Origin of the sequence: Arthrobacter sp. 135MFCol5.1 (genome assembly GCF_000374865.1) — a bacterium.
Classification (GTDB): domain Bacteria; phylum Actinomycetota; class Actinomycetes; order Actinomycetales; family Micrococcaceae; genus Arthrobacter.
Genome location: NZ_KB895466.1, coordinates 1 through 55,701, shown reverse-complemented (window position 1 = coordinate 55,701; position 55,701 = coordinate 1). Strand labels below are relative to the sequence as shown.

55 protein-coding genes, 3 tRNA genes, 1 pseudogene and 2 riboswitches (1 of these 61 only partly in view) are annotated in these 55,701 nt (G+C 67.5%); of the genes and pseudogenes, 22 read left to right on the top strand and 37 right to left on the bottom strand.

Translation table 11 applies throughout. The annotated features are described in order from the left end of the window. On the bottom strand, positions 1–1,399 hold the 5' portion of the coding sequence (locus tag C563_RS21595) for an acetyl/propionyl/methylcrotonyl-CoA carboxylase subunit alpha (RefSeq protein WP_018763450.1). 788 nt of this gene lie to the left of the window's left edge; the window shows 1,399 of its 2,187 coding nt (coding positions 1–1,399); it begins with the start codon at positions 1,397–1,399; its stop codon lies beyond the left edge, outside the window. A 7-nt stretch (positions 1,400–1,406) separates the two neighbouring features. Then, entirely contained in the window at positions 1,407–3,014 is a 1,608-nt protein-coding gene (locus C563_RS0117910; protein ID WP_018763449.1) for a carboxyl transferase domain-containing protein, read from the bottom strand. A 145-nt stretch (positions 3,015–3,159) separates the two neighbouring features. On the opposite strand from C563_RS0117910, the gene C563_RS0117905 reads away from it, so the two are divergent. Continuing rightward, complete coding sequence (locus C563_RS0117905) at positions 3,160–3,840, top strand: SACE_7040 family transcriptional regulator (RefSeq protein WP_018763448.1); 681 nt, start codon at positions 3,160–3,162, stop codon at positions 3,838–3,840. Here the strand turns inward: C563_RS0117905 and C563_RS0117900 are convergent. Genes C563_RS0117900 through pdhA form a run of 3 tightly spaced genes read right to left on the bottom strand, consistent with a single transcriptional unit; the run spans position 3,837 to position 7,452 of the window. Beyond that, positions 3,837–5,276: a dihydrolipoamide acetyltransferase family protein gene (locus tag C563_RS0117900; RefSeq protein ID WP_018763447.1), complete on the bottom strand. Its 1,440-nt coding sequence runs from the start codon at positions 5,274–5,276 to the stop codon at positions 3,837–3,839. The two genes, C563_RS0117905 and C563_RS0117900, sit on opposite strands and share 4 nt — an antisense overlap. Then, on the bottom strand, positions 5,273–6,283 hold the full coding sequence (locus tag C563_RS0117895) for an alpha-ketoacid dehydrogenase subunit beta (RefSeq protein WP_018763446.1): 1,011 nt from the start codon (positions 6,281–6,283) through the stop codon (positions 5,273–5,275). The genes C563_RS0117900 and C563_RS0117895 overlap by 4 nt, the downstream gene beginning before the upstream one ends. Next, positions 6,283–7,452 (bottom strand): pyruvate dehydrogenase (acetyl-transferring) E1 component subunit alpha, encoded by a 1,170-nt coding sequence (gene pdhA, locus C563_RS0117890; protein WP_018763445.1) that lies wholly within the window; start codon positions 7,450–7,452, stop codon positions 6,283–6,285. The genes C563_RS0117895 and pdhA overlap by 1 nt, the downstream gene beginning before the upstream one ends. A 193-nt stretch (positions 7,453–7,645) precedes the next feature. Between pdhA and C563_RS0117885 the strand changes: the two genes are divergently transcribed. The 4 genes from C563_RS0117885 to C563_RS0117870 all read left to right on the top strand — a co-directional run bounded on the left by C563_RS0117885 (position 7,646) and on the right by C563_RS0117870 (position 10,016). Beyond that, positions 7,646–8,119 (top strand): Lrp/AsnC family transcriptional regulator, encoded by a 474-nt coding sequence (locus C563_RS0117885; protein ID WP_026265061.1) that lies wholly within the window; start codon positions 7,646–7,648, stop codon positions 8,117–8,119. Between the two features lie 122 nt (positions 8,120–8,241). Beyond that, a complete protein-coding gene (locus C563_RS0117880) occupies positions 8,242–8,787 on the top strand; it encodes a hypothetical protein (RefSeq protein ID WP_155845216.1) in 546 nt (181 codons plus the stop codon). A gap of 171 nt (positions 8,788–8,958) precedes the next feature. Continuing rightward, on the top strand, positions 8,959–9,363 hold the full coding sequence (locus C563_RS0117875; protein WP_018763442.1) for a DUF4383 domain-containing protein: 405 nt from the start codon (positions 8,959–8,961) through the stop codon (positions 9,361–9,363). A 2-nt stretch (positions 9,364–9,365) separates the two neighbouring features. Beyond that, positions 9,366–10,016 (top strand): hypothetical protein, encoded by a 651-nt coding sequence (locus C563_RS0117870; RefSeq protein WP_018763441.1) that lies wholly within the window; start codon positions 9,366–9,368, stop codon positions 10,014–10,016. Positions 10,017–10,125: 109 nt separating this feature from the next. Here the strand turns inward: C563_RS0117870 and C563_RS0117865 are convergent, their stop codons facing one another. Both C563_RS0117865 and C563_RS0117860 read right to left on the bottom strand, forming a co-directional pair. Beyond that, positions 10,126–11,742, bottom strand: a complete 1,617-nt coding sequence (locus C563_RS0117865) for a solute symporter family protein (RefSeq protein ID WP_018763440.1) — start codon at positions 11,740–11,742, stop codon at positions 10,126–10,128. Continuing rightward, positions 11,739–12,119: a DUF485 domain-containing protein gene (locus C563_RS0117860; RefSeq protein ID WP_018763439.1), complete on the bottom strand. Its 381-nt coding sequence runs from the start codon at positions 12,117–12,119 to the stop codon at positions 11,739–11,741. The genes C563_RS0117865 and C563_RS0117860 overlap by 4 nt, the downstream gene beginning before the upstream one ends. 207 nt (positions 12,120–12,326) lie before the next feature. Here C563_RS0117860 and C563_RS0117855 point away from each other — a divergent pair, with 207 nt between their 5' ends. The 5 genes from C563_RS0117855 to C563_RS0117835 are packed head-to-tail and all read left to right on the top strand — an operon-like array spanning position 12,327 to position 16,842. Then, positions 12,327–13,508, top strand: a complete 1,182-nt coding sequence (locus tag C563_RS0117855; RefSeq protein ID WP_026265060.1) for a sensor histidine kinase — start codon at positions 12,327–12,329, stop codon at positions 13,506–13,508. A 33-nt stretch (positions 13,509–13,541) separates the two neighbouring features. After that, a complete protein-coding gene (locus C563_RS0117850; RefSeq protein WP_018763437.1) occupies positions 13,542–14,258 on the top strand; it encodes a LytR/AlgR family response regulator transcription factor in 717 nt (238 codons plus the stop codon). Then, positions 14,255–14,626 (top strand): membrane protein, encoded by a 372-nt coding sequence (locus tag C563_RS0117845; RefSeq protein ID WP_018763436.1) that lies wholly within the window; start codon positions 14,255–14,257, stop codon positions 14,624–14,626. The genes C563_RS0117850 and C563_RS0117845 overlap by 4 nt, the downstream gene beginning before the upstream one ends. A 34-nt stretch (positions 14,627–14,660) precedes the next feature. Continuing rightward, positions 14,661–16,133, top strand: coding sequence for a sodium/solute symporter (locus C563_RS0117840; RefSeq protein ID WP_018763435.1), 1,473 nt, complete (start codon positions 14,661–14,663; stop codon positions 16,131–16,133). Positions 16,134–16,152: 19 nt separating this feature from the next. Then, complete coding sequence (locus tag C563_RS0117835; RefSeq protein WP_043424430.1) at positions 16,153–16,842, top strand: hypothetical protein; 690 nt, start codon at positions 16,153–16,155, stop codon at positions 16,840–16,842. Between the two features lie 22 nt (positions 16,843–16,864). Here C563_RS0117835 and C563_RS0117830 read toward each other — a convergent pair whose 3' ends face one another. The 6 genes from C563_RS0117830 to rpsB form a co-directional block, all read right to left on the bottom strand. Continuing rightward, on the bottom strand, positions 16,865–17,449 hold the full coding sequence (locus C563_RS0117830) for a DivIVA domain-containing protein (RefSeq protein ID WP_018763433.1): 585 nt from the start codon (positions 17,447–17,449) through the stop codon (positions 16,865–16,867). Positions 17,450–17,596: 147 nt separating this feature from the next. Continuing rightward, on the bottom strand, positions 17,597–18,517 hold the full coding sequence (locus C563_RS0117825; RefSeq protein WP_018763432.1) for a phosphatidate cytidylyltransferase: 921 nt from the start codon (positions 18,515–18,517) through the stop codon (positions 17,597–17,599). Beyond that, positions 18,517–19,074 carry a ribosome recycling factor gene (gene frr / locus C563_RS0117820; protein WP_018763431.1) on the bottom strand — a complete coding sequence of 186 codons (558 nt, stop codon included), beginning with the start codon at positions 19,072–19,074 and terminating at the stop codon, positions 18,517–18,519. The genes C563_RS0117825 and frr overlap by 1 nt, the downstream gene beginning before the upstream one ends. Before the next feature lie 126 nt (positions 19,075–19,200). After that, a complete protein-coding gene (pyrH, locus tag C563_RS0117815; RefSeq protein WP_018763430.1) occupies positions 19,201–19,938 on the bottom strand; it encodes a UMP kinase in 738 nt (245 codons plus the stop codon). A gap of 145 nt (positions 19,939–20,083) precedes the next feature. Continuing rightward, complete coding sequence (tsf, locus tag C563_RS0117810) at positions 20,084–20,920, bottom strand: translation elongation factor Ts (RefSeq protein ID WP_018763429.1); 837 nt, start codon at positions 20,918–20,920, stop codon at positions 20,084–20,086. Positions 20,921–21,047: 127 nt separating this feature from the next. Continuing rightward, the gene (gene rpsB, locus C563_RS0117805; protein WP_018763428.1) at positions 21,048–21,935 is read right to left on the bottom strand and encodes a 30S ribosomal protein S2; all 888 of its coding nucleotides are present in this window, start codon (positions 21,933–21,935) and stop codon (positions 21,048–21,050) included. A 451-nt stretch (positions 21,936–22,386) separates the two neighbouring features. Here rpsB and C563_RS0117800 point away from each other — a divergent pair, with 451 nt between their 5' ends. Beyond that, positions 22,387–23,031, top strand: coding sequence for a M23 family metallopeptidase (locus tag C563_RS0117800; RefSeq protein WP_018763427.1), 645 nt, complete (start codon positions 22,387–22,389; stop codon positions 23,029–23,031). 23 nt (positions 23,032–23,054) lie between these two features. On the opposite strand, the gene C563_RS0117795 is transcribed toward C563_RS0117800, so the two are convergent. From C563_RS0117795 to C563_RS0117770, 6 genes are all read right to left on the bottom strand, one after another. Then, entirely contained in the window at positions 23,055–24,245 is a 1,191-nt protein-coding gene (locus tag C563_RS0117795; RefSeq protein WP_018763426.1) for an acyl-CoA dehydrogenase family protein, read from the bottom strand. A 162-nt stretch (positions 24,246–24,407) separates the two neighbouring features. Next, positions 24,408–24,481: transfer RNA gene (locus tag C563_RS0117790), tRNA-Ile, on the bottom strand. Positions 24,482–24,555: 74 nt separating this feature from the next. Beyond that, on the bottom strand, positions 24,556–25,752 hold the full coding sequence (locus tag C563_RS0117785; RefSeq protein ID WP_018763425.1) for a glycosyltransferase: 1,197 nt from the start codon (positions 25,750–25,752) through the stop codon (positions 24,556–24,558). A gap of 112 nt (positions 25,753–25,864) precedes the next feature. Further along, complete coding sequence (locus C563_RS0117780) at positions 25,865–26,773, bottom strand: DMT family transporter (RefSeq protein WP_018763424.1); 909 nt, start codon at positions 26,771–26,773, stop codon at positions 25,865–25,867. After that, positions 26,773–27,396, bottom strand: a complete 624-nt coding sequence (locus C563_RS0117775; protein ID WP_018763423.1) for a CDP-alcohol phosphatidyltransferase family protein — start codon at positions 27,394–27,396, stop codon at positions 26,773–26,775. The genes C563_RS0117780 and C563_RS0117775 overlap by 1 nt, the downstream gene beginning before the upstream one ends. A 63-nt stretch (positions 27,397–27,459) precedes the next feature. Continuing rightward, on the bottom strand, positions 27,460–28,317 hold the full coding sequence (locus C563_RS0117770; RefSeq protein ID WP_026265057.1) for a phage holin family protein: 858 nt from the start codon (positions 28,315–28,317) through the stop codon (positions 27,460–27,462). Positions 28,318–28,492: 175 nt separating this feature from the next. Between C563_RS0117770 and C563_RS0117765 the strand changes: the two genes are divergently transcribed. The 3 genes from C563_RS0117765 (at position 28,493) to C563_RS0117755 (ending at position 30,411) form a co-directional block, all read left to right on the top strand. Beyond that, on the top strand, positions 28,493–29,722 hold the full coding sequence (locus tag C563_RS0117765; protein WP_018763421.1) for a multidrug effflux MFS transporter: 1,230 nt from the start codon (positions 28,493–28,495) through the stop codon (positions 29,720–29,722). A 37-nt stretch (positions 29,723–29,759) separates the two neighbouring features. Next, positions 29,760–29,939 (top strand): glycine zipper 2TM domain-containing protein, encoded by a 180-nt coding sequence (locus tag C563_RS0117760; RefSeq protein ID WP_018763420.1) that lies wholly within the window; start codon positions 29,760–29,762, stop codon positions 29,937–29,939. A gap of 64 nt (positions 29,940–30,003) precedes the next feature. Beyond that, positions 30,004–30,411 (top strand): hypothetical protein, encoded by a 408-nt coding sequence (locus C563_RS0117755; protein ID WP_018763419.1) that lies wholly within the window; start codon positions 30,004–30,006, stop codon positions 30,409–30,411. Between the two features lie 85 nt (positions 30,412–30,496). On the opposite strand, the gene C563_RS0117750 is transcribed toward C563_RS0117755, so the two are convergent. From C563_RS0117750 to C563_RS0117700, 11 genes are all read right to left on the bottom strand, one after another. Continuing rightward, positions 30,497–30,569 (bottom strand) — tRNA-Asn (locus C563_RS0117750). Between the two features lie 122 nt (positions 30,570–30,691). Continuing rightward, positions 30,692–30,764, bottom strand: a tRNA-Asn gene (locus tag C563_RS0117745). A gap of 86 nt (positions 30,765–30,850) precedes the next feature. Then, positions 30,851–32,785, bottom strand: a complete 1,935-nt coding sequence (gene dnaG / locus C563_RS0117740; protein ID WP_018763418.1) for a DNA primase — start codon at positions 32,783–32,785, stop codon at positions 30,851–30,853. A 15-nt stretch (positions 32,786–32,800) separates the two neighbouring features. Further along, positions 32,801–33,061 (bottom strand): ferredoxin, encoded by a 261-nt coding sequence (locus C563_RS21590; protein WP_018763417.1) that lies wholly within the window; start codon positions 33,059–33,061, stop codon positions 32,801–32,803. Beyond that, the gene (locus C563_RS0117730) at positions 33,058–34,314 is read right to left on the bottom strand and encodes an NADH-ubiquinone oxidoreductase-F iron-sulfur binding region domain-containing protein (RefSeq protein ID WP_018763416.1); all 1,257 of its coding nucleotides are present in this window, start codon (positions 34,312–34,314) and stop codon (positions 33,058–33,060) included. The genes C563_RS21590 and C563_RS0117730 overlap by 4 nt, the downstream gene beginning before the upstream one ends. Further along, a complete protein-coding gene (locus C563_RS0117725; protein WP_231369925.1) occupies positions 34,311–34,868 on the bottom strand; it encodes a ferric reductase-like transmembrane domain-containing protein in 558 nt (185 codons plus the stop codon). The genes C563_RS0117730 and C563_RS0117725 overlap by 4 nt, the downstream gene beginning before the upstream one ends. Further along, entirely contained in the window at positions 34,861–35,997 is a 1,137-nt protein-coding gene (locus tag C563_RS0117720) for an FAD:protein FMN transferase (protein WP_155845215.1), read from the bottom strand. Before C563_RS0117720 ends, C563_RS0117725 begins: the two co-directional genes overlap by 8 nt. A 1-nt stretch (position 35,998) precedes the next feature. Continuing rightward, the gene (locus C563_RS0117715; protein ID WP_018763413.1) at positions 35,999–36,313 is read right to left on the bottom strand and encodes a hypothetical protein; all 315 of its coding nucleotides are present in this window, start codon (positions 36,311–36,313) and stop codon (positions 35,999–36,001) included. A 123-nt stretch (positions 36,314–36,436) separates the two neighbouring features. Continuing rightward, on the bottom strand, positions 36,437–37,777 hold the full coding sequence (locus C563_RS0117710) for a deoxyguanosinetriphosphate triphosphohydrolase (protein ID WP_442852944.1): 1,341 nt from the start codon (positions 37,775–37,777) through the stop codon (positions 36,437–36,439). After that, positions 37,761–38,939, bottom strand: a complete 1,179-nt coding sequence (gene dusB / locus C563_RS0117705; RefSeq protein WP_018763411.1) for a tRNA dihydrouridine synthase DusB — start codon at positions 38,937–38,939, stop codon at positions 37,761–37,763. Before dusB ends, C563_RS0117710 begins: the two co-directional genes overlap by 17 nt. 107 nt (positions 38,940–39,046) lie before the next feature. Further along, the gene (locus C563_RS0117700; RefSeq protein WP_018763410.1) at positions 39,047–40,492 is read right to left on the bottom strand and encodes a YibE/F family protein; all 1,446 of its coding nucleotides are present in this window, start codon (positions 40,490–40,492) and stop codon (positions 39,047–39,049) included. A 140-nt stretch (positions 40,493–40,632) separates the two neighbouring features. Between C563_RS0117700 and C563_RS0117695 the strand changes: the two genes are divergently transcribed. Further along, positions 40,633–41,415, top strand: coding sequence for an alpha/beta hydrolase (locus C563_RS0117695; protein ID WP_018763409.1), 783 nt, complete (start codon positions 40,633–40,635; stop codon positions 41,413–41,415). Between the two features lie 11 nt (positions 41,416–41,426). Continuing rightward, positions 41,427–42,254 (top strand): lysophospholipid acyltransferase family protein, encoded by an 828-nt coding sequence (locus tag C563_RS0117690; RefSeq protein WP_018763408.1) that lies wholly within the window; start codon positions 41,427–41,429, stop codon positions 42,252–42,254. Positions 42,255–42,329: 75 nt separating this feature from the next. Here the strand turns inward: C563_RS0117690 and C563_RS0117685 are convergent, their stop codons facing one another. The 3 genes from C563_RS0117685 to C563_RS0117675 all read right to left on the bottom strand — a co-directional run bounded on the left by C563_RS0117685 (position 42,330) and on the right by C563_RS0117675 (position 45,890). Next, positions 42,330–43,379, bottom strand: coding sequence for a GNAT family N-acetyltransferase (locus C563_RS0117685; protein ID WP_018763407.1), 1,050 nt, complete (start codon positions 43,377–43,379; stop codon positions 42,330–42,332). A gap of 2 nt (positions 43,380–43,381) precedes the next feature. Then, the gene (locus C563_RS0117680; RefSeq protein ID WP_018763406.1) at positions 43,382–44,767 is read right to left on the bottom strand and encodes a glycine--tRNA ligase; all 1,386 of its coding nucleotides are present in this window, start codon (positions 44,765–44,767) and stop codon (positions 43,382–43,384) included. A gap of 127 nt (positions 44,768–44,894) precedes the next feature. Next, on the bottom strand, positions 44,895–45,890 hold the full coding sequence (locus tag C563_RS0117675) for a DMT family transporter (protein WP_018763405.1): 996 nt from the start codon (positions 45,888–45,890) through the stop codon (positions 44,895–44,897). A gap of 32 nt (positions 45,891–45,922) precedes the next feature. On the opposite strand from C563_RS0117675, the gene C563_RS0117670 reads away from it, so the two are divergent. Beyond that, the gene (locus C563_RS0117670; RefSeq protein ID WP_018763404.1) at positions 45,923–46,156 is read left to right on the top strand and encodes an RNA-binding S4 domain-containing protein; all 234 of its coding nucleotides are present in this window, start codon (positions 45,923–45,925) and stop codon (positions 46,154–46,156) included. Positions 46,157–46,187: 31 nt separating this feature from the next. Here C563_RS0117670 and C563_RS0117665 read toward each other — a convergent pair whose 3' ends face one another. Beyond that, on the bottom strand, positions 46,188–46,838 hold the full coding sequence (locus C563_RS0117665) for an alpha/beta hydrolase (protein WP_018763403.1): 651 nt from the start codon (positions 46,836–46,838) through the stop codon (positions 46,188–46,190). A 77-nt stretch (positions 46,839–46,915) separates the two neighbouring features. Here C563_RS0117665 and C563_RS0117660 point away from each other — a divergent pair, with 77 nt between their 5' ends. Both C563_RS0117660 and C563_RS0117655 read left to right on the top strand, forming a co-directional pair. Next, complete coding sequence (locus C563_RS0117660) at positions 46,916–47,785, top strand: SGNH/GDSL hydrolase family protein (RefSeq protein ID WP_018763402.1); 870 nt, start codon at positions 46,916–46,918, stop codon at positions 47,783–47,785. Between the two features lie 49 nt (positions 47,786–47,834). Next, the gene (locus C563_RS0117655) at positions 47,835–48,425 is read left to right on the top strand and encodes a hypothetical protein (protein ID WP_026265049.1); all 591 of its coding nucleotides are present in this window, start codon (positions 47,835–47,837) and stop codon (positions 48,423–48,425) included. 39 nt (positions 48,426–48,464) lie between these two features. Here the strand turns inward: C563_RS0117655 and C563_RS0117650 are convergent, their stop codons facing one another. The 3 genes from C563_RS0117650 to C563_RS0117640 form a co-directional block, all read right to left on the bottom strand. Then, positions 48,465–49,601: an alcohol dehydrogenase catalytic domain-containing protein gene (locus C563_RS0117650; RefSeq protein ID WP_018763401.1), complete on the bottom strand. Its 1,137-nt coding sequence runs from the start codon at positions 49,599–49,601 to the stop codon at positions 48,465–48,467. A gap of 120 nt (positions 49,602–49,721) precedes the next feature. Then, on the bottom strand, positions 49,722–50,837 hold the full coding sequence (gene metX / locus C563_RS0117645; protein ID WP_018763400.1) for a homoserine O-acetyltransferase MetX: 1,116 nt from the start codon (positions 50,835–50,837) through the stop codon (positions 49,722–49,724). A 12-nt stretch (positions 50,838–50,849) separates the two neighbouring features. Then, a riboswitch (SAM riboswitch) is annotated at positions 50,850–50,965 on the bottom strand. A gap of 99 nt (positions 50,966–51,064) precedes the next feature. Beyond that, positions 51,065–52,390, bottom strand: a complete 1,326-nt coding sequence (locus C563_RS0117640) for a bifunctional o-acetylhomoserine/o-acetylserine sulfhydrylase (protein WP_018763399.1) — start codon at positions 52,388–52,390, stop codon at positions 51,065–51,067. 43 nt (positions 52,391–52,433) lie between these two features. Then, positions 52,434–52,548: riboswitch (SAM riboswitch) on the bottom strand. A 269-nt stretch (positions 52,549–52,817) separates the two neighbouring features. Between C563_RS0117640 and C563_RS21585 the strand changes: the two genes are divergently transcribed. The 3 genes and pseudogenes from C563_RS21585 to C563_RS22670 form a co-directional block, all read left to right on the top strand. Next, on the top strand, positions 52,818–54,401 hold the full coding sequence (locus C563_RS21585) for a S8 family peptidase (RefSeq protein WP_231369924.1): 1,584 nt from the start codon (positions 52,818–52,820) through the stop codon (positions 54,399–54,401). 101 nt (positions 54,402–54,502) lie between these two features. Beyond that, a complete protein-coding gene (locus C563_RS0117630) occupies positions 54,503–55,141 on the top strand; it encodes a VOC family protein (RefSeq protein WP_026265047.1) in 639 nt (212 codons plus the stop codon). Positions 55,142–55,356: 215 nt separating this feature from the next. Then, positions 55,357–55,701 (top strand): annotated as a pseudogene (locus C563_RS22670) (HNH endonuclease signature motif containing protein); the annotation flags it as partial.

The following is a 55,701-nucleotide window of genomic DNA, read 5'->3' as shown; positions in this document are numbered from 1 at the left end:
CGGTGTCCAGGTGGCCGGCCTTGACGTCGGGGTCGTTCAGCAGGAGCCGCAGGTACTCCACATTGGTGTCAATGCCCAAGGCGGTGTAGCGGGCCAGGGCCTCGTCAAGGGTTGCCAGCGCGGCACCGCGGTCTTCGCCCCACGCGATGACCTTGGAAATCATGGGGTCATAGTGGGCCGGGAGTTCCAGGCCCTCCAGCAGGGAGGAGTCCACCCGGACCCGGCCCCCGGCCGGGGATGGCAGTTCGTCCAGCACCAGCACGGTCCCGGTGGAGGGGAGGAAATTCTTCTCCGGCACCTCGGCGTACACGCGCGCTTCCACGGCATGGCCGGAAAGTTCGACGTCGGCCTGCCGGAGCGTCAGTTCGGCACCGGCGGCGATCCTTACCTGCCATTCCACGAGGTCGGTGCCGGTGACCATTTCGGTCACCGGGTGCTCCACCTGCAGCCTGGTGTTCATCTCCATGAAGAAGAACTCGTCCGGTGCGTCGTCGGAAACCAGGAATTCCACGGTTCCGGCGCCCCGGTAGTTCACGCTGCGGGCTGCATTGCAGGCCGCCTCGCCGATCCGTGCCCGAATGGCCGCCCCGTCCGGAAGGCCCTCCAGCAGCGGCGACGGCGCTTCCTCGATGACTTTCTGGTGCCGCCGCTGCAGCGAGCATTCCCGCTCGCCCAGGTGGATGACGTTGCCGTGGCTGTCCGCCAGCACCTGCACTTCGATGTGCCGTGGGGTGGTCACCAGGCGTTCCAGGAACAGGGTGTCGTCGCCGAACGCGGCGGCGGCCACGCGCCGGGCCGTTGCCAGGGCGGCGGCCAGGTCCTCCGGTTTTTCGACGGCGTGCATCCCCTTGCCGCCGCCGCCGGCGGAGGGCTTGATCAGGAGCGGAAAGCCGACCCCGCCGGCTGCCTCCACCAGTTCGCTGTCGGTCATGCCGGGCTCGGCGATGCCGGGAACCACCGGCACGCCGTAGCCGGCCACGTGGTTCTTGGCCCGGATCTTGTCCCCCATGACGTTCAGGGCCTCCACTCCGGGTCCGATGAAAGTGATGCCGGCTTCCTCCAGGGCGCGGGCGAAGTCCACGTTCTCGCTGAGGAAGCCGTACCCAGGGTGGACGGCTTCGGCACCGGATTGCCGGCATGCTCCGATGATGGCGTCCGCGCTCAGGTAGCTGTCGACGGCGGCTGCCGGGCCGATGCGCACGGCCGCGTCAGCTTCGCGGACGTGGCGGGCGCCGACGTCGGCATCGCTGTAGACGGCCACCGACCGGATGCCCAGGCGGCGCAGGGTCCGGATGACCCGGCAGGCGATTTCACCGCGGTTTGCCACCAGGACCGTGCCGAACAGGCGTGGGGTGGACGTGCCGCCGGGGGCTGGATCTGTTCGGGTTTGCATGGTCATTGCGGGCTCACATCCGGAAGAGGCCGAAGGAGGTCTCCGGCAAGGGGGTGCGGGAGACGACGTCGAGCGCCAGTCCCAGGACGGTGCGGGTGTCTGCGGGGTCGATCACGGCATCGTCCCAGAGCCTGGCCGTGGAGTAGTAGGGGCTGCCCTGGTCCTCGTACTGGCGGCGGATGGGTGCTTTGAACGCCTCTTCGTCGCTTGCCGGCCATTCTTCGCCGGCCGCCTCGTACTGGTCGCGTTTCACGGTGGCCAGGACGCTGGCGGCCTGGTTGCCGCCCATGACGGAGATCCGGGCGGCCGGCCACATCCAGAGGAACCGCGGCGAATAGGCCCGGCCGCACATCGAATAGTTGCCGGCGCCAAAGGAGCCGCCGATCACCACCGTCAGCTTGGGAACGCGGGCAGTGGCCACGGCGGTCACCATCTTGGCGCCGTTCTTGGCGATGCCGCCCTGCTCGGCGTCCTTGCCCACCATGAAGCCGGAGATGTTCTGCAGGAACAGCAGGGGGATGCCGCGCTGGTCGCAGAGTTCGATGAAATGGGCGCCCTTGAGCGACGATTCGCTGAAAAGCACGCCGTTGTTGGCCACGATTCCCACGGGGTGTCCGCAGATCCGGGCGAATCCCGTGACAAGGGTGGTGCCGTATTCCCGTTTGAACTCGTGGAACCTGCTGCCGTCCACCAGCCGGGCGATGACTTCGTGGACGTCGTAGGGGGCGTTGACGTCCGTGGGCACGGCGCCGTAGATTCCGTCCGGTTCCACGGCGGGTTCGACGACGGGCTCCACCTGCCAGGCGGGCGCGGCGGGCGGCGGGAGGGTGGCAACGATGTCCCGGATGATCTGCAGGGCGTGCTCGTCATTTTCGGCCAGGTGGTCGGTCACCCCGGAGATGCGTGCGTGCACGTCTCCACCGCCGAGTTCCTCCGCAGTCACGATCTCCCCGATGGCGGCCTTCACCAGGGGCGGGCCGCCCAGGAAGATCGTGCCTTGGTTCCTGACAATGACTGTCTCGTCGCTCATGGCGGGGACGTAGGCACCGCCGGCGGTGCATGACCCCATGACGGCGGCGATCTGCGGTATCTTCGCGGCGGAGAGCCTGGCCTGGTTGTAGAAGATGCGGCCAAAATGGTCCTTGTCCGGAAAGACCTCATCCTGCTTGGGAAGGAACGCCCCGCCCGAATCCACCAGGTAGATGCAGGGCAGCCCGTTTTCGAGGGCTATCTCCTGGGCACGCAGGTGCTTCTTCACCGTCATCGGGTAGTAGGTTCCGCCTTTGACGGTGGCATCGTTGGAGATCACCAGCACCTGCCGCCCGTGCACCAGTCCGATCCCGGCGATGACTCCTGCGCCCGGTGCGTCGTCGCCGTACATCCCGTTGGCAGCCAGCGGCGCGATTTCCAGGAACGGGCTCCCGTCATCCAGCAACTGGTCGATCCGGTCCCGTGGCAGCAGCTTCCCCCGGGCCACGTGCCTCTCCCGCGATTTCTGTGGTCCGCCGAGGGCCGCGTCCGCCAGCCTCTTCCGGAGGTCGCCGGCGAGAGCCAGTTGCGCTTCCCGGTTGGCGCGGAAGGACTCGCTTGCGGGGTCGAGCCTGCTGGCCAGGGTCTCCATTGACGATCCGTTCCTGTCTGGACCGGGCCGACTCCAGGCCAACTCGGTTAGTGACTAATAACTGAAATTCAGGTTAGTCTCGATTAACTGTGATGTCCAACACATAGTGGTATTGGTAGAATCTGCGTCGGTCCGAGGAGGAAAAGTGCCAAGCACGGGAACACAGTCCAGCAACGCCGCGCAGCCAGGCACCACGCCGCACCCGGCTCCCACCACGCAGCGCGGCAAGGCGAAGGAGAACCGGCGGCAGGCCCTGCTCACCGCGGCGGCTTCCCTGTTCGCACTGAACGGGTTCAACCGGGTGTCGCTCGAAGACCTTGGCGCGGCCGCGGGCGTGAGCGGCCCCGCGGTGTACCGCCATTTCCCGGGCAAGCAGGCAGTCCTCGCCGACCTCCTGGTGACCGTGAGCCAGGAACTGCTGGACGGCGGACGCCAGGTGGTGGAAGACAGCGCCGACCCGGCAGCCGCCCTGCGCCGGCTGGTGGAGTTCCAGGTGGACTTTGCGCTCGGCAAGCCCGACGTGATCCGCGTCCAGGACCGGGACCTCAGCAACCTCTCCGAGCAGGACCAGTCCGCGGTGCGCTCCCTGCAGCGCAGCTACGTGGAGCTATGGGTGGACGTCCTCGCCGGAGTCCACCCCGGGACGGACGCTGCCGAACTCCGCATGCGGGCGCACGCCACCTTCGGCCTCATCAACTCCACTCCGCACTCCGTCCGCAGCCATGGCCGGCGGATGGCGGCAGGCGTGGCCCGCCCCCTGCTTGAGCGCATGGCACTGGCAGCGCTGCTGGCGGACAGTGCAGGGGACGCCCCGCCCTCCCGCTAGACCATGGTGAGCACCATTCCCGGCTCGGCCAGGATGGTGCCGACGTCGGCCAGGAACCGGGAGCCTTGTTCGCCGTCGACCAGCCGGTGGTCGAAGGACAGGCTCAAGGTGATCACCTGGCGCAGGGCCACCTCGCCCCGGTATTCCCACGGCAGGGTCCGGACGGCGCCCAGCCCCAGGATGGCCGCTTCACCGGGATTGAGGATGGGGGTACCGGCGTCGATGCCGAAAACGCCGATGTTGGTGATGGAAATGGTGCCCCCGGACAGCTCGGCAGGCGTGGTCTTGCCGGCGCGGGCCGTTTCCGCGAGCGCCGTCAACGCCTGGGCGAGCTGCGGAAGTTGCATGGTGTCCGCATCCTTGATGTTTGGAACGGTGAGTCCCCGGGGCGTGGCCGCCGCGATGCCAAGGTTGACGTAGTTGTAGGTGACGATTTCCTGGCGTTCCTCATCCCAGTGCGAATTCAGCGCTTGATTCCTGCGGAGGGCGACGAGGACTGCCTTGGCCGCGAGCGTCAACGGGGTGAGCTTGAAGCCGGCGAACTCCCTGCTGTTCTTGAGCCTGGCCAGCAGTTCAAGGCTTGGCGTCACGTCCACGGTGAGGAATTCGGTGGCATGCGGGGCGGTGAAGGCACTCTGCACCATGGCGGCCGCGGTGTATTTGCGGACGCCCTTGATGGGAGTCCGGGTTTCCCGCTCCCCCAACCGGCTGCCTGAGAGGGCCACCGGCTCCGCCAGGGGCGGGACAGCCTCTTCGTTGTGTCCGGCAAATCCCCGGACGTCTTCCCTGGTGATCAACCCGCCAGGCCCGGTGCCGGGAACCCGTGCCAGGTCCACCCCCAGGTCCCTGGCCAGCTTGCGCACCGGGGGTGTGGACCGTGGCCGCTCGGCGGTTGCAGTGTCAGCAGGCCTGGTTTCGGCAGGCTCGACCACCGAAGGCCCGGTTTGGACCGGCGCGGTTTTGACCGGCTCAGTTTTGAGCGGCTCGATTTTGACCGGCTCGGTTTTGACCGCGCCAACCACCGGGGCGGTGAAGTTCCGGGGCCGGCGGGCCGGCCGGCCGGAGCCTTCGACGACGGCGCCGTAGCCCACCAGGTTCGGTTCCCGTTTCTGCGTTTCCGCGCCGCGCTGCCCCGGCTCCGCCGTCAACGTTCCGGCCGGGTCCGAAGGTGCCGTTCCGGCGTCGTCCGGCACCTCGAACGAGACGATGGGCTTGCCCACCTCAACCACGGACCCGGGCTGCTCGTGGAGCTCCTTGATAACCCCGGCATACGGAGAGGGAAGCTCCACCACGGCTTTGGCTGTCTCCACCTCGGCAATGACCTGGTTCAGGCTGACGGTGTCCCCAACGTCCACTTTCCAGCTGAGGATTTCTGACTCTGTGAGCCCTTCGCCCAGGTCAGGGAGACGGAATTCCTTGATCATGGTGGCGCTCATCCTTCCAGCCCGCTCAGGGAATTCGGGCGGCCCAGGGCGCGGTCCACGCCGTCGAGGATACGGTCCAGGCCCGGCAGGTGGTGCATTTCCAGCTTGGAGTACGGGTACGGAATGTCGAACCCGGTGACCCGGACCGGAGCAGCTTCGAGGTGGTAGAAACACCGCTCGGTGATGCTGGCGGCCACTTCCGCTCCGAGGCCGCCGGACTGTCCGGCTTCGTGCGTGACCACCAGGCGCCCGGTCTTCCGCACGGAGGCGACCACGGCGTCGTAGTCCACCGGGGCCAGCGAGCGCAGGTCGATGACTTCGAGGGAGATTCCCTCGTCGGCTGCGGCCGTGGCGGCGTCCAGTGCGGTCTTGACCAGGGGTCCGTAGGCCACCAGGGTGGCGTCGGTGCCCTCGGTCAGCACGCGGGCCTTGTCCATGGGCAGGGCGGAAGAAAGGGCGGCCGACTCGTCCACCTCGCCTTTGTCGTGGTAGCGGCGCTTGGGCTCGAAATACAGGACGGGATCGTCGCAGGAAATGGCCTGCTGGATCACGGTGTACGCGTCCTGGGGGTTGGAAACGGCCACCACGCGCAGCCCGGAGGTGTGTGTGAAGTACGCTTCCGGGGACTCGGAGTGGTGCTCCGGCGAGCCGATCCCGCCGCCGAAGGGAACCCTGATGGTGATGGGCATCTTCACCGCGCCGCGGGTGCGGTAATGAAGCTTCGCCACCTGGCTGACGATCTGGTCGAACGCCGGATAGATGAATCCGTCGAACTGGATCTCCACCACAGGGCGGTAGCCGCGGTAGGCCAGGCCGACGGCAGTCCCCACGATGGCGGATTCGGCCAGCGGCGTGTCCACCACCCGGTGGGTGCCGAAGTCTTTTTGCAGGCCGTCGGTTACCCGGAACACGCCGCCGAGGGCACCGATGTCCTCGCCGAGGAGGACCACCTTGGAGTCGCTTTCCAGCGACTTCCGCAGGCCGGCGTTTATGGCGCGGGCAAAGGTCAACTGGGTCATCAGCGTGCACCTTCCTCTGAAACTGCTCCTGCGGGGTCGCCGAATGAAGCCAGGTAGCGGGCGTAATGGTCCTGCTGGCGTTCAAGCCAGGAGTTGGGGGCGCTGTAGACGTGCTTGAAGACGTCCATCGGCTGGGGATCCGGCATGGTGGTGCAACCGCGGCGCATTTCCGCTGCCACGGAATCGGCCTTGCGCCGGACCTGCTCCTGTAGCTCCGCGGTCAGGAGGCCCTTCCGGTCCAGGAGCGATGCCAGCCGGGAGATAGGGTCCTTTGCCGCCCAGTCCTCCAGTTCGTTGGCGTCCCGGTAGCGGGTGGGATCATCGGCGGTGGTGTGCGGTCCCATCCGGTAGGTGACGGCTTCGATGAAGGTGGGGCCGCCGCCGCGCCGCGCCCTGTCCAGTGCAAGCCGGGTGCCTGCCATGACAGCCAGGACGTCATTGCCGTCCACCCGAAGGCTGGGGATGCCGAAGCCTGTGGCCCGCTCCGCAAGGTGGATGTGCGACTGCAGCCGTACGGGCTCGGAGATGGCCCAGTGGTTGTTGGTGCAGAAGAACACCACGGGGGCCTGGAAGCTGGCGGCGAACACCATGGCCTCGTTGACGTCGCCTTCGCTGGTGGCGCCGTCGCCGAAGTAGGTAACTGCCACGGCATCGGCGCCGTCGTTCTGGATGCCCATGGCATAGCCGGTGGCATGGAGGGTTTGGGCGCCAATGATGATCTGCGGCGTTGCCATGTTGATGCTGTAGGGGTCCCAGCCGCCGGAGGCGTTGCCGCGCCAGACCCGGAGCAGGTCTGTCAGGTCCACTCCCCGGCAGTAGGCCACGCCGTTCTCGCGGTAGCTGGAGAAGACGAAGTCGTCCGCCCGCATGGCGCGTCCCGAACCGATCTGGGACGCCTCCTGCCCCAGCAGCGGCGGCCAGAGCGCCAGCTCTCCCTGCCTTTGCAGGGCGGTGGCTTCAACATCGATCCGCCGGATGACCGTCATGTCCTCGAACAGCGAACACAACTGCTCGTCGGTGATGTCCTTGACCCAAAAATCGAACTCCGGGTGGCTGATCCGCTCGCCTTCCGGGGTGATCAACTGGAGGAGTTCCTGCCCGGACGCGGTGGATTCCCCTGCGTTGTCGGGGGTGATTGCACCGCCATGGCCCGTTTCGTCTGTAGACACGATTGCCGCAACCTTCGTACGTCGTTGACCTGTGGTTTTCGGGCTTTTGGCTCCAGCCGCCACCGGCCTTCCGGGCGCCATTGCCCCAGATACTGTGACCCTACTCACAATGCTCAGGGGGTACAACCACCACGGCTGTTTCTGAGCAGAATGCACTGTCCGCCGTGCTGCCACCGTGCTAGCGTTGCGCATTATGCAAGCTTTGGATGGCACTGACACCCGCCTGCTGTCGGCGCTGTCGCAGGACCCGCGCCGGACCGTGGTGGCACTGGCGCAAAAGCTCGGCCTGTCCCGGAACACCGTCCAGGCGCGGATGGCACAGCTGGAAAAGAAGCACGTCTTCCTGTCCTTCGAACGGCGCATTAATCCGGTGGCGCTGGGCTACCCGCTGATGGCCTTCATCTCCGTGCACGTCCAGCAGCAGAAACTCGGGCGGCTGGCGGAAGAGATCGCGGCGATCCCCGAGATCCTGGAGGGGTACGGGCTCACGGGGTCGGCAGACCTGCTGCTGCGCGTGGTGGCCAAGGACGCCGAGGACCTGTTCCGGATCAACGGCAAGATCCTGGCCTGCGACGGCGTGGAGCGGGCGGACACGGCCCTGGCCATGGGCGAGCTGATCCCCTTCCGGGTGCAGCCCCTCCTGGAACGGGGCTCGGAGGGAGGGTAGCTGCACCACGGGAGGCACGACGCCGGAGGCCGGGGTTATAGGCTGGTTCCAGTTACGCGCCGGGCCGGGATGGGCCCGGGCAATCCGCCGGTGCCACCGCACCCGTCCCCGAAAGGCTCCCCTTGAGCAGTCCCCAGGATTCGTACCGGCACGGACACGCGGACCCGTCGCCGCAGCAACTGCCCCCGATGCCTGCGCAGCCGGCCCCGTTCGGCCCGCCCGGGGAACGTCCGCGGGTGCGCAGCCGGCGGAAACTGTGGATCGTGCTCGGCGGCATCGGCGGGGTGCTGCTGTTGGTGATCCTCGGCGTCGTGATCCTGGTGAACGTGGTGAACAGTGCCACCAACCAGGCCAGGGGCCTCGCCGACGACTTCACCAAGAAGGTGATCGCGGGCGAGGTGACCACCGCATATGACAACTACCTTGACCCCGCGCTCCAGCAGCAGCTTTCCAAGGAGGCGTTCATCGCCGGGGTGAAAAGCCTGGAACTGGATGACTCCTGCAAGCCCGCCTACACCGACCTCAAGGTGGCCACCGAAAACGGCCTGAAATCAGCCGACGTGGCGGGCCAGATCAGCTGTAACGGCAAGAAGGTCGACCTCGCCTACCGCTTCGAGGGCACCAACGACCTCAAGATGACCAACATCAAGCTCCGGCCCGCTGCCTGACCGCTCCGCCGCGCGATTGCGGGCGGGCCGGTGCGGCCCCGGCAGCCGCGCAGTACAAAGGGTACTGATCTTTTCACCCATCCTTCTCCTGCAGTGATGCGAACTGCTTCCGAGGGTCCGTCCGGGCCCGGCGTTCGGGGAACTGTCCCCGCCCTAGGAAGGATTCGTCCCATGCGCAACTCACCCAACCGTCTCGTCGCCACCGTTTTCGGAGCCGTCTACCTACTGGTGGGCCTCCTAGGCTTTGCCGTCACGTCCGGCGTCGGATTCGTCGCCACCGAAGGCGCGAACCTGATCATCTTCGAGGTCAACCCGCTCCACAACGTCATCCACCTGGCCATTGGCGCGGCCCTGCTGTTCGCCGGACTCCGCGGGACGGACACCGCACGCACCCTCAACGCCACCGTGGGCGCCGTTTACCTCCTGGTGGGCATCGTGGGCTTGTTCCTGCTGGACTCGCCGCTGAACATCATCGCCCTGAACGGTGCCGACAACGTCCTGCACCTCGCCAGCGCCGTCCTGCTCCTGGGCGTGGGCCTGTCCCTGGACAAGTCCCCGGCCGCTGCCCGGGCATAGCCATGGCGGCATCCGGCATGGCCGCCTCCGGCCCGGCGGCTCCGGGGGCTGCTGCTGCCGCCCCTGACTGGGCGGCGTCCCCTGCCGTCCCGGCCGTCCGGCTTGTTGCCGGGTTCGCCGGCTTCGGCGCGGGATCGGTCAACCTGGCCATCGCGTCCAGCTTCTTCGCCGCGGCAGCCGGGCCCGCGCAACCTCTCGGGCTTGCCGCCGGTGCGGCAGCCGCGCTGTGGGGCACCGCCCTGCTGGCGGGAGCCATCGTGTTCCTGGCCAAGGAGCCTCCGGCGGGCGGCCGGCGGGTGCGGTATTCCTTGGGAAGCGCCGCAGCAGTCCATGTGGCGGCCATCGCCTTCGCCGCTCCGCGGACGTCCGGGCTCAACCTCACGCAGCTCTCCGCCCTGCTGCTGACGCTGATGATCATTGCGTCCCTTGGCTGGCTCGGGCGGACGGAAGCACGCCGGGAAGGCGGGCCGCGGGCAGGCCGCGGTACGGCGGGATCGGTCCGGCCCGGACGGCTGCTTGCGGCAGCCTTCGCCGGCGCCGTGCTGGTGGCGGGAATAGCGACGCCGGGACTCGCTGCGTCGACGGCGGGCCAGTACGCCGTCCCGCACGGAGAACACGGAAACCTGGCCCCGGCCGGCCACCATCAACGGTGAAACGCAACGGCGAAAGCCGTCCACGGCCGCACCGCCGCACAACAAAAGAGCCTCCACACCGCACCAGCGGCATGGAGGCTCTTCCGTGTTCCGGGCTGCCCGGCGTCAGTTAGTGGTCCACCGCCTTTTCAGCCCCGATGCCCGTCAGCGAGCGCACTTCCATTTCGGCCTGCTTGGCCGGGTCCTCGCGCCGCTTGTCCAGCGTGGTGCCCAGCCAGCCCAGCAGGAACGCCAGCGGGATGGACACGATGCCGGGGTTGCTGAGCGGGAAGAGGGCGAAGTTGGCGCCCGGGATCATCGAGGTCTTGGCACCGGATACCACCGGGGAGAAAACGATGAGCAGGATCGCCGACGCCAGGCCGCCGTACATGCTCCACACCGCGCCCTGGGTGGTGAACTTCCGCCAGAACAGCGAGTAGATGATGGTGGGCAGGTTGGCGGACGCGGCGACGGCGAAGGCCAGGGCCACCAGGAAGGCCACGTTCTGGCCGTTGGCGAAGATGCCGCCCAGGATGGCCAGGATGCCGATCACCACCACGGTGCGCCGGGCCACCCGGACTTCCGTGGCGGCGTCGGCCTTGCCCTTGGCGATGACGTTGGCGTAGATGTCGTGCGCGAAGGAAGCGGCGGCGGTGATGGTCAGCCCGGCCACCACGGCCAGGATGGTGGCGAACGCTACCGCGGAGATGAAGCCGAGCAGCAGCGGGCCGCCCAGGTGGAAGGCCAGCAGCGGGGCGGCCGCGTTGACGCCTCCGGGGGCGCTCTTGATGGTGTCAGCGCCCACCAGGGCGGCTGCGCCGTAGCCGAGCACCAGGGTGAAGAGGTAGAACAGGCCGATCAGCCAGATGGACCACACCACGGATTTCCGGGCCTCCTTGGCCGTGGGCACGGTGTAGAAGCGCATCAGCACGTGCGGCAGGGCTGCCGTGCCCAGGACCAGGGCCAGGCCCAGGGACATGAAGTCCAGCTTCGAGGTTTCCGTCTTGCCGTACTGCAGGCCGGGGTTCAGGACGGCCGGGTTGTTGGCGGTTTCCACGGCGCCGCCCAGGAGGGCGGAGAGGTTGAAGCCGTAGATGGCCAGGACCCACAGCGTCATGACGGCGGCGCCGGCGATCAGCAGCATGGCTTTGATGATCTGCACCCACGTGGTGCCCTTCATGCCGCCGATCAGGACGTACATGATCATGAGGGCGCCGACGACGATGATTACCAGCGCCTGTCCGCCCCAGTCACTGATGCCCAGCAGGAGGGAGATCAGGCTTCCCGCACCGGCCATCTGGGCCAGCAGGTAGAAGAAGCAGACGGCAAGGGTGGAGATGGCCGCCGCTATCCGGACCGGGCGCTGCTTCAGCCGGAAGGACAGGACGTCCGCCATGGTGAATTTGCCGGTGTTCCGCAGCAGTTCGGCCACCAGGAGCAGCGCCACGAGCCACGCCACGAGGAAGCCGATGGAGTACATGAAGCCGTCATAGCCGTTGATGGCGATGGCGCCGGTGATGCCCAGGAAGGATGCCGCCGACAGGTAGTCCCCGGCGATGGCGGTGCCGTTTTGCGAGCCGGTGAACGACCGGCCGGCGGCGTAGTAGTCGGCGGCGGTCTTGTTGTTCCGGCTGGCACGGAACACGATCACCATGGTCACGGCCACGAACAGGCCGAAGATGCCCATGTTCAAGAGGGTGGTGTCTTTGAGCGCGGCAACATCCACGGCGGCTGGGATTGCAATCATTTGTTGGCTCCGCCCACTCGGTGTCCGTCCTTGTCGAATTCGTGCCCCTCGATCTCATTCCTGATTTCGGTGGCGATCGGGTCCAGTTTCCGGTTGGAGTAGTGCACGTACCAGCCGGTGATGGCGAAGGTCGAGACGAACTGGAGCAGCCCCAGGATCAGGCCGACGTTGATGTTGCCCCAAACCTTGGTGGACATGAAGTCCACCGCATAATCGGCCAGGAGGACGTAAGCGAAATACCACAGCAGGAAGGCCACTGCCATGGGGAAGACAAAGCTGCGGTGACGCCTGCGCAGTTCCTGGAACTGCCCGGTCGACTGGACTTGCTCGAAGTCCACGGACGCCGCTGCGTCCGGAGTATGGGCCTCGTTACCCATCGTTCCTCCTCATTGAGTCATGCGGGTACACACCGGGCGGCAGGGCCCGCGGCAGGAAACTGCCCGGGAACTCTGCCAGGGAAACCGCAGATGTGACTGCAATCACTCTGCGGCCTGTCCGGCGCGGTATTCCAGAACTACGCGGCGCGGGGTCGCTCAACGGCTGCGATGCTGCGGCAAACGGCACCCGCCGCTACGCTGGGCACCATGCCGGACTCCCCCCTCCTGACCGCCGCGGCAGTGGCGCTGATCGCCATGGCCATTGCCGTCGTCGTCGGGGTGGGCCTGAAGGTACTCCGTTCCTTCAGGGAGCTGGGCACCGACGCCGAGCGGGCCACCTACCGCACGCTGCACGCCGCCTCCCAGGCAGGCCAGCACCTGCGCCGCGGGCTGAACCCGTCAGGAGCCGCGAAGGCCGCCCGCCAGCTTCGCTCCCTGCTGGGCTGCGACGCATTGGCCATAACCGACACGTCCGGCGTCCTGGCCTGGGATGGCGGCGCTGAGGAAATCCGGGCGCGGCTGATGCAGCTCGCCGCCGGCGCCATGGAATCAGGCCGGGCGGCCGTGCTACCTGCAGGCGCGGAGGGAACCGGCGGGCCCCTGGCCGCAGTTATCACCCCGGTGCGGGCCGGCACCCGCGTGGTGGGCGCGGTGGCGGCGTTCGCCCCCACGGCCGGCGCGGGCCTCGTCCGCGCAACGGGGGAAGTGGCCGACTGGGTTGCGGTGCAGGTGGAACTCGCGGAGCTGGACGCATCCCGCACACTGTTGATGGAGGCGGAAGTGCGGGCGCTTCGAGCGCAGATCAGCCCGCACTTCATCTACAACTCGCTGAACGCCATCGCCTCGTTCATCAACACGGATCCCGAGCGGGCCAGGGAGCTCGTGGTGGAGTTTGCCGACTTCACCCGGTACTCGTTCCGGCGGCACGGCGACTTCACCACCCTTGCAGAGGAACTCCGCTGCATCGACCGCTACCTGCTGCTGGAACGGGCCCGGTTTGGCGAACGCGTCCAGGTCAGCCTGCGCGTAGCCCCCGAGGTCCTCAGCACCGTCATCCCCTTCCTGAGCCTGCAGCCGCTGGTGGAGAATGCCGTCCGGCACGGCCTTGAGGCCAAAGCGGGGCCCGGACACATCACCATCACCGCAGAGGACGCCGGCGCCTTCGCCGAAGTCACCATCGAGGACGACGGCGTGGGGATGGATCCGGAACAGCTCCGGTCCGTGCTGGCAGGCCACACCGACGGGGACCACGTGGGGCTGCGGAACGTGGATGCCCGGCTCCGGCAGGTTTACGGCAACGACCACGGGCTGGTGGTGGAAACGGCGCCGGGCGAGGGAACCCTGATCACCATGCGCGTACCCAAGTCCCAGCCCGGACATGACGCGTGAAGCGGCCCCCGCTGCTGGAAGTACCCTAGGAGCATGATTAACGTCCTCGTCGTTGATGATGAGCTGCCCGCCGTTGAGGAACTGGCTTTCCTGCTGGGCAGGGATGAGCGCATCGGCAAGGTGCTGCGGGCAACGTCCGGCGCGGAAGCCCTCGCAGCCCTGGCGGGCGGCGGCATCGACGCCGTGTTCCTGGACATTCACATGCCCGCCGTGTCCGGCCTGGACATCGCCGGCTTCATCGCCCGGAGCAGCAATCCCCCGGCGGTTGTGTTCGTTACCGCCGACGAGGACCATGCCCTGGCAGCGTTTGAACTGGCCGCCGTCGACTACCTGCTCAAGCCCGTCCGCACCGAACGCCTGGCGCGCTCCGTGGGCCGGATCAGTGAACTGCGCGACGGCGGCAGCGCGCCGGAGATGATCACGGTGGACCAGGGCGGGACCACCAGGATGATCCGGCGGGACGACGTCACGTATGTCCAGGCGCAGGGCGACTATGCCCGCCTGCACACCGCCGACGCCAGCTACCTGATCCGGGTGCCCCTGGCCGACCTGGAACAACAGTGGGCGGATGCGGGATTCATCCGGACGCACCGCTCCTACCTGGTGGCGCTGAAACACGTGTCCTCCATGAAGCTGGCGGCCGACGGGCCCCGCGTGACCGTGGCCGGGGCCGGGCTGCCCATCAGCCGGCGCCACCTGCCCACGGTGCGGGAGAAGCTGGAAGCAACCCGGATCAGGCCGCACGCATGACCAGGGTCCGGGTTACCGCCCCGCACGCCTCCCCCGGCGGCCCCGGCCGCGGCGGACCGCGCCCGCTGGAATCACGCGAAGCCGCCCAGGACACCGAGGTTGGCCAGGTATTCGTGCGTTCCCTGATCCGCTCGCAGCTGCGGCTGGCACTGGTTGTCGCCGGCGGCTTCCTGCTCATCCTGGCCGCGTTCCCCCTGGTGCTGGTCGCGGTTCCCGGCCTTGCCGACACCAAGATCGCCGGTATCCCGTTCGACTGGCTCCTGCTGGGCCTCGGCATCTACCCGGTCATCGGCTTGAGCGCGTGGCTGTATGTCAGGAGCGCGGCCCGCAATGAGGCGCGCTACCGCGACCTGGCCGGCGAACAATGAACCCGGCGGCACGGGGCGCCCCGGTGGTGCCGCAGTGAACGCCGGGGTCGCCATCACAGCGGTCGCGGTGGTGTCCCTCGCCACGGCAGTCATCGGGTTCTACGGGCTGCGCATCTCGCGCACCACGGGAGACTTCTACGTCGCTTCCCGGACGGTGCGGCCATGGTGGAACGCGTCCGCGATCGGCGGCGAATACCTGTCCGCCGCCAGCTTCCTTGGCGTGGCCGGGCTGATCCTGTTGTCCGGGACCGACGCCCTGTGGTTCCCCGTGGGGTACACGGCGGGCTACCTGATGCTGCTGCTTTTCGTCGCCGCGCCACTGCGCAGGTCTGGGGCGTACACCATCCCGGACTTCACGGAATCCAGGCTGGCGTCACGGACCGTCCGCAGGGTGACCAGCCTGGTGGTGGTCATGGTCGGCTGGCTGTACATCGTGCCGCAACTCCATGGCGCGGCCCTGGCCATCCGCATCACCACGGGCCTGCCGTCCTGGGTCGGCTCGGTGGCCGTCGTGGTGGTGGTGTGCCTGACCGTGGCAGCCGGCGGCATGCGGTCCATCACGTTCGTGCAGGCATTCCAGTACTGGCTCAAGCTCACGGCGCTGGCCGTGCCCATCCTGTTCATTGTGTTCGTGCTGGCCGGCCAGGGCACGCAACCGCTGGCCCCGGCCGCCGTCAACCCCACCGGGGCGGCCCCCGCAGGCCCGTACCAGAATATTTCCCTGCTGGTGGCGTTGCTCTTCGGAACGCTGGGGCTGCCGCACGTCCTGGTGCGTTTCTACACCAACCCGGACGGACACACCGCGAGGCGCACCACGCTGATCGTCCTGGGGTTGCTGTCCGTGTTCTACCTGTTTCCCACCGCATACGGCCTGGTGGCGCGGATGTTCGCCCCGGACCTGGCACGTTCGGGCCAGCCGGACGCCATGGTCCTGCGGCTGCCCGGTGAATTCCTGGGCGGCACGGCGGGCAGCCTGCTCTCCGCCCTGGTGGTGGCCGGGGCCTTCGCCGCGTTCCTCTCCACCACCTCGGGACTGGTGGTCTCCCTGGCCGGCGTCATCAGCCAGGACGTCCTGGGCGGAAGCGTCCGCGGCTTCCGGCTCGCCGCCGTCGTATCCGCCGTCGTGCCGCTGGGCTTTGCCTTCATGACCGATTCCCTGGCCCTGGCCGGAAGCGTGGGACTGGTGTTCGCGTTTACTGCCTCGACGGTGTGCCCGGTCCTCCTGCTGGGCATCTGGTGGCGTGGCCTGACGGACACAGGGGCGATCGCCGGCATGGTGACCGGCGGCGTGCTTTGCGGCGGGGCGATGATCGCCGGCTCGCTGGCGCTGGCCGGTTCCGGGCAGACTCCGGCGTGGCTTGCCCAGCCTGCCGCCTGGAGTGTACCCACGGCCTTTGCCGTCATGGTCCTGGTCTCCCGGGCCACGGCCCACCGTATTCCCGCAACGATGCCGCGGACCATGACGCGCCTGCACACCCCGGAAAGGCCGCTGGCAACCGGACGGTGATCGGGTGGACAATAACGCCATGTCCATCGAGGACGGCGGGCCGTCCCGCCGGGAAGGCGCAGTCCCTTCCTCCGTTCGGGCGCAGCTGCTCGCCACGGAACACTGGGGCCTGCTGGCATCCCGGAGCACCGCCCAAAGCGAGGTCCTGACGCGGATCAGCATGTTCCTGACGTTCACTTCCGCGAGCGTTGTCAGTGTTGCCTTGGTGGGCCAGGCGACGGGATTCTCGGAAGCCTTCGTGCTCTTGGCCGTGGTGGTGCTGTTCATCGACACCGCGATTGGGCTGCTGACCCAGCTCCGGGTCATGAACGTGGCCCACGAGGACCTGATGTACGTCACGGCCATGAACCGCCTGCGGGCCGCGTATGTCGACCTCGACCCGGGCGTGGCCCCCTATCTGATGGCGTCATACCATGACGACGAGGCTGGCTCCGTCCAGACGTACTATTTCTTCGGCCACCGAGGCACGTTCAGCCACGTGGCCGGGAGCAGCATGATCTTCATGACGACGGCGAACGCCGCTTTGATTGCCATCTTTGCCGGGCTGCTGGTGTCGCTGGCGGGCGCGGGCATCGCGGCCGCGACGGTGGCGGGAGCTGTGTGCGGTGCCGGGTTCCTGGCAGTGTCCGCCGTGCGCGGCTACCGCAGCTACCGCGAGGTGTGGCGAAGGTTCAGCCCGCTCTCCCCCACCCCTCCGGCCGGGGACTAAGCGGCCTCCCGGGAGCGGTTCGTTAGTCGATGGCCGCCATGAGTTCGACCACCCGGTCCAGGAACGCGTCCACCTGGGATTCTTCGTAGCCGTCGCGGCCCACGGCCGGACGGAAGACCGCACGCCGGACGCTGTCGACGCTCAGCGGCTTGTCCTGCTCCAGGTAGGCAACGAGTTCGCTGCACAACCGGTCGACGTCGGCCGTGTTGTAGCTTCGGGCTTTCTTCTTGGTGGGCCGGCGGAAGCGCTCGCCGTCCGGCCGGTGCAGCCGTCCGCGGAGGATGCCCGAAAGGCTTCCGATTTCACGCAGCCAAGCCTCCTCGCCGCGGGCGGCAATCAGTTCATCGCGCTCGCGGCGGGCGAACGCGTCCTCAAGCCGGTCCAGCGCGGCGTCCACCACAACGGCGGAGTAGCCTCCCTTGACGGGGTCGAATGACACGGCCCTGACGTCGGAGCTGTTGACGGGCTCGCTTGCGGACTCGGGGGTTTCCAAGGAGACCCGGGCCCGCTGCAGGAACTGGTCCACCTGCTTGGCGTTGTAGCCGTACTCACTGCGCTGCACGCGCTCAAAGGACGCAGGGATCTGCCGATGAATGTCCAATGCCACTTTGATTCCTTCAATGCTCTTCAGCCGTAGTGCTTCCGCACCAGTTTAAGGTGCCGGGGCAGGTGCAACCCTCCGGCCCCGTTGTGTGTCACGGGCGCCCCGCGTGGGGCCAGTTTCTCGTTGGCTGCCCCGCGCCGGGGGCATCCCTCAGGCCCCGGCCACGAGTCCGTACAGGATGAAGGCCACGGGCGAGGCGAAGACGATGGAGTCCAGCCGGTCCATCACGCCGCCGTGGCCGGGCAGGATGCTGCTCATGTCCTTGACGCCAAGTTCACGCTTGACCATGGACTCGGCCAGGTCCCCGGCGGTGGCGGCGGCCACCGTTCCCACCGCGAGGACCACGCCTACCCACCACGGCTTGTCCAGTACGAAGATGGCGGCCAGGACGCCGATCAGCATGGCGCCCGCTGCCGATCCGGCGAAGCCCTCCCAGGACTTCTTGGGGCTGATCTTGGGCGCCATGGGGTGCTTCCCGATGGACGCTCCCACCAGGTAGCCGAAGGTGTCGTTCGAGACCACCAGCAGCAGCATGACTGCAATTTCCCAGGCGCCGATGGGCGCCAGGCCGCCTGGCCACAGCCCCAGCGGGATGGTTCCGGCCGCGTGCAGCGGGAGGGCCGCGAAGCTGATGAAGAACGGAACCCAACCCAGCGTGAAGACGCCGGCGAAGATGCTGTTGGCCGATCCTGCGGCGCTTTCGATCGACCGCCACAGCAGGACGGCCACGGCGCTGAGCAGGAGGGCGAACAGCTGGCTCTCAATGCCGCCGAAGTAGGCGGCGAACGGCAGGGCCACCGTGCCCGTCATGACCGGCACGATGGGCATCCTGGTTCCGTTGGCCTCCAGCGCACGGTAGATTTCCCAGACGCCGAAGACGGCGAAGGCGGTAACAATCGCTACGAACGCCAGCGGGAGGAACAGCAGGCCGCCCAGCACGCCCAGCAGCATGGCCAGGCCCACCACGACGGCGGCGGGCAGGTTCCGCCCGGCTTTCGGCGTCGGGTTGCTCCTGGGCTGCTTCCCCCGTGTGCGGGCCCGTGAAGCGGGGGCCTGATCTGCCTGGCCCATCAGACTTCGAGCAGCTCTGCTTCCTTGCGCTTGAGCAGTTCGTCGATGCCGTCCACGTGGGCCTTGGTGAGGCTGTCCAGTTCCTTCTCGGCCCGGCTGCCTTCGTCCTCGCCGGCTTCGCCGTCCTTGACCAGGCGGTCCAGCGTTTCCTTGGCCTTGCGCCGGATGTTGCGGATGGAGATCTTCGCGTCCTCGCCCTTGGTCTTGACGATCTTGACGTATTCCTTGCGACGTTCCTTGGTCAGCTCAGGAATGGTGATCCGGATGACGTTGCCGTCGTTGGACGGATTGGCGCCAACCTCGGAGTCGCTCAAGGCGCGTTCGATGTCCCGGAGGGCGGTCTTGTCGAACGGGGTGATCAGGATGGTGCGGGCGTCCGGGATGGCGAACGAGGCGAGCTGCTGCAGCGGCGTGGGCGACCCGTAGTACTCCACCAGGACCTTGTTGTAGAGGCCGGGGTTGGCGCGGCCGGTGCGGACGGACGCGAAGTCTTCCTTGGCTACCTCTACCGCCTTGTCCATCTTTTCTTCGGCTTCGAGCAAGGTTTCTTCGATCACGGTCTCTCCTGACGGTTCTGGTGCAGTCCGATCGCGCCGGTTGCACTCACGTGGTTCTCTGTTGCTGTCTCCGTCCCCGCCGTCGCAGGCGGGGACGGAACTGTCCTGAAATCATCCTAGCCGGAGCTAGGCGGTGACCAGCGTGCCCAGCTTCTCGCCGAGGATGGCGCGGGTGACGTTGCCTTCACCCTCCATGCCGAAGACGACCATCGAGAGGTCGTTGTCCTTGCACATGGTCATGGCAGTCTGGTCCATGACCCGAATGTCACGGCGCAGCGCATCGTCGTAGCTGAGGGTTTCGAGGCGTTCGGCGCTCGGGTCCTTCTTGGGGTCTGCCGTGTAGACGGCGTCCACTCCGCTCTTGGCCATCAGGACGACGTCGGCGTGGACTTCCAGGGCCCGCTGGGCGGCCACCGTGTCGGTGGAGAAGTAGGGCAGGCCGGCGCCGGCGCCAAAGATGACCACGCGACCCTTTTCCATGTGGCGGATAGCGCGGCGTGGGATGTAGGCCTCGGCCACCTGGCCCATGGTGATGGCGCTCTGGACGCGGGTTTCCACTCCGGCCTGCTCCAGGAAGTCCTGCAGGGCGAGGCAGTTCATGACGGTCCCCAGCATGCCCATGTAGTCGGCGCGTGAGCGGTCCATGCCGCTCTGGGACAACTCTGCGCCGCGGAAGAAGTTGCCGCCACCTACCACGATGGCCACCTCAACCTGCGGGACGGCCGCTGCGATCTGCTTGGCGACGTCGCGGACGGTTTCGGGGTCGACACCCAGTTTCCCGCCGCCGAAGACCTCGCCGGAGAGCTTCAGGAGGACCCGCCGCTTGCTCTTCTCTGAATGCATGTCAGTGTTGACGGCTTCCATGATGCCTTCCCGTTGGTGATTCTGAAAAAAGGGTATCCTGCCGGGTCCCGTGCTCGGAACCGGCCGCGCTTGCCGCTGCGTTTCCAGCGGATTGGGCGCATGCAAAAGGGGCGGCCACCGAAGTGGCCACCCCTTGCAGTTTCGACTAGGAGCCGACGCGGAAACGCGTGAACGCAGTTCCCTTGACACCGGCCTCTTCGAGGATCTGTGCCACGGACTTCTTGGCGTCCTTGGCGAATGCCTGGTCAACCAGGACCTCGCCCTTGTAGAAGCCCGTCACGCGGCCTTCAACGATCTTGGTGAGGGCTGCTTCAGGCTTGCCTTCTGCCTTGGCGGTCTCCTCGGCGATGCGGCGCTCGGACTCAACGAGATCGGCCGGAACGTCCTCACGGGTGAGGTAGTTCGGAGCCATCGCGGCGATGTGGACGGCGACGTCGTGGGCAGCCGTGGCTGCGGCTTCGCCTTCACCGTCAACGGCGAACAGGACGCCGACCTGGGCCGGGAGGTCCTTGGAGGTCTTGTGCAGGTAAGCGTCGACCGTTGCACCCTCGATGCGGGAGATGCGGCGAACCACAACCTTCTCGCCCAGGATGGCACCCTCTTCGACGACGACCTCGGACAGCGGCTTGCCGTCGACATCGGTGGCGAGCAGGGTTTCGAGGTCGGCAGCGCCGGACTCGACGGCGACGGCCAGGACCTTGTCGGCCAGCTGGATGAACTTGTCAGCCTTGGCAACGAAGTCGGTCTCGCAGTTGACCTCGATCATGACGCCGACGCCGTTGCTGACCTTTGCGGCCACCAGGCCTTCGGCGGTGGAGCGGCCTTCACGCTTGGTAGCGCCCTTCAGGCCCTTGATGCGGATGATCTCGATGGCCTTCTCGGCGTCACCGTTGGCTTCGTCAAGAGCCTTCTTGACGTCCATCATGCCGGCGCCGGTGCGCTCGCGCAGGGCCTTGATGTCAGCGGCAGTGTAGTTCGCCATGTGAACCCCTCTGTCTAGAAATGTTTGGTGGTGTACGGACCGACAGGACGGCAGCCCACGGGTGTGGGCTGCCATCCTGTCAGCAGCTCCGGCTGCGGACAGCGCGGAGAATCCGGATTGACGTGTGTTACTTGGCGTCTTCGGCGGGAGCCTCGGCAGCGGGAGCCTCGGCAGCGGGAGCCTCGGCAGCGGGAGCTTCGGCGGCCGGAGCTTCAGCGTTTTCGGCCGGAGCGGCAGCGGCTTCCGCCTTGTTGCCTTCGAGGAGCTCGCGCTCCCACTCGGCGAGGGGCTCTTCCGGAGCGTCGGTGGTGCCGGTGCCGCGGTTGTTGCGGGCGATGAGGCCCTCGGCGACGGCGTCGGCGACAACGCGGGTCAGGAGGTTCACGGAGCGGATGGCGTCGTCGTTGCCCGGGATCGGGAAGTCGACTTCGTCGGGATCGCAGTTGGTGTCCAGGATGGCAACAACCGGGATGTTCAGCTTCTTGGCCTCGTCAACGGCGAGGTGTTCCTTCTTGGTGTCGACAACCCAGAGCACGGACGGCGCCTTGGTCAGGTTGCGGATGCCGCCGAGGTTGGACTCGAGCTTGGTCAGTTCACGCTTGAGGAGCAGGAGCTCCTTCTTGGTGTAGGCGGAACCGGCGACGTCGTCGAAGTCGATCTCTTCGAGTTCCTTCATGCGCTGGATACGCTTGGCGACAGTCTGGAAGTTGGTCAGCATACCGCCGAGCCACCGCTGGTTCACGTAGGGCTGGCCCACGCGGGTTGCCTGCTCTGCGATTGCTTCCTGGGCCTGCTTCTTGGTACCGACGAACAGCACGGTGCCGCCGTGGGCAACAGTGGCCTTGACGAACTCGTAGGCGCGGTCGATGTAGGACAGCGACTGCTGCAGGTCGATGATGTAGATACCGTTGCGCTCGGTGAAGATGAAGCGCTTCATCTTCGGGTTCCAACGGCGGGTCTGGTGTCCAAAGTGGACGCCGCTGTCAAGCAGCTGGCGCATGGTTACGACGGGCATTCCGACGCTCCTTATTTTCCGGCAGGTCATTCATGAGAAACCCCGAAGGCTTCTTACCCTGCCAATAGTTGACGGTTGATCAGCGTGGCCCGGACGGGCCTTGCTCCTGGCATCCTCCGGCCGTCCCATCAGGACCAAAGCCCTGACCGCGGGAAGACCGGTCCTCCAAGGCCAACGCCGTGGCGTTGGGTCCCGGAGGCCCGGATGCGCGTAGTCAGCCGCTGTTCCCCCACACTCCTGAATGAGATGTGCCGACGCAATCCGGACAGGGGAAGGCACCGCGGGGGTGAACCACTGGGACGGGATGCGTTGAGGGCGCAGCAAACTGCTCCATCAAGTGTACTACAGGGACCCCTGCGCGCCGGACCGTCCCGGCAGGGCCCGGGCCGGCTTATCCACATAGCCGGACTGCCCCCTCCCGGCCTGCGGAACGCCCGGGCACGCTGGTGCCATGAAACGATCAATCCTCCTGGCAGCAGTGCTGATGCTGCCGGCATCCATGGCATCGGCAGGGCCGCCGTCGGCAGTCGGTCCGGTTTCGGCAGTCGGTCCGGCTGAAGCCGGCGCCTCCGCGACGGCAGGCGGCCCGGTTGAGGCCGGCAGCTCCGCCGGGTCCGGCGCGGCACCACTCCAGCGGGCCGGGGGCACGACGGCGGCTGCCGGGCCTGGTGCCACGGCAGCCTGGCGCTGGCCCCTTGCCCCGAAGCCGCCGGTGCTCCGGTATTTCTCTCCCCCGCCGCTCCCTTGGCTCAGCGGTCACCGCGGCGTCGACCTTGGCGGCGCCGCGCCCGGCGCCGACGTGGTGTCCCCTGCGGCGGGGACGGTGAGTTTCGTCGGAGTCGTGGTGGACCGGCCCGTGATCACCATCGACCACGGTGATGGCCTGCGGAGCAGTTTCGAACCCGTGGACAGCCCGCTGGCCGTTGGGACGCCGGTGGCGGCAGGCGAGGTGGTCGGCACAGTGGTCCCCGGCCACTGCCCCTTGGCGGCGTGCCTGCACTGGGGCGTCAGGGACGGGGAGCAGTATGTCAATCCGCTCCAGTTCGTCCTGGACCTGCGCCCGTCCATCCTGCTCCCACTGGCCGGCGCACCCTGACCGGAACGCGGCCGGGCGGCGGATCAGACGATGGCCGAGATGCCCGTGATGGCCCGGCCCGTGACCAGGGTGTTGATCTCGGCGGTCCCCTCGTAGGAGTAGATGGCCTCTGCGTCGGCGAAGATCTTGGCCATCTCGAAATCGGTCACGATGCCGTTGCCGCCAAGGATGCCTCGACCCAGCGCCACGCTCTCGCGCATGCGCGCGGTGGTGAAGGCCTTGGCCAAGGCGGACTGCTCGTCCTTCGCCACTCCCGCGTCCTCCAATTGCGACAACCGGACCATCATGCCCATGGAGCTGACCGCGTTGCCGAGGATCCGCACCAGCTGGTCCTGGACGAGCTGGAAGGAGGCCAGCGGCCGGCCGAACTGCTGACGTTCCACTGCGTAGCGCCGGGCAACGTCGAACGCTGCCAACTGGAGTCCCACGGCCTGCCAGGCAACGGCCAGGCGGGTGACCTTCAGGACTTTGTTGACGTCGCGGAAGCTGTTGGCGTTCGCGAGCTTGAAGTCTCCGGGAACGGCAACGTTATCCAGGACAATGTCGGCGTTCTGGACGGTGCGCAGGGATATCTTGTTTTCGATCTTTGTGGCGCTGAAGCCGGCCAACGAAGTGTCCACCATGAAGCCCTTGACCTGGTTGTCCGCCTCATCCCGGGCGTACACCACCACCCAGTCCGAGAAGGTGGCGTTGCCGATCCAGCGCTTGGCCCCGTTCAGGATCCACCGGTCACCGTCTTTGCGTGCGGTGGTGCGGGTTCCGCCGGCAACGTCGCTGCCGCCCAGCGGTTCGGTCAGGCCGAAGGCGCCGATCTTCTTCAATGCATAAATATCCGGCAGCCACTCGGCCTGCTGTTCCGGGGACGCCAGCAGTTCGATGGACCCGGTGAACAGCCCGTCGTGCACCCCCAGGAAGGTGGCGATGGAGGCGTCGGCCCGGGTGGCCTCGGCATGCAGCATTCCTGCGAAGAGGTTGGAGTAACCCTGCCGCCGGACGGGGCTGACCAGGTCCACGTCGGCGAGCTTGGACACCAGGTCCATCGGGAACTCGGCGCGGTTCCAGCAGTCCACGGCGATCGGCCGGACCTCGCGCGCCAGAAAGTCCCTGACTTCGGCCAGCCGGTCGCGTTCCTTGTCCGAGAGGAGTTGCTCAAAGGCGAAAAAGTCGCCGTCGGCGTAGGGAAGCTCACGGGGATCGGCTGCAGAGGCGGGCATGGGTACCTTCTTTGGTGATCAGCGCTGACCGGGCCGCGGTGGCGGCCAGGATGTTACTGATCAGTAACTTACCCGAGGGTGTCCAGTTAACCAAGAACACCCGGCCTTAACCACGAAGACCGCGGCCGACAGGGATTGTCGGCCGCGGTCTTCGTGTGGCGGTAGGGCTACTCGGACTTGAACCGAGGACCTTAGGATTATGAGTCCCGCGCTCTAACCAGCTGAGCTATAGCCCCCAACCACCCCGGGAGCGGGCCTGAAGGCCGCGCTCCGGCAGGGCAGAAACACTCTAGCAAACCCGGGAAAGGGTTCAGACCACTTTGTCCTCGTAGGTGGCACCGCGGTACAGGTCCTCGAAGGTCTGCAGGGTCCCCTGGATACTGTGGGGCTCCACCATCTCCCGGCTGGCCCTGCCCATGGCGCGCCGTTCCTCCTCGGGCAGTTCCAGGACCTGGGTGATCTTCTTGGCGAGATCGTCACTGTCGTTGGGCGTAAACAGGTAGCCGTTTTCGCCGTCGCGCACCAGATGCGGAAGGGCCATGGCGTCGGCAAGGACCACGGGGGTGGAAGCGGACATCGCCTCAAGGGTCACCAGCGACTGCAATTCAGCAGTTCCGGGCATGCAGAAGAGGTCGGCCGCGATGTAGGCCCTTCGCAGTTCCTCGTCGCTGGCAAGCCCCAGGAATTTCACCCGGCCGCCAAGTCCCAGCCGCAGGACCAGGTCCTCGAGGGCGGGCCGTACTTCGCCGCCGCCCACGATCTCCAGGTGCACATTCAGTTCCGGCGGAGTCTTACCGATGGCTTCGATGAGCACGTCAACGTGCTTTTCTTCGGCCAGGCGGCCGGCGAAGAGCACCGTGGGGTGGGCATGCGGCTCAATACGCTCGCCGGGCTTCAGCTCATAGGCGGCGGAGTCGATGCCGTTGGACAGCGGCAGGACTTTGCGCAGGAAGGCGTGCTCATGCATGGCCCTGGCGGCCAGCGGCGTGGGCGTGGTGACGACGTCGGCCTGGCCCATGACCTTGCCCATGTCCTTCCAGGAAACCCGGCCGACGATGTCCTTGAACCACTGCGGGAACGGCAGGAAGGGGTTGAGGTTTTCCGGCATGAAGTGGTTGGTGGCCACTACCCTGATGCCGCGTTTCACGGCCTCATAGAGGACGTGCTCGCCGATCATGTAGTGGCTCTGGATGTGCACCACGTCCGGTTTGACCCGGTCGAAAAGCAGGCTGATTTCCTTCTTGATTTCCCACGGGAAGCAGATGCGGAAGGTCTCGTGGGTGAACGCCCGGTGCGAGCGGAGCCGGTGCACGGTTGCTTCCGCACGGAATTCGGTGAAGCTCTTTCCCTTGCTGTCGCGGGACGCCAGGACATGGACGTTGTGGCCCCGGGCGGTCATGCCCTTGGCCAGCCGGTATCCGAACTGGGCGGCGCCGTTGACGTCCGGCGGGTAGGTGTCCGCCGCGATCAGGATGGTCAGGGGGCGCTGGTCGGCTGGCGTGGTCATGTGGAGTACTCCTGATGGTCACGGTGCGGGCAGCGTGGAACTGACAGCACGGTTGGCCGCCGGCGCAGGTGGCGCACGGCCTCATGGTTTGCTTGATGTGTGCGGTGACGGGCTACTGGTTCGGTTTGCCGGCGGCCTTGCGCGCGTCCTTCTTGCGCTTGGTGACCTCCGGGTGGTGCCGGGAAAGGGCGATAACCCCAACGATAGCAAGGCACGCCGCCGTTCCCATTGCGATGGCCATGACGGCGTGGACGTCGGGGCGCAGTTCGCCCAGGATGATGATGCCGATGGCGATGCCCACCATGGGGTCGATCACCGTGAGTCCGGCGATCACCAGGTCCGGAGGGCCGGTGGAGTAAGCGCTCTGGACAAACCAGGAGCCCAGGCCGCCGGCAGCGATGATGGCCACCACCGAGTACCACTGCACGTTCAGCAGGAAAAGCCCGTTGGGGTCCAGGAGGTGCTTGCCGATGATCCGGGTCAGGACCGCAACGAAGCCGAACAGGATACCGGCGCCAAGGATGTAGACGAACGCGTTCATGCGGTGCCTGAACGTCACCGCCAGCGTACCGAACAGGCCCACCGCGAGGGCGAGGAGCAGCACGATGGTCAGCTCGTCTGCAAGGCTGACGTGGTGGCTTTCCTGCGTCACGTTCACGGCAAGGAGGACGAAGAGCGCCGATCCCGTGACGCATGCGGCGATGGAGACCGCCGTGGCGCGGTTGATGGTGAGGTCCTGGTCCCGGGCGTTAACCACCGTGGTGATCACCAGGGCAATGGCACCAATGGGCTGGACCACGGTCAGCGGGGCTGATACGAGGGCCACGGCATTCATGGCCATGCCCAGGCACAGCAGCAGGAGCCCGAACATCCAGCGCGGGTTGCGCAGCAGCCGGAGGAAACCGTTGGAGCTCAGCGCGAGCCCGCCGGTATCGGCCTTGACGGCACTCCCCTGGCGCTGGGCACCGAGGGCCAGGCAGAAGGCACCCAGGACCGCCAGCGCGACGGCGAACCACACCATCAGCCGTGACCGCCGTTGTGTTGTTCCGTTTCCCGGCCCTTGCGCAGCATGGCCCAGAAGTAGTTGTAGGCGGCAATCCAGTGGCCCACCAGGCCCAGGACCAGCACCACCCAGGCGGCAGCGAGGAGCTGGCCCGCGGCGACGGTGTCCACCCGGGACAGGAGCAGCAGCGGCGTTCCCAGCAGGAGCAGGCCGGTCCTGACCTTGCCCACAACACTGACGGGGAGGTCGGGATGGCCATGGAAAAGGGAGAGCGTGAGGACCAGCAGAATGGCGTCGGGAATCACCAGCGCGGCGAGGTAGAGCCAGTGCACGACGCCGGCGATCACCAGGGTGACCGCCACGGCAAGCAGGGCCAGCCGGTCAGCAATGGGGTCCAGGACACGGCCGAGTTTGGAAGCTTGGTCGAAACGGCGGGCAATGTAGCCGTCAATCCAGTCCGTACCCGCCATGACCGCCAGGACGGCCACGCCGGCTCCGTATTCCCGCTGGGCCAGGACGAGCCAAATGAAGAGCGGAACCCCCATGAACCGCACCACGGTAAGCAGGTTGGGGATGGTGAACACGCGGTCGTGGTCCACCTGGGGGCGGCCGGGGCGGGCGCCTGCGCCAATGAACCTCACCCGTCCCCCTCTCCTTGCTGTTGCGCCGCGGCGCGGTCTATCGGTTGTGCGTTACGGACCTGTTCAGGCTTGGTTGGCGCGCAGGAGCCGCCGGAGCAGGACCACCAGCACCGTACCGGCCGCTGCGAGGGCTGCCAGCGGCTTCCAGCGGCGGCCCAGGTCCGCGGAGTCGGCGACGGCGGCGAACCGCTGCGATGCCGCGTCCGCGCCGCGGGCGGCGAGCAGCTGGGCCTCACGGGCTTTGACCTGGGCGGCGGCCAGCAGGTAGCGGGCCTGCGTCTTGAGGTCCAGCTCCGTGCCGAGTTCATCCCGGACCTCGGCGAGGTGGTGCCGGCGCTGGCTGAGCCGGCGAACCAGCTCGGGCTCGGAAGCGTGCGGGAACTCCTGATCGTGCTGGGCGGCCTTGGCTTCCTTCTCGGCCTTGGCCTTGGCGGCGGCTTCGGCCTTTGCAGCCTTCGCTGCCTTTGCTTCCGGGCTGTCCGGATCCAGGACCGCGGGATTGAAGGCGGACCCTTCGCGGGCGACGCCGAGATCGTACTTAATGCCGCGGATGGTTTCTTCAGGCACCAGCGGCATGGCTTTCTTGAACCTCGCAAGGCCTACAAGGCCGCCGACCAAAGCGATGACCAGGAAGGCGGCGGACACCAGGAGTGCTGCCAGCCAGGCAGGCATGATGGTGGCCAGCCCCATGATGGCGGCGACGATCAGGCCAACTACCAGGAACGCCACGAAGACCAGGGCGATGGCGAAGAACGCTGCGGCCACCCCAACCTGGATGCCCTTGCGCTTGAGTTCGATCTTGGCGAAGGCGATCTCGTCGTTGAGCTGGCGTGGGGCCAACCGGAAAAGGAGTCGTGCCGTTCCCGGCAGCGCGGTGATGCGCAATCCGGGACTGGTACGCCCGCTGTGACGTCCGCTCATCGGTTCCGCCTTACTGGTCGTCTGGGTCGATACTGCCTGCGTTGTCCTGCGGAAATGTGCAGCCGCACAGTCCACGCCACCCAAACTATCATTCAGGTTCAGGGCGAACTCCGGGGCTTGCCGGGCGGCGCGGCCTACAACGCTGAAAAAACGTCCCCCGCCGGGCCTAGGATTGGTGATCGTGACCAATGCCCCCAATCCAGGCGACCTGCTGACCCGCCGCCGGAAGCTTCTGTACATCCTCCTCCTGGGCGCCCTGACGGCCTTGGGTCCGTTCACGATCGACCTTTACCTGCCCGCTTTTCCTGCGCTGGAGGCGAGCCTGGGCGTGACGGAGGCGCAGGTTCAGTTGACGCTGGCCGGCACTACCGTGGGCTTTGCGTTCGGGCAGCTGGTGGTGGGGCCGTTCAGCGACAAGTTTGGCCGCCGGACACCCTTGATCCTTGCCACCGCCCTCCATATCGCAGCGTCCGTGGGTGCGGCCTTGTCCGCGGACATCACCACCTTGGGGATCTTCCGTGTCCTGATGGGTGTCGGCGCTGCCGGCGGCGGCGTGGTGGCCATGGCCATGGTGCGCGACCTGTTTTCCGGGTATGCCATGGTACGGATGTTTTCGCGGATGGCGCTGGTCAACGGCCTGGCCCCCATCCTGGCACCGGTGATCGGCTCGCAGCTGCTGCTGGTCATGCCCTGGCCCGGAATATTCGTGTTCCTTGCCTCCTACGGAACCCTTGTCATCGTGGCCGCCCTGCTGCTGGTGCGCGAGACGCTTCCGCCGGAGAAGCGCGGCAAGAGCGGCATGACTGCCCGGCAGCGGTACAAGGCGCTCTTCAGCGACCGGATCTTCGTGGGGCTGCTGATGGTGGCCGGATTCAACTTTGGCGGCCTGTTCACCTACCTGTCGGCGTCGCCCTTCCTGTTCCAGGACGTGTTCGGCTTCTCCGCCCAGCAGTACGGGTTGCTCTTTGGCATCAACTCCCTGGGCATCGTTGCCGGCGTCCAAACCAGTGCGCGCCTGATCCGGGTTGTCCCGCCACAGTGGATCCTGGCGTGCGCCACGGCCTGGATGTTCCTGATGGCCGTGCTGATCGTCGTGTTCGACCGCATGGGCCTGGGGCTGTGGGGAGTGATGGTCCCGCTGTGGTTCTACATCCTGGGGACAGGCTTCATGTTCCCCTGCGTCCAAGTGCTGGCACTGGCCGGCCACGCAGCCCAGGCGGGGACGGCGGCGTCGCTCCTTGGTGCGGCCACGTTCCTCATGGCCGGGCTGATTTCCCCCGTGGTGGGCTGGCTGGGCATTACCAGCGCGGCGCCGATGGGTTCGGTGCAGGCCGCATGCATCCTGCTTGCCATCGGGGCCTTGTGGCTGGTTGTCCGCCCGCGCACGGTACCCTCAATCCACTAACCGCCGATCCACCGAACGTCCACCAGGAAGGCCGCCGATGAGCCGGAAACCGCACCGCAACGGACGGGGACTCTTCCTGGGCGCCGTGCTCGGCGCCGTCGTCGGCTATTTTGCCGGCCGGGCCGTGGGCAACCCGGCCTGGGGCATCATCCTGGGCACGCTGGCCGGCGCAGCCCTGCTGTACCGGATCAACCCCGGGTCCCGGAAACGCCGCTGACTGCCAGGCCCGGCTGCGGACGCGCCACCTGCCTTCCCGGGCCTTCCCGCGATAAAATATTCCCGTGCCCAGCTGGCAGAACCAACCGCCACTTCCGGCCACATGGCAACGGTGCGACGCCCGGATCCTGCCACTGTGGTGGGAGCGACTGTGTGCCCAGGCCGGGCAGCAGTCAGCGGCGCTGTACGCCGCGGGGCTGTTCACCGAGGACCGCCGCCGGCCCATCGCCCAGTGGTTCAATCCCGCCTTCAATGCAGCCCTGCTGGTGGCTCCGGAAACCTCGCCGGAGTGGCCGGTCCAGCGGTTCGGTATTTTCTACGCCCCGCCGGATGCCGGCTTTGTCCGCATCCACTCGGCCCCGCACGAATGGAACCCGCGCGAACCCCGCAGGTCGCCCACGGAAAACGAGGCCTTCAACGCAGCCATCGCGGAGGCCGAAAGATTCCTGCAGGTGGAAATGGACTTCGTCTGATCTGCCGGGCGCGTCCAAGGCTTTGCCCGCGAAGACAAAAAAATCCCTGTTCCGCCGGCTGGAGGAACAGGGATTTTCCGTTGCGCTCCTCCTGCTGGACTTGAACCAGCAACCCTTCGATTAACAGTCGAATGCTCTGCCAATTGAGCTAAGGAGGAATGAAGCAGGTATGACATTAGCAAAGGATTCCGGCCCAAGGGAAATCGGCGGTTTTCCGGGCCCAAACAGCCCGCGGGCAAAGAAAAGTCCCCGTTCCGGAGGCCGAAACGGGGACTGTGCGCTCCTCCTGCTGGACTTGAACCAGCAACCCTTCGATTAACAGTCGAATGCTCTGCCAATTGAGCTAAGGAGGAATGAAGCGGGTATTAGCCTAGCAAACACCTGCGGCGGAAACGAAATCGGGACGCCGTCCGTCCCGGCCACCCCGGTACGGGCCCGGCTACGCCTCGGCGCGCAGGGCCCGGCGTTCCATTTCCAGCATCATCAGTTCACGGTTGAGCCGCTGGTAGGTTTCCGGATCCGCGGCCGGATCGAGCCGTTGCAGCTGCCCCATCTTGTCCGCCTTGACCCGGGTGATCTGCAGCTCGAACAAGCGGGACAGGATGTCGCGGCAATACTTCAGCACGGCCTCCTCCGTGTGGGCAGGCAGCGGCACCACAGCCAGCTCCGAGACCAGCGGCCGGAGGGGTTCGGGCACTTCGTGCATCACGTGTTCCACCCAGCGCACCGGATCACCGGCCGCCTGCCCCGGACCGGTGGCGCGCATGGCGTCGTGGACCGCCTGGAAGGCGGGCGTGGCGAACCGGGCGTCTGCGAAGCGGTCCCAAACGGCGCCGGCCAGCAGGGACGGCTGCTGGAGTGCCACCTCCAGGGCCTGGCGTTCCATCGAGGCCACGGGATCCCGGGGGTCCGGCCCGTGGTAGGAAGGGACCGCGCCCGACGACGGCCCGGCAGCAACGCCGGGGCCGCCGGGTTGGGCGGCGCCCGGCTGGGCGGCCTTGCCGGCCTGCGGGTGGCCGGAGGCCGCCGGACGTCCGGTGTCCCCCCGCTTCACGGCGGCCGTGACCAGGCGGAGGACTTCGTTGGGGTCCGGCATCCCGAGCCAGCCGGTCAGCGCCTGGCAGTAGCCGGTCCGGGTGGAGGCGTCACGAATGGCGGCCACCACGGGCACTGAGGCTTTCAGGCCCTGTACGCGGCCCTCAACGGTATCCAGGTTGAACTGCTTCAAGGTGGTGCGGATGGCGAATTCAAACAGCGGCCGGCGGGACTGGATGAGGGCGTGCACTGCTTCGTCTCCCCTGCTCAGGCGGAGGTCGCAGGGGTCGGCGCCCGTGGGTTCCACCGCCACGTAGGTCTGGGCCGTGAAGCGCTGGTCTTCCTCGAAGGCGCGGAGGGCCGCTTTCTGTCCCGCGGCGTCCCCGTCGAACGTGAACACCACTTCTCCCCCGGTGCCGTCGTCGGACAGAAGCCGGCGGGCAATCTTGATGTGCTCGGTGCCGAACGCCGTTCCACAGGTGGCCACCGCCGTCGTAATTCCTGCAAGGTGGCAGGCCATCACGTCCGTGTAGCCCTCCACCACCACGAGTTGGCGGTCCTTGGCGATGCTGCGCTTGGCGAGGTCGATTCCGTAGAGGACCTGGGACTTCTTGTAGAGCGTGGTTTCCGGGGTGTTGAGGTACTTGGGGCCCTGGTCATCCTCGTAGAGCTTGCGGGCGCCGAAGCCGATGGTGTCGCCGGCGATGTCCTTGATGGGCCAGATGAGGCGGCCGCGGAAGCGGTCGTAGATGCCGCGGTTGCCCTCCGAGAACATGCCGGTGAGCTTCAGCTCGGCGTCGGTGAAGCCGCGGCCCCGGAGGTGCTTCAGCAACGCATCCCAGCCTTGGGGGGCATACCCGCAGCCGAAGTGCTCGGCGGCTGCCCGGTCAAAGCCCCGTCCGTGCAGGAAGTTCCGGGCCTCGGCAGCACCAGGCGTGAGCAACTGGGCGCGGAAGAACTCGTCGGCAATTTTGTGGGCGTCCAGCAAACGCTGCCGCCGGCCCACTTCCTCCCGGTTGGGCCCGCTTCCGCCATCCTCGTAGCGCAGCTCGTAGCCGATCCGGGCGGCGAGTTTTTCTACCGCCTCGTGGAAGGAGCTGTGGTCCTGCTTTTGGACGAAGGCGATGACGTCACCGTCCTCGCCGCAGCCAAAGCAGTGGTAGCGGCCTACCTGGGGGCGGACGGTGAAGGACGGCGAACGCTCGTCGTGGAAGGGGCACAGGCCCTTCCAGGTTCCCAGCCCGGCGCCTTTGAGCGTGACGTAGCCGTCAACCACTTCCTTGATGTCCGTGCGCTGGCGTACTTCGTCGATATCTTCACGTTTAATCAGCCCAGCCACACAGCAATCTTAGTGTCACCGTCCCGGCTTACGGCTTTCACGTGCCGGCTCCATGCGTTCCTGGAGGCTCAGGGCCAGCTTGGGGCAGAGGGACACGGCCTCCTGCGCGGCTTCCCGGTCCGCGTCCCGCAGCGGAATGTCCGTCCGTTCGCGGCCGGACTTCCCGCGTGCCACGGGGTATCCCCAGTCATCACGGTCCAGTACGCCGGGAAGCAGTTCTGTGCACAGGCCGCGGCCGTCGCAGCTGGTCCAGTCGATGTGCAGAATGGCAGTCATGCCGCCACTCCCCCCAGGGGAACACAGTATCCGGCGAGGTGCGCACGGAAGTCCGCGGCGAACACCTCCAGGGCGCTGCTGACCAGCCCAGTGGTCCCCTCAGGATGCCGGCAGGCGCCGCGGCCGGACACCAGCCGTCCCAGTCGGTCCAGTTCGGAGGCGAGGCGGGGGTTGCGTTCCCCGCCAGCGATCCGGTTGAGGACGGACGCCATGGCCGGCAGGCCGAACATGCAGGGTCCGCATTGCCTGGCCGATTCATTGGCGAGGTAGGTGAGGATCCGGGCGGTCGCCCCGATCCCGCAGGCGTGCGGATCCAGCGCATGGATCACGCCTGCTCCGGGGCGCACCGTCCCGCCCACCGGCCCCTCCGGCGAGAGCACATGGGCAGCAGGCCGTACCCAGCGGCCGTGGTAGCCGCCCACCAGGACGGCGGACAAGGGAGCCGGGTCCATCCCCGCTTCCTTGAGGACGGCGGAAAGTTCCACCCCGCCCGGCACCTCCAGCACCACGTCGCGGACCGGGGCCGGACCGGATACTGACACGAGCCGGGTTCCCGGATCCGTCGCAGTTCCCGCTTGGCGGAACCACTGCGCCCCGTAGCGGGCGATCAGGGCAACCTGTGCCAGGGTTTCGACATTGACCACCAGCGTGGGGCGGCCATTCAGTCCCGATTCGCTCAGGCGCCGGCGTTGGTCAACCGGCACCGCATTTCCGGTGGCAATCATGTTGACCACCGCGCTCGACTCGCCCGAGATGAACGTTTCCGGCGCCTCCACCACCCGGACCCGCTTGGTGCCGGGACGCCCCGCGAGGGCCTGCCGGACACGGGGCAGGCCTGCTGCCGGCGCGTACACGTAGGTGCCGGCGCCGCCCAACGCAGCCGCCAGGGTGAGCAGGCCGTCGATGACCAGGTGCGGTGCATGGCTAAGGAGGGTCCGGTCTTTGAAGCTGAGTGGTTCGCCCTCGGCGCCGTTGGCGATCACCACCGGCCGGGCCGCAAACAGGCCCTTGCGGCCGGACTCCGCCGTGGCGGTCACCTTGCGCCAGGTTTCGAACGCTGCCCCGCCCCGGCCGGTCAGCCCCGACGCCGCGAGCGCGTCAAGCAGCCCCGGTGCGGCCGCGTCTGCGTCCAGGGGGCCGAAGGTATCCAGGTGCTGGTCCCAGCCGGCATCCGGGCCGGCCGCGAGGAGGCGCGGTTCCTGCCGTGCCGCATCCGGGGGCGCCGGCTGGGAGGTGTCTCCGGCGTGGCTCACGGGTGGTTTCCTTGCCTGGCAGCGGAGGTTTCAAGAAATGTCGGTGACAGCCGCCACAACAGCGCCGCGGCCAGGGCGACGGCGGACGCCGCGGCAAGCAGCAGGAACCAGCCGCTCGAGACGTCGGTACCGTTTCCGAGGGCGTGCGCCATCGCCACCGGCCAGACGCCATAGGTCAGCCAGTGGACCGCCTTGAAGGTCCGTTGTCCGATCCGGTGCCGCAGCAACCCGGTGACAACCACGGCCAGGACCAGGTCAAGGGCCACCGTCCCCAAACCCTGCCAGAACGGTTGGAAGGAGCCCAGGAAGGGCACCACGACGTCCACCGGCTTCAGCTTGGCAAAGGAGTCCAGCAGCAGTGAGCCCACGTGGAGCCCCAGGAAGACGGTGGCGAGCAGGGCGATGTTCCGGTGCAGGAGGCTGATGGAAAACCGCGGCAGCACCATCAGGGGACGGCCAGACCTGTTGAGGATTCCCAGCAGTACGGACGCGGTGAACAGGGCAAGGGAGATGAAGCCGCTCACCCGCCCGAAAGCCCACATTGCCTCATCCATGGCGGCCACCCACCGCAGCGCCGGGGCGGGCTGCTTGGCGGGGTGGGTCTGCAGGATTGGACCCGGCGCCGCGGGGGACTTGGCTATCGGTGGGCCAGCCGCCGGTGGTGACAATCCGGCCGTGGCGGTCCACGAGCCGGGCCACGATATTTTCGGCCCGGAACCAGTCCACGGCGGCGTGGCCGCGGACAATGGCGGCCGTGCTGCAGGCGTTGGCATCCAGGCATGTGGGTGCGGCCACTGTCACGGACCGCCAGACGGGCTCGGCCGGGAGCCCGAAGCGCGGGTCAAGGATGTGGTGGACGTCGGTTCCCCGGTGCGTCCAGCGGCGCTTTTGCGTGCTGGACGTGGCGAGGGCATACCCGGACGCGAGGGAGATGTGCTGGGCGGGGTCGGCGGGCAGGTCCTGGACCAGTATTTGCCACTGGCCGGGTTGGCCATCCACGAGGGGTCCGGGCCCTGCGCTGGCCAGGTCTCCGCCGAGCCCTACGAGGACCCCGCAGCCGAGCCGCTGGTGCACTTCGTCGGCGGCGAGGTCCGCCGCGACCGCCTTGGCCGTGGCACCGAGGTCAAGCCGGAGTTCGGCAGGCAGGGTCAGGGTGGTGGAGTCGAGGCCGAGCCTGGTCCATCCGGGTGCCCGCGTCGCGGGCATGCCAGGGGATGCGGCCGACGGCGGCGCAGGAGTTCGCGCCGCTCCGTTCGCCAGTGCCGGCACCGGCACGCTGCGGAGCCCCGTCATACCCTGTTGGTCCGGGCCGTGGCCCAGTGCGGCCAGGTCCGCTCCGAGGGTGGGGTCGACGTCGCCGCCGGTCATGGCCGCCGCGTCCAGGGCCCGTTGCAGGAGCAGCCGGAGCATCGGGCTGACGGTGACGCCCTGCGCCATCCGGGGTTGGAGGATCACAAGTTCCGAGTCGTTGCGGAAACGGCTGCAGGCGGCGTCGACGGCGGCCACCACGTCGCGGACGATCCGTTCCGCGCCAGCCAGGGCGCCGGCGTCCGTAACGGTAACGGAGGCCTCAAGCTCCCAGGCTGTCCAGGTTGATTGGGCCGCCATACCGCGTTCCGCCGCCCCAGTGCCGGCCGGGCCGGACCGGCCCATGCGGGCACCGTGCGCGTCAGGACCGTTCATTTCAGGATCCCGAAGACCTGCCGTGGACCGTGCCGCCGTTGCCGGGTTGGACCGGCGTGGTGCTTCCGTAGCTCTTGGAACGGCGCGTGCCGTCCTGCCGGCTCCCGTAAATGTCGTTGCCCGAACCGGTGGAACCGCTCGGTTTCGGCGTGGTGCCTTGGGTGCTGTTGTCCGTCCCGGGAGTGGTCCTGGCGATGACGGAAGGCGTGGCGGCGTACACGGCGGCCGCGCTGACGCCCGCAACGGCGACGCTGCCCGCGCCCACCGCCACGGTAATCCCGGTGGCGAGGCGCTTGCCCCTGCTGCGAGTACTCATGACCTGCTCCCGTGCTTTAACGGCCTGCCTTTTCCCCTATCTTGCCCCTCATTCCTGTGGAAACTCTTAGAGCAAGCTGTTGATCGGTCGGGTGCTGGCAGGATCCGCCACGGCCTCGCGGGGCTACCAGAGCGAAGGCAGGCTCCCCACCAGGCGCTCGTACATGGCAAGCGCCGAACCATCCGTCAGGGACGCCACCTGGTCGATGACCACCCGGAGCCGTGCCCCGTCGTCGGCAGCGTCCCGCCAGTCGGCGGCAAACATCGGTTCCAGGTGCCTGTCCCCCGTGGCGCTCAGGGCAGTGACCAAGGCGTGCAGCACTTCGCGCTGGCGCTCGTAGATGGGCTGCCGGTGTTCAGTGGTCATCACGAACGTGGTGGCGAGGCCCTTCATGACCGCGATCTCCATCACCGTCTCATCCGGCACCATGAGCTCGGCGCTGTACCGGGTGAGGTTTTCGGGGCCGTAGACGGCACGGGTGGTTTCCAGGGCGCTCTGGCAGAACCTGCCGATCAGCTGGCTGGTCATGTTCTTCAGGGCTGCCATCGACTTGCGGCTGCCGTCCGCCTCGCGCACCCACACGTCCGTGGCCTCGAGCCGGGCCAGCGCGGCGTCGATCGCCGCAGGATCGTTGTGCGGCAGGTACCACTGCTTCGCGTACCCCACCACGCGGGCCCGGTGGTCCGGGTTGTCCAGCCAGCGCAACTGGAAGTGGCCGGCAACAATCGCGTCCTCCACGTCGTGCACCGAGTAGGAAATGTCGTCCGCGAGGTCCATCACCTGGGCTTCCAGGCAGGACCGGCGCTCCGGGGCACCCTCGCGGATCCAGTTGAAGATGGGGAGATCGTCCTCGTAGGCGCCGAACTTGCTGGTCCGCTGGCCGTGGATCACCGGGGCTTCCAGGGCAGACCACGGATATTTAGACGCGGCATCGAGGCTTGCGCGGGTGAGGTTCAGCCCGGCCGGACGGCCGTCAGCCGTGAGCACTTTGGGTTCGAGCCGGGTGAGCAGGCGGAGCGTCTGGGCGTTGCCTTCGAACCCGCCGATGGCGTGCGCCACCTCGTTCAGCGCCGATTCGCCGTTGTGGCCAAACGGCGGGTGGCCGAGATCGTGGCTCAAGCAGGCCGTGTCCACCACGTCGGGGTCGCAGCCCAAAGCCCGGCCGAGTTCCCGGCCCACCTGCGCCACTTCCAGGCTGTGCGTGAGCCGGGTGCGGACGAAGTCGTCCGTGTCAGGGGCCACCACCTGGGTTTTGGCGCCCAGCCGGCGCAGGGCCGAGGAGTGCAGGACCCGGGCGCGGTCCCGCTCGAAATCGGAGCGGTACGTGTTCTTGGGCGGTTCCTCCACCCAGCGGGCGGAATCGTGCAGCTCGTAGCCGGGCAAGGCGAGCGCCGCGGTAGGCGTGCCGGACGCCGGAGTGCCGGCGACCGGGGTGCTCAGGGAAGCCTCAGCCACCGGAGACATCCAGCTCGGCAGCAGCGATGTCCCGGGACTGGTCGGCGTTCAGGGCGCGGGAATCGAGCCAGTCCTTGGGCAGGGCAGGACGTTTCGGGGAGCCGGCACGTCCGCGCGGGCCCTCGGCGTCAACCCCGGGGTAGGGCGAGTCCAGGTCCAACTCCGCGAGGGTATCCCGGAGCACCTCAAGGCTGGTGACCAGGGCCAGCCTGGTGCGCAGCTCACCGCCCACCACGTAGCCCTTGAAGTACCAGGCGATATGCTTCCGGATTTCACGCAGCGCCTTGCCCTCGTCACCGAAAGTCTCCACCATCAGTTCGGCGTGCCGGTAGACACCCTCGGCCACCTGGCGCAGGTTGGGCCGGTGCCGGACATCGCTGCCTTCGAATGCCGCCTGAAGGTCGCCGAACAGCCACGGGCGCCCTTGGCAGCCGCGGCCCACCACCACGCCGTCCACGCCGGTTTCGCGGACCATCCTGACGGCGTCCTCCGCTGACCAGATATCGCCGTTGCCCAGCACCGGGATGTCCGGCAGGGCCTCGCGGAGGCGCGCGATGGCGGACCAGTCCGCCTTGCCGGAGTAGAACTGGGCGGCCGTGCGGCCGTGCAGCGCGACGGCGGCAACCCCGGAGTCGCGGGCGATGCGGCCGGCATCGAGGTACGTCAGGTGGTCATCGTCAATGCCCTTGCGCATCTTGATGGTCAGCGGAACGTTACCCTTGCCGGCTTCCTTGACGGCGGTCTGCACGATCGCGGTGAAGAGGTCGATCTTCCAGGGCAGGGCCGAGCCGCCGCCGCGCCGGGTCACCTTGGGGACCGGGCAGCCGAAGTTGAGGTCGATGTGGTCCGCCCGGTCTTCCTCCACGAGCATACGCACGGCGGCGCCGACGGTGCCCGGATCCACACCGTACAGCTGGACGGAACGGACTTTCTCGTCGTCGTCATGCGAAATGATGCGGAGTGATTCAGGGGTCCGTTCCACCAGTGCGCGGGAGGTGACCATCTCCGCCACGTACATGCCGCCGCCGTATTCACGGCAGAGCCTGCGGAAGGCGGAGTTGGTGATGCCGGCCATGGGGGCCAGGATCACCGGAGTGTCAACGGTGATGGGTCCCAGCTTCAGGGGCGGGAGTTCCAGCTTGGGGGCGGGAGGGGTTGCTGCAACAGTCACCTGTCCATTGTTGCAAAGCCGGGCAAATCGAAGGTTTCCGCCGTGGCACCAGGCCTCTCCGGCGGGGCTTTCCGGCCCGCCCCGCAGGCAAGTCGCCGCGCACCCCGTCAGCCGCGGTCCGCCCTCCGGCCCCGGCGGGTGGCGGTTTCCGCAGCTGGTTCGACGCCGGCCCGCCGGCTGCGCTCCCCCAGCACGGCTGCGGCGAGCGCCCCGGTATCCGCCACGTCTCCGGCGTGGACGTGGCCGTCGTCGTGCGCCCCGACCCCGGCATGGCCCTCAACTGCCCTGATGCCGGTGGCCTTGACCACGAGCACGGCGATCAGGGTGGTGACCGGGATGGCCAGGACCAGGCCGATGGAGCCCACCAGCGTGCGGATGACTTCCTCGGACAGTTCCGAACTGGTGAGGGTATCCATCAGGGGCCGGTCGTAGAGCATGACGATGATCAGGATGGGCAGCGCGGCCCCCGCGTAGGCGAAGGCGATGGTGTACACGGTGGAGGCGATGTGGTCTCGGCCGATCCGCATGGCGGAGGTGAAGAGTTTCCGGGCGCTGGTGCCCGGCGCCAGTTCGTAGAGCTCCCACACGGCAGAGGACTGGGTGATGGTGACGTCGTTCAGGACGCCGAGTCCCGAAATGATGAGCCCGCACAGGATCACGCCGGAGATTGAGATGTTCGCCGAGGTGTTCACCAAGGTGGCGGCGTCATGGCTGCCGACGCCGGCGAGGTTGGCGGCGTCCGTGGCCCAGGCGGCCAACAGCGCCGTGATGCCGAGCCCGAAAATGGTGCCCAACAATGCCGTGGACGTCCTCGCCGAGAATCCGTGGGCAAAGTAGAGCACACCGATCATGATCACGGTGGAGCCCACCAGGGTCAGGAGCAGCGGAGGCTTGCCCTCCACCAGGCCCGGGAGCAGGAAGTTGGCCAGGACAAAATAGGCGCCCACGAGTCCGACCAGGGCGCGGAGACCGCGCCACCGGGCGACAGCGATGACCACCACGGCATAGAGCACGGCGAGCAGGACAATCGGCAGGGTGCGGACGAAGTCCACAAAGACGTAGGCCGGCGAACCCTGCGACCCGGTGGCCCCTTGGACCTTCGAGAGGTTCAGGTACCGGATCTGGTCCCCGGGCTTGACCCCGTGCGAAGAGGCCACATCCGGGTTGATCACCACCTTGACCGGGCTCCCGCCCTTATCCGGCTCCGTGAACGCGAACGTGCAGTCCGAGCCCTGGCGGGGAGGCTGTCCGGTGGAATCCTGGCCCGTCCCCTGCTGGCTGGACTGCTGGCCGGCCCCCGGCTGGCCGGATTGCTGGCCGGCCCCCGGCTGGCTTGATTGCTGGCTGGTCCCCTGCATGCAGTTCTCGGCCACCACGCTTTGGATGGTTCCCGTATCGAATGTCACGCCGGGGGCCGTGGAGTACGGGTTGGCGAGGGTGATTCCTTCCTTGCTGCCGGAGGGCCACAGCGCGGCCATCCCGGCCAGGGTCAGCAGCGCCAGCGGGATCAGGACCGCGGCCAGGATGCGGTTCGCCTTGCTGCGGGCAGCCATCGCTTGCGGTGTCGGCTCCGAATGGCTCTCGGAAGTGTGGGAGTGACCGGCGCCCATCAGCAGTACAACCTCATGGCTTGTACTCTACGTGCGGCGCCATAGGGTTTATAAATGGACCATCGGATGGGGAGGAACCAGGCATGGACAACGGTGGGACACGTGGAACCGATACCCGCGGGACGGGAAAAAGTGGCGGGGAACAGGCCGGGCGCGCGCCTTCGGATCCCCAGCACCGTCCCGTACTGAGCGTCCTTGCGGCATCCGGTGCCACCAAGGGAGTGGTCCTGGTCCTGCACGGCGGGAGGGCGCACAGCCGCGCACCCGTGGAGGCCCGGCACCTGAGCCCGGCCAGGATGGTCCCCTTTGCCCGGGACCTGCACCGCATGGGAAGGAAACACGGGCTGGCGGTCTGGTCCCTGCGCAACAGCGTCCGCGGCTGGAATGGCCCGGACATGACCCCGCTGCAGGACGCACGGTGGGCGCTACGGCAGATCGAGGAACAGCACCCCGGCGTACCGATCTTCCTGCTGGGCCACTCGATGGGCGGCCTGACAGCCGTCTGCGCCGCAGACCATCCGCAGGTTGAAGCCGTGGTGGCCCTTGCGCCATGGCTAAGCCCGGAGACCCCTTCAGCCCGGGTTGCCGGACGGAAGGTGCTGATCGTGCACGGAACCACGGACCACATGACCAGCCCCCGGCAGTCGCTGGCGTTCGCCCGCCGCGCCACCGCGGAAGCGTCAAGCATGCAGTATGTGTCCCTGAAGGGTGTGGGGCACTTCATGCTCCGAAAGATCCGGGTGTGGCAGACGCTGGCCTCCGGGTTTGTCATTAAGTCCTTCGCGGAGAGCACGGGCGCCCCTGTCCGGCCGCCGCGTTCTTTTACGCAGCTGCTGCCGGAATCGTCCGTGCACGTCACCCTCTAGGCGCCGTCCCGATGCCTTGGCGTCCCCCGTCCAACGACACCTTCTACCGGGTCATCGTCCGTACCGGGCAGTTCCTGCGCTGGGCCCTCCGGCTGGACATCCAGGCGACCGGCCTGGAAAACCTTCCCGCGAAGGAACCGGCCACCGGCCCTTCCCGCCGGGCGTCCCCCGGAAAGGGAGCGGTCTTCGCCATCACGCACTTCGGCTACGTGGACTTCGCGGTAGTCGAGCTGCTCCTGTGGCGGCATACGCGTGCCCAGCTGCGGTTCCTCGTCCATCAAGGCGCCGCAGACCACTGGTTGGCCGGCCCCGCCATCAGCGCCAGCGGCCATGTGGTGGTGGGCTATGCGGACCGTTCAGACGCCTACGATGCCGCGGTGGCCAAGCTGCGGGCCGGCGAGTACCTCGCGGTCTTCCCGGAGGCCGGGGTGAGCCGCAGCTTCACGGTTCGCGAATGCAGGACCGGTGCCGTGCGGATGGCTGCGGAAGCCGGGGTCCCGGTCATTCCGGTTTCGGTCTGGGGTGCCCACCGGGTGATGACCCGCGGCCACGGATTTTCCCTTCGGCGCAGCTGGCGGGCACCGGTGCGCCTCGAAGTGGGAGCGCCGATCGTCTTTCCGGATGACGTTGACGTTGAGGAGGCCACGGAGGCGCTGCGCGGCACGCTCCAGGCCGGGATCGACCGGTGCATTGCAGGCTTTCCGCTGCAGCCGGAGCACGGGGCGTGGTGGATGCCGGCGCACTTGGGCGGCGGCGCTCCTTCGGACGCCGAGCGGCAGCGCCTGGACGCCGCAGACGCCGCCGCGGGCCGGCGTCGTGGTTCCCGCCAAACGAAGTAAGCGCCAGGTCTTGCCGTGAAGGTCACGGCAAAACCTGGCGCTGCCTTGGCTGCCGGGTTGGCCGGCCGGCCCCGGTCAGTCGGAGACCACCAGGGTTTCCGCCGCGGCGAGGCGGGCCTTGCCGGACTCCAGGAGGGGTTCGACGGCGGCGCGCAGCGCGGTCATCGAGTCGTCCAGTTCCAGCATCACCGGGTGCTGGTACGCGATGAGGGCGAGCATGTCGCGCACGGCCTCGGCAGCGTCCGCGGCGGACAATGCCGGCTCATGTCCCACGAAAACGTCCGTCGGTATGTCGGCGCCCGTTGTCTCTGCACCAGGGGTTTGCAGGTGGGCCGGTGCGGCATCAGGCCCGGCGGGGGCCGCGTAGCTGACGGCGAAGGCCCGGATGCGGCCCTTCTTGCTCGGCGCCACGCCGGCCCCGAAAGCCGATTCCGGTTCGGCCCGCAGCACGATGGCGCCGTGCGCGCCGGTGAGCTCGTCCAGGAACAGTTTCTGCACCTGTCCCACGGAGAGGACCCCGGGTGAATCCCAGTCATGGATGGCGGTGTAGTAGCGTCCCACCACGTCGGTGAGCTCCACCGAGCCGGTGGCCAGGTCCATGACGACGTCGGAGCCTGCGTTCTCGCCGCCGGCCGCACCGTCCCCGTCCTTGGCCGGGAAGACGGGCAGCCGGAGGGCGCCCGGCTCGACGACCACCAGGCGCGAGCGCTGGATGGGTTCCAGCCCGAACGCTTCGGCGAAGGCGGCCCCGGCGGTGCCGGGCTCCACCTTGGCGCGCAGCCTGGTGACACCCGACGGCGCGTTTTCGGCTTCGCGGCGCAGCATGGTCAGCAGGCTGGCGCCGATGCCGGCGCGGCGATGGTCCCGGGCCACCTCGATGTAGGTCCAGAGGCGTTCCGGGTGCAGGGACGCCTCGTAGACGACGCCGGCGGCTACCGGGATGCCGACGCCGTCAATAACGTCCTCGGCCACGATGCAGCGGCGCCACGGCGTGCCGTCCCGGCCGTTGGAGGACAGTGCCAGGGCGCCGCGGAACTGGCGGGCCTCACCGGTGTCCGGGTCACCCCAGATTTCCAGCAGCGCAAGGTCGTCACCATCGCGCCATGGGCGGTATTCGATGGCCATGCTCAGGCGCCGATCAGCCGTGCGGCCAGGTAACCCTCCACCTTGTCCAGGGAAACACGTTCCTGGCCCATGGTGTCCCGCTCGCGGATGGTGACGGCCTGGTCCTCGAGGGTATCGAAGTCCACGGTGATGCAGAACGGGGTGCCGATCTCATCCTGGCGGCGGTACCGGCGGCCGATTGCACCGGCGTCGTCAAAGTCGATGTTCCAGTTCTTGCGCAGCTGGGCGCCAAGTGCCTTCGCCTTCGGTGACAGGTCCTCATTGCGGCTCAACGGCAGCACGGCGGCCTTGACGGGGGCCAGGCGCGGGTCAAGCTTCAGCACGGTGCGCACGTCCACGCCGCCCTTGGCGTTGGGGGCCTCGTCCTCGGTGTAGGCGTCCACCAGGAACGCCATGAAGGAACGGGTCAGGCCGGCCGCGGGCTCGATCACGTAGGGGGTGTAGCGTTCGTTGGTGGCCTGGTTGAAGTAGCTCAGGTCCGTGCCGGAGGCCTTCGCGTGGGTGGAGAGGTCAAAATCGGTCCGGTTGGCGATGCCTTCCAGTTCGCCCCACTCCGAGCCCTGGAAACCGAAGCGGTACTCGATGTCCGTGGTGCCCTTGGAGTAGTGGCTCAGCTTCTCCTTGGGGTGCTCGAAGAAGCGCAGGTTCTCGTCGCGGATGCCCAGGCCGGTGTACCAGGCCATGCGCTCGTTCATCCAGTACTTGTGCCACTCTTCATCCGTGCCGGGCTCGACGAAGAACTCCATTTCCATCTGCTCGAACTCGCGCGTGCGGAAGATGAAGTTGCCGGGCGTGATCTCGTTGCGGAAGGACTTGCCGATCTGGCCGATGCCGAACGGCGGCTTCTTCCGCGACGTGGTGAGGACGTTGTTGAAGTTCACGAAGATGCCCTGGGCGGTTTCGGGGCGCAGGTAGTGCAGGCCTTCCTCGCTGGCGACCGGGCCGAGGTAGGTCTTGAGCAGGCCGGAGAACTCCTGTGGCTCGGTCCACTGGCCGCGGGTGCCGCAGTTGGCGCAGGCAATGTCCTTCAGGCCATTTTCCGCCGGGCGGCCCTTCTTCTCCTCGTACTCTTCCTCGAGGTGGTCGGCGCGGTACCGCTTGTGGCAGGAGAGGCATTCCACCAGGGGGTCGGAAAAGACCTCGACGTGGCCGGAGGCCTCCCACACCTGGCGGGGCAGGATCACGGAGGAGTCAAGGCCCACCACGTCCTCGCGGCCGCGGACCATGGACTGCCACCACTGGCGCTTGATGTTTTCCTTCAGCTCAGCACCCAAAGGGCCGTAGTCCCAGGCAGAACGCGAACCTCCGTAGATCTCACCGGCCTGGAACACGAAGCCCCTCCGCTTGGAGAGGGAAATGACCTGGTCGAGGACGGATTTTGCTGCCATGGGGTAACTCCAATTTCTACAGGGCCGCTGGGTGCGGTCCGCGGTGTGCAAACCCCGGCTGCGGCGTGCAGGGCACACCGGGCACCGGGTGGGCGGATGGGGGAAGATGCGTCAAAAGCTGCGTGTACTAGCCTACCGGCCGGCGCCCCCGGAGCGCGCCCCGCGGCCAGGGCAAGGTTGCCAGGATGATGGCGCCGAGGGTGAGCAGGGTCCCAAGGACCGTGGCAGGGGCGACGACGGTGCCAGGCGCGGGCAGCACCAGGTCCAGTGCCAGGGACCCCAGGAGTTGGCCCGCGATCATGCCGAGCCCGGTGACCAGGACGCCGAGGCTGCGGACCAGCAGGGCACCCAGGCCGATGAACACGCAACCCATGGGACCGCCCAGGTAGTACCACCAGTCGGCGGGCAACGGATTGCCCGGCCCGGCCACCGCGAGCTTCACGGCGAACGCCGCCCACAGCACGATGGTGCCGGCCACGAAATTGACCAGGGTGGCGGCGATGGGGGTGCCGTAGTGGACGGTGGCGGTGCCGTTCATGGCCTGCTGGAAGCTCATCAGGAAGCCTGCGGCCACCGGCAGGAGCAGCGGAACGAGCAACGCAGCCGGGTCGGCGCCGGTACCGGCGCCTCCCCCGCCGAACCGCGGCGACACTGCCCAGGCGACGGCGGCGATGGTCAGGACGCAACCGATGATGCGGATTCCCGTGACGGACTTCTTCCCGGCCGGGCCGATCCCCAGCCGGTCCACCAGCAGCCCGCTCACGGTCTGTCCGGTGACGGTGGCGACGGTGAAGAGGGCCACCCCGAGGAGGCCCACGGTAAAGGACTGGGCGAAGACGAACAGCGCCCCGATGGCGCCGGCCAGCACGTAGATGCGGGGAAAAGCCCGGGTACGGACGGCCGGGAGGATGGCCGCCAGCCCGGCCCGGCCCCGCGGCAGGACCAGCGAGATCAGGATCATCACCAGCAGGCCGGTGCTGAAACTGACCACGGCAGCGGCGATTCCGTCGTTGAGGCGGGCGCCGAGGGCCCCGTTGATGCGGCCTTGGACGGGGATGGCCAGGCCGGCGCCCACCGCCAGGGGCAGGCCTGCGAAGACGGGCAGGCGTGGAGGGGAGGTCATTGGATCCACCTTAGTTCAGGCATTATTGCTGTATGAGCAACCCCATTGACGACGTCCCCATCCGCGACAGCATGATCCGGCTGGGCCAGCTGTTGAAGCTTGCCAACCTCGTGGAGGACGGCGTGGAGGCAACGGAGCTCATCAAGAACGGGCTGGTGAAAGTCAACGGCGAAATCGACGACCGCCGCGGCCGCCAACTGCACCACGGCGACACCGTCACCGTGAACGGGCACACCGTGAAGGTGGTCGCGCCGGAGGCGGGCTGACCGCCACGGCCGCGGCGCCGTCGTCGGACGCCTACTTGTTGAGCACCTCGTGGGTGAGGAACTCCCCCACGTGGCCGATCTCCTGCTGGTTGATGCCGTGCCACATGCCCGTGTAGAGCACCTTGGTGAGCTTGACGTGCTTGCGCACCCACCCCATGGTGAACTCGATCTTGTCCTGGGTGATCACCGGGTCCTGCTGGTCCCGGCCCCAGAACATGGGGATGGTTCCGTCCAGTTCGGCATCCTTGAAGGTGGGGTCGCCGGCGGCGTCCACCACGAAGCCCGAGAGCCCGACGACGGCAGCGAAGTCCGTGGGACGCTGCCGCAGGAGGGTGGTGGCCATGGCCATGCCCATGGAGAAGCCCAGCAGGGAGACGGAGGGGTGGCCTTCCCTGATGGTGTCGATCCATTCCTGGACGTAGGCCGACGCCGCCTTGACCCGGTCCAGGGAGTAGTCGATGGACGCCGTCAGCGGGAACCAGGTGAAGCCCGGGCCCATGGCGATCGGCGCTCGGACGGATGCCACCGCAAAGTCCCCCGGAAGCATCCCGGCAAGGCTGAACAGGTCCTGTTCGTTGGCGCCGTAGCCATGGAGCAGCACCAGCAGCGGTTTGCCGGCACGCTGGTCTTCGGGGTGGGACCACAGGACAACGGGAGCGGGAAATACTTCGGCGTCAGTCATGGTTTCCATTCTTACAGTTACCCGAAAGTAACAACCTACGTTGGCGTAGCCATTGAAGCGGAAGGCAGGATAGGACAGTGACTGACGCAAGTGCCATCCAGACCCCGTCCGTGCACCCCGGTTCCCACCCCTGGAGCCGGTACGTGGCGATGGGCGATTCCTTTACCGAGGGCATCGGCGACCCCGAGCCCGCAAGCCCCGGAGGCCACCGCGGCTGGGCCGACCGGGTGGCCGAAGAACTGGGCCGCACCAAGCCGGACTTCGCCTACGCCAACCTCGCCGTCAGGGGCCGGCTCCTGCAGCAGATCGTGGACCAGCAGCTGGCCCCGGCCCTGGCCCTGAAGCCGGACCTGGTCACCTTGTCAGCAGGCGGCAACGACCTCATCCGCCCGGGCGGCGACCCCGACGCACTGGCCGAAAAGCTCGATTCCGTGGTCCAGATCCTGTCCATGGGCGGCGCCACCGTTGTCCTGTTCAACGGTCCGGACACAGGCTCCTCGGTCCTGGGCAGGATCCGGAGCAAGGTGGCCATTTATAACGAGAACCTGCGGACTGTCGCGGCCCGGCACGACGCCGTCATCGCCGACATGTGGTCCCTCCGGCAACTGAGCGATCCGCAGATGTGGGACCAGGACAGGCTGCACTTCTCCCCGTTGGGGCACCACACCATCGCGGCCATGGTGCTGGATTCTCTTAACGTTGAACATTCGCTGGAACCCCTCCAGCCCAAGGATCTGCCGCCCCGGACCTGGCGCGAGGCAAGGACCGGGGACTTGGTGTGGGCGCGCGAATACTTCGTGCCCTGGGTCCTGCGCCGGCTCCGGCACCAGTCCTCCGGTGACGGCGTCACGGCGAAACGGCCGACGCCGGGTCCCGTCTTTGGCCCGGGCGTTCCGTTGGGGTCCGGCGAGGGTCCGCTGGGAACCTCGGAACCCAGCCGCCGGTAGGACCGCACGGGGTTACGCTGGAGGGACAACCTTTGAGAGGCGCGGCACCGTGAGCAGCTTGTTTTTGTGGATCATCATCCTGTCCTTCGTTGTCCCCATGGCCATGCGGATGTACCGGCGGTCCATGGCACGGCGGGACCGGGACCAAGGCTTGCCGGGCCAGTACCCTGGCCAGTTTCCGGGACAGTACGGGCCGGGCGGGTTCCCCGGGTCCGGCCGGTTTCCCGGGTCCGCGGGGCCGCAGAGCAACCAGCCCCGCGACGGCTACACCCAGCAGGACTACTACTCCGGCGGCTTCCGCCAGCCCACCCCGGCCGGTGAATCACAGCCACAGCCCTACCAGTACGGGCAGCCCCCCATGCCGGACTCCCGCTACGGCGCGCCCCAGGAACCGCCGTTCCAGCAGTTCCCGTTCCAGCAGTTCCCGGGCCAGCAGTTCCCGGGCCAGCAGTTCCCCGGCCAGCAGCAGGGTACCGGCCACACGCCGGCCGGCCCGCCTCCAGGCCCGGCCGTTCCCCCGCCGGGAGCGCCCCAGGGATTCCGTGCCCGGAAGCTCGCAGAACTGGACCAGCAGTACAGCAACGGCGAAATGTCCATGGAGGACTACATGAGGCGCCGCAGCGACATCATGAACGGCTGAGCCCCAGCCGCCGCCACGCCTCAAGCCCGGAGCAACGCCTCAAGCCCGGAAGAGCCGCCTGACCACTTGCCCGGACGCCAGCGCATCCAGGCCTTCATTGATTTCGGCCAGCGGCCGGGTATCGGTGTGCAGAAGTTCCACCGGAAGCCTGCCTTCCCGCCAGTAGCCAAGGTACGCCGGGATGTCTCGGCGGGGAACCGCGTCGCCCATGTAGGAGCCGAGGAGCCGTTTGCCGGCTCCTGCGAACTGCAGTGCGGGAACGGCCAGTTCAGCTGACGGATGGGGCAGTCCCACCGAGACAACCGCGCCACCCCGCGTCACCAGATCCAGGCAAGTTGCTATCACGCCGGCCGAGCCGACTGCTTCGACGGCCACATCCACCCCGTCACCGGCAGCCTCGGCAACAAGACGGGGCGCATCCGCAGGCGTTCCCACCGCCGTGGCACCGGCGTCCAGGGCCAAGGGGTGCTTGCCCGGATTCGGATCGATGGCAATCACTCCGGCGGCCCCGGCGAGGCGGGCCGCCATGACGGCCGATAAGCCTACTGCGCCGATGCCGAAGACAGCCACGGACTGCCCCGGGCTGACGCCTGCCGTATTGAGCACGGCCCCCATTCCGGTGAGCACGGCGCAACCAAACATCGCCGCGACGGTGTCCGGGACGTCGTCGTCAATCACCACCACCGACTCCCGCGCCACCACGGCGTAATCCGCAAACGCCGAGACGCCCAAATGGTGGTTGATGCGCTCCCCCGCCGGCGTGCGCAGCAAGGCCGGCCCATGCAGCAGGTCACCGGAGCCGTTGACCTCTGCAGCGCGGTGGCAAAGCGCGGGCCTCCCGGCCCGGCAGGCCCGGCAGTGGCCGCAACTGGGCACGAAAACGAGCACCACGTGGTCTCCCACGGACACATCGGCTACCCCGTCGCCCACGGACACCACCCGCCCCACCGCCTCGTGGCCCAATGCCATCGGAAGCGGCCGGACCCTGGAGCCGTCCACCACGGACAGGTCCGAATGGCACAGGCTCGAATAGGTGATGGCAACCCCAAGCTCACCGGCGCGCGGCTGCGGTTGGTCCAGTTCCTGCAGGATCAGGGGCTTCGCGTCAGCGTAGGCGGGTTTTCCTGGTGCCTGTCCGGCGGCGGGAACGGTCGAATACAGGACGGCGGCTTTCATGACACGATCATGCCGTACTTCCACCCCGGGCCTGCCGCACTGTGGCACCGCGGCGTCCACCGGCAGCGTGCACCGGAAGCACCGCAGGGCAGCAGCCGGCCGCTGCCGGGACGGGCGCAGCTAGGCCAGGAACGTCGTCCGGAGCTGGTTCCCCAGCTGTCCGATCTCGGTCAGGAAGCCGTCATGGCCTATCGGTGCCGAGATCATATGCACGTCAACCTCACCCGGCAGGGCCTGGGCCAATTCGCGGGACTGGGACGGGAAGTAGAGCCGGTCGGAGTCCACGGCGGCAACGAAGAACCGGGCGGTGGCGGAGGCCAGGGTCTCGGCCAGCGGCCCGCGGCCACGGCAGACATCGTGGCTCATCAATGCCTCGGTGAGGGCGATGTAGCTGTTGGCGTCGAACCGGCGGACGAGCTTCCTGCCCTGGTGGTCCAGATAGCTTTCCACCTGGTAGCGTCCGCGGTTTGCCAGCAGTCCGCCGTGCAGGGGCGACTCGGGGGCCTGGGGTTCCCGGCCGAAGCGCCCTTCCAGTTCCGCGGCGGACCGGTACGTGATGTGGGCGATCCGCCGTGCCAGGGCCAGTCCGTCTTCCGGACACGGTCCGCCGTAGTAGTCGCCGCCGTTGAAGTTCGGATCCTGGCGGATGGCCAGGGTCTGGGCCTGGGCGAAAGCGATCTGTTCAGCCGTGCTGGCAGCGCCGACCGAGATGACGGCGCAGCGCTGCACCCGGTCAGGGTAGGTCACCGCCCACTCCAGGGCGCGGGCACCCCCCATGGAACCGCCAAGGACGGCGTACCAGCTCCCGATGCCCAGCTGGTCCGCCAGCCGGGCCTCGGCAACAGTGCTGTCCCGCAGGGTGACCAGGGGGAAGCGTGAGCCCCAGGGTGCTCCGTCGGGGGCGGCCGACGACGGGCCCGTGGACCCGTAGCAGCCGCCCACAATGTTGACGGACACCACGAAGAACCTGTCCGTATCGACGGGCGCCCCAGGACCGGCCAGCTGTTCCCACCAGCCCTCTTCGTCGGTGTCGCCCCGGGTCACGTGGGTGCTGCCCGTCAGGGCGTGCTCGATCAGGATGGCGTTGCTGCCGTCCGCGTTCAGCGTGCCCCAGGTCTCGTACGCCAGGGTGACATCCGGCAGGTAGCCGCCGCCTTCGAGCTCGAGTCCTCCAATGGAGGCGTAGCGGACAACTCCGTGTTCGGGAATGGTGGTACGGGCGACGGTAACCGTCATGGCAAGACCTCTTCTACGCGCTTGCCTGCCGTCATTTGACCGGCAGGCCAGGTCTTCACCCGGGGCACCCCACCGCGGAAGGAGGGTTGCCGGCCAGCAAGCCGGGGCTGTCACTGGCACTCATGACCTGGTTCGAGTGTACGAAACACCCCCCGGTCCAGGCCAAGAGTGTGACTGGTTGTGACTTCCCGGCGCTGCCGGCCGGCAGCGCCCCGGCGTGCCGGCGGTCAGGCGTCGGCGCCGCCCTTGGCCGCGCGGAAACCGGCCTCCAGGTCGGCCAGGATGTCGTCGATGTGCTCCAAGCCAACCGACAAGCGGACCAGCCCCGGATTGACGCCGGCCACCACCTGCTGCTCGGGCGAGAGCTGGCTGTGGGTGGTCGACGCCGGGTGGATGACAAGCGAACGGACGTCGCCGATGTTGGCGACGTGCGAGTGCAGTTCCAGGGCGTCGACGAAGCGCTTGCCCGCCTCCGCGCCCCCGGCCAGGTTGAAAGCGACGACGGCGCCGGTCCCCTTGGGCCCGTACTTGCGGCCCCGTTCGTACCAGGGGCTGGACGGCAGCCCCGCGTAGGCGACCGATTCGACGTCGTCCCTTCCCTCCAGCCAGCGCGCCACCTCCGTGGCGTTGGAAACGTGCCGTTCCACCCGCAGGCTCAGCGTTTCCAGGCCCTGCGAAATCAGGAAGGCGTTGAAGGGCGAAACCGCCGAGCCAAGGTCGCGCAGCAACTGGACACGGGCTTTGAGGATGTAGGAAAGGTTGGCGCCCAGTGCGCCGCCCTCGCCAAGGTCCCGGGCGTAGACCAGCCCGTTGTAGGTGGGATCCGGGGTGTTGAAACCGGGGAACCGGTCGGGGTCCTTGCCGAAATCGAACTTGCCGGAGTCGACGATGACGCCGGCAATCGCCGAGCCATGACCGCCCAGGTACTTGGTGGCGGAGTGGATCACGATGTCCGCACCCCACTCCAGCGGCCGGATCAGGTAGGGCGTGGACAGGGTGTTGTCCACGATCAGGGGAACGCCGGCGTCGTGGGCCACCTGGGAGATGCCTTCGATGTCCAGGACGTCCTGGCGCGGGTTGGATACCACCTCGCCAAAGAACAGTTTGGTGTTGGGCTGAACGGCATTCCGCCACTGGTCCAGGTTGTCCGGATCTTCCACGAAGGTGACCGCGATGCCGAACTTCTTCAGGGTGTGGGCGAACAGGTTGTAGGTGCCGCCGTACAGGCTGGGGCTGGCCACGATGTGGTCCCCGGCCTCGGCGATATTCAGGACGGCGAAGGTCTCCGCGGCCTGCCCCGAGCTCAGCAGCAAAGCGGCCAGGCCACCTTCGAGGCTGGCGATCCGCTGCTCCACCGCGTCCTGGGTGGGGTTGCCGATACGGGTGTAGATCGGCGCCAGCTCGGCCAGCGCAAAACGGTTGGCTGCGCTCTCGGCGCTCGGGAACACGAAGGACGTGGTCTGGTAGATGGGAAGGGCGCGGGCCCCGGTGGCGCTGTCAGGCTCCTGGCCGGCATGGATCTGGCGGGTTTCGAAGGACCATCCGTTGGACATCTCAGTCTCCTATGACATGGGCCCGGCATGCTGGGAGCACCACGGGCCGCGCTTGCTTCCGGCGATTGCCGGACAGCCTGGTCCTCACCCGGGGCACCCCACCGCGGATGGAGGGTTGCCGGCCAGCGAGCCGGGGCTTGGCGCTGGCACTCATGACCTGCGCCCAGTGTAGGAACATCACTCCGGCCGGGACAGCATTGTGACGAACATGGTCTTGCCGCTGTGTGCGGGCCGTGGGGGTCTCAGCCGACGGGCTGGGGACGGATCCGGGCGCGATGGCAGTCCGATGTGGAGGTTTTCCAAGGTTCCACAAATAATGCGAAGGATCGCCCGAGGTTTGGCCGCCAGCCGTCCTGGCCCGGATACCGTGGAAGCCGGACGACGTTATCCCGTCGCCCCCAACCACGCACAAAGGAATTCGATTCCGTTGCCCCAGTCTTTGCGCCTGGCCCTTGCCGCCGCACTGTTGTCCGCCGTCGCCTTCTGCTCAAGCGGTACACCAGTGCAAGCCTCGGCGCCGCCAGCGGCAGCCACCGCGCCCGCCGCCGCTCCCTCGTCCGCTCCCGACAGCCCCAATGGCCGCTACCTGGTCCAGTTCCCGGCGGGAACTGACGTCTCAACGGCGGCGCGCGACCTTCGTTCCCAGGGGGTCGCCGTCGACCACACGTTCAGCAAGGCCCTGCACGGAGCGGCGATCAAATCCACGGCGGCGCAAGCCGCCGCACTGCTGCGGTCCGGCAAGGCAACAGCCGTGGAACCCGATGCGGTATCGACGATTTCCGCCACGGAAAAACCCGCGCCCTGGGGTCTTGACCGGCTGGACCAGCAGGCGTTGCCACTGTCCGGCGCCTACACGTATGACGCTTCCGGCCTCGGTGTCCGCGCCTATGTGGTTGACACCGGAGTCCTCGCCTCGAACGTGGATTTCGGCGGACGGGTTGCCGCGGGATGGACGGCACTTTCCGACGGCGGCGGGACAAGTGACTGCAACGGACACGGCACCCACGTTTCGGGGATCATCGCCGGAACCGTCTACGGCGTGGCCAAATCCGCCACGATCGTGCCCGTGCGGACCTTGGCCTGCGACGGGTCCGGCTACTACTCGGACATCATCGCCGGACTCGACTGGATTGCCGGGGACCATGCCGCAGGAACTCCGGCCGTGGTGAACATGAGCCTTGGCGGACCGGTCAGCAGCCTCCTTGACTCCGCAGTCCAGAATGTCGTCGACGATGGAATTTCCGTCGTCGTCGCGGCCGGGAATTCGGCCACGGATGCCTGCACGTCCTCGCCCGCCCGGGTCCCGTCCGCCTTGACGGTGGCCGCGAGCGACTCCTCGGACCACCAGGCCTCGTTCTCCAACTACGGCCAGTGCGTGGACCTTTACGCCCCGGGGGTGGGCGTTACCTCCACCTGGAACACGTCGTCGACGGCCACGGCATCGCTGAGCGGGACCTCCATGGCCTCACCGCACGTTGCCGGCACGGCAGCCCTCATCCTCTCCCGGCACCCGCTCTTCACGCCTGCGCAGGTCACGGACACCGTCCTGTCGACGGCTGTTCCGGGAACCATCGCCGGTGCCGGCGCCGGAACGCCAAACAAACTGCTGCACGTGCCTGCCAGCCCGCGCCTGCCGGGGGCATTCTCGTCGCAGGCGCCCTTCCGGCAGCTGGACACCCGCTACGGCACCGGCGGAGCCAGCGGCCCCGTCGCACCCGGAGCCACCATCCGCGTCTTCGTCACCGGCCACGGCGGCATCCCCACCACCGGAGTCTCCGCCGTCGCCGTCAACGTCACCGTCACCTCACCCACCAGCTTCGGCAACATCACCGTCCACGCCGGCGGCACCCCCACCCCCGGAACCTCCAACCTCAACTTCAACACCGACCAAACCACCCCCAACCTGGTCATCACCCCCGTTGCCGCCGACGGAACCATCCCCCTGACCAACAACTCCGCCGGCACCGTCCAACTCATCGCCGACACCTTCGGCTACTACATCGCAAGCTGAACCCGACCTGCCGGGGGCTTCTTCAACCACGGCCAGGGACGCAAATCCAAGTAAGGGCACCCTTAGCTGAGAGCCCGATCACAAAGTGCCAAGATGTTGCCATGCGCATGGATCACGTCTCTTACGCCTGTGAACACGATGGCCTCGCGGCCACTACCGAACGTATTTCAACTGCCCTCGGCGTTGAGGCAGTGAAGGGCGGGGTCCACCCCCGGTTCGGCACCCGGAATATGATCATCCCCCTCGCCGGGCACAAATACCTCGAAGTTGTGGAGGTCCTGGACCACCCGGCTTCGGACAAAGCACCGTTCGGACAGGCAGTTCGTGCCCGTTCCGCTGCGGGCGGCGGCTGGATGGGCTGGTGCGTTGAAGTGGACGACCTTGCCCCGTTCGAGGAACGGCTGGGCCGAGCTGCCGTAAACGGCAACCGCAAGTTCCCGGATGGCCGCGAACTCGTTTGGAAGCAGATAGGCATCCTGGGCCTTATTGCAGACCCCCAGGTCCCCTACATGCTCAAATGGGAAGGCGACCCGTCCCTGCACCCCTCCAATGCCTACGAGAGCAACCTCAAGATGAGCTGCCTGACCATTGCCGGCTCCGCGTCGCGGGTGACCGAGTGGCTGGGCGAGCCGGTGGAGAAGCCGCTTGAAGACGTTGCGGTCGAGTGGGTAGCGCCGCACGGCACTCCCGGCATCCTGTCCGTCACATTTGAAACCGCCAACGGGGCCGTCACCATCTGACCATCCCTCGCGCTCTCCGGCGTAGTTCCGGAGAGCGCCTTAGGGCCGTGCGCCCAAAAAGCTTCGGCCGCCATCGGGTGGTGACAACGGCGTCACCACCCGATGGCGGCCGAATTCATTTAAGCGTTCCCGGGGAGGATCGCTGAATTATGCGGAAGGGCGCTGAACCACAAGCCTCCTCCATAAATGTCGGACCCTGGTTGGATGATTTCTTTATGGGAATCGGTGCGGATCTGGCGGTGGTGATGGAGGGTGTCTCTGCCTCTGTCGCTGCGCTCAGCGGGCTGGTTCGGGAGGATGCTGCGCTTTGTTCCGGCGCCGACGTTGGTGCTGAAGTGGACGTGTTGCAGCGGCGGTATGAGTCATGTTTGGGGCGGCTGGAGCTGGTGGCACGGTTGGAGGCCCAGCTGGCGGCGGTGAAAGCCCAAGACGTGGCGGATGCCGTTGACATCCAGCATGCTCTGCTTCCGCCGGACGCCCCGGTGGATGAGCGCACGTTCGCGGAGATGTCCGCGGTGGAGGAGATCGCCGGGATCCTGACCATCAGCTCCGCCGCCGCC

Coding starts and splice junctions, on each gene's coding strand:
- C563_RS0117910 (WP_018763449.1), bottom strand. CDS start 3,014: ATGGAGACCCTGGCCAGCAGGCTCGACCCCGCAAGCGAGTCCTTCCGC.
- C563_RS0117900 (WP_018763447.1), bottom strand. CDS start 5,276: ATGAGCGCCACCATGATCAAGGAATTCCGTCTCCCTGACCTGGGCGAA.
- C563_RS0117895 (WP_018763446.1), bottom strand. CDS start 6,283: ATGACCCAGTTGACCTTTGCCCGCGCCATAAACGCCGGCCTGCGGAAG.
- C563_RS0117885 (WP_026265061.1), top strand. CDS start 7,646: ATGCAAGCTTTGGATGGCACTGACACCCGCCTGCTGTCGGCGCTGTCG.
- C563_RS0117875 (WP_018763442.1), top strand. CDS start 8,959: ATGCGCAACTCACCCAACCGTCTCGTCGCCACCGTTTTCGGAGCCGTC.
- C563_RS0117870 (WP_018763441.1), top strand. CDS start 9,366: ATGGCGGCATCCGGCATGGCCGCCTCCGGCCCGGCGGCTCCGGGGGCT.
- C563_RS0117865 (WP_018763440.1), bottom strand. CDS start 11,742: ATGATTGCAATCCCAGCCGCCGTGGATGTTGCCGCGCTCAAAGACACC.
- C563_RS0117860 (WP_018763439.1), bottom strand. CDS start 12,119: ATGGGTAACGAGGCCCATACTCCGGACGCAGCGGCGTCCGTGGACTTC.
- C563_RS0117855 (WP_026265060.1), top strand. CDS start 12,327: ATGCCGGACTCCCCCCTCCTGACCGCCGCGGCAGTGGCGCTGATCGCC.
- C563_RS0117850 (WP_018763437.1), top strand. CDS start 13,542: ATGATTAACGTCCTCGTCGTTGATGATGAGCTGCCCGCCGTTGAGGAA.
- C563_RS0117845 (WP_018763436.1), top strand. CDS start 14,255: ATGACCAGGGTCCGGGTTACCGCCCCGCACGCCTCCCCCGGCGGCCCC.
- C563_RS0117835 (WP_043424430.1), top strand. CDS start 16,153: ATGTCCATCGAGGACGGCGGGCCGTCCCGCCGGGAAGGCGCAGTCCCT.
- C563_RS0117825 (WP_018763432.1), bottom strand. CDS start 18,517: ATGGGCCAGGCAGATCAGGCCCCCGCTTCACGGGCCCGCACACGGGGG.
- pyrH (WP_018763430.1), bottom strand. CDS start 19,938: ATGGAAGCCGTCAACACTGACATGCATTCAGAGAAGAGCAAGCGGCGG.
- tsf (WP_018763429.1), bottom strand. CDS start 20,920: ATGGCGAACTACACTGCCGCTGACATCAAGGCCCTGCGCGAGCGCACC.
- rpsB (WP_018763428.1), bottom strand. CDS start 21,935: ATGCCCGTCGTAACCATGCGCCAGCTGCTTGACAGCGGCGTCCACTTT.
- C563_RS0117800 (WP_018763427.1), top strand. CDS start 22,387: ATGAAACGATCAATCCTCCTGGCAGCAGTGCTGATGCTGCCGGCATCC.
- C563_RS0117795 (WP_018763426.1), bottom strand. CDS start 24,245: ATGCCCGCCTCTGCAGCCGATCCCCGTGAGCTTCCCTACGCCGACGGC.
- C563_RS0117785 (WP_018763425.1), bottom strand. CDS start 25,752: ATGACCACGCCAGCCGACCAGCGCCCCCTGACCATCCTGATCGCGGCG.
- C563_RS0117780 (WP_018763424.1), bottom strand. CDS start 26,773: ATGGTGTGGTTCGCCGTCGCGCTGGCGGTCCTGGGTGCCTTCTGCCTG.
- C563_RS0117770 (WP_026265057.1), bottom strand. CDS start 28,317: ATGAGCGGACGTCACAGCGGGCGTACCAGTCCCGGATTGCGCATCACC.
- C563_RS0117760 (WP_018763420.1), top strand. CDS start 29,760: ATGAGCCGGAAACCGCACCGCAACGGACGGGGACTCTTCCTGGGCGCC.
- C563_RS21590 (WP_018763417.1), bottom strand. CDS start 33,061: ATGACTGCCATTCTGCACATCGACTGGACCAGCTGCGACGGCCGCGGC.
- C563_RS0117725 (WP_231369925.1), bottom strand. CDS start 34,868: ATGGATGAGGCAATGTGGGCTTTCGGGCGGGTGAGCGGCTTCATCTCC.
- C563_RS0117720 (WP_155845215.1), bottom strand. CDS start 35,997: ATGAACGGTCCTGACGCGCACGGTGCCCGCATGGGCCGGTCCGGCCCG.
- C563_RS0117715 (WP_018763413.1), bottom strand. CDS start 36,313: ATGAGTACTCGCAGCAGGGGCAAGCGCCTCGCCACCGGGATTACCGTG.
- C563_RS0117710 (WP_442852944.1), bottom strand. CDS start 37,777: ATGTCTCCGGTGGCTGAGGCTTCCCTGAGCACCCCGGTCGCCGGCACT.
- C563_RS0117700 (WP_018763410.1), bottom strand. CDS start 40,492: ATGGCTGCCCGCAGCAAGGCGAACCGCATCCTGGCCGCGGTCCTGATC.
- C563_RS0117695 (WP_018763409.1), top strand. CDS start 40,633: ATGGACAACGGTGGGACACGTGGAACCGATACCCGCGGGACGGGAAAA.
- C563_RS0117690 (WP_018763408.1), top strand. CDS start 41,427: ATGCCTTGGCGTCCCCCGTCCAACGACACCTTCTACCGGGTCATCGTC.
- C563_RS0117685 (WP_018763407.1), bottom strand. CDS start 43,379: ATGGCCATCGAATACCGCCCATGGCGCGATGGTGACGACCTTGCGCTG.
- C563_RS0117680 (WP_018763406.1), bottom strand. CDS start 44,767: ATGGCAGCAAAATCCGTCCTCGACCAGGTCATTTCCCTCTCCAAGCGG.
- C563_RS0117675 (WP_018763405.1), bottom strand. CDS start 45,890: ATGACCTCCCCTCCACGCCTGCCCGTCTTCGCAGGCCTGCCCCTGGCG.
- C563_RS0117670 (WP_018763404.1), top strand. CDS start 45,923: ATGAGCAACCCCATTGACGACGTCCCCATCCGCGACAGCATGATCCGG.
- C563_RS0117665 (WP_018763403.1), bottom strand. CDS start 46,838: ATGACTGACGCCGAAGTATTTCCCGCTCCCGTTGTCCTGTGGTCCCAC.
- C563_RS0117650 (WP_018763401.1), bottom strand. CDS start 49,601: ATGAAAGCCGCCGTCCTGTATTCGACCGTTCCCGCCGCCGGACAGGCA.
- metX (WP_018763400.1), bottom strand. CDS start 50,837: ATGACGGTTACCGTCGCCCGTACCACCATTCCCGAACACGGAGTTGTC.
- C563_RS0117640 (WP_018763399.1), bottom strand. CDS start 52,390: ATGTCCAACGGATGGTCCTTCGAAACCCGCCAGATCCATGCCGGCCAG.
- C563_RS0117630 (WP_026265047.1), top strand. CDS start 54,503: ATGCGCATGGATCACGTCTCTTACGCCTGTGAACACGATGGCCTCGCG.